Origin of the sequence: Streptomyces sp. NPDC051051 (assembly GCF_040682975.1) — a bacterium.
Taxonomy (GTDB): domain Bacteria; phylum Actinomycetota; class Actinomycetes; order Streptomycetales; family Streptomycetaceae; genus Streptomyces.
Genome location: NZ_JBFBCB010000022.1, coordinates 56,039 through 112,457, shown reverse-complemented (window position 1 = coordinate 112,457; position 56,419 = coordinate 56,039). Strand labels below are relative to the sequence as shown.

The 56,419-nt window shown below is 73.3% G+C and carries 46 protein-coding genes (1 of these 46 only partly in view); 23 read left to right on the top strand and 23 right to left on the bottom strand.

Translation table 11 applies throughout. From position 1 onward, the window contains the following. Positions 1–1,024, bottom strand: the 5' portion of a protein-coding gene (locus AB0N31_RS18635) for a rhamnogalacturonan lyase B N-terminal domain-containing protein (RefSeq protein WP_366059463.1). It extends 659 nt beyond the left edge of the window; 1,024 of the gene's 1,683 nt are visible here — the first part of the coding sequence; the start codon lies at positions 1,022–1,024; its stop codon lies beyond the left edge, outside the window. 191 nt (positions 1,025–1,215) lie between these two features. Here AB0N31_RS18635 and AB0N31_RS18630 point away from each other — a divergent pair, with 191 nt between their 5' ends. From AB0N31_RS18630 to AB0N31_RS18620, 3 genes are all read left to right on the top strand, one after another. Next, entirely contained in the window at positions 1,216–2,265 is a 1,050-nt protein-coding gene (locus AB0N31_RS18630) for a rhamnogalacturonan acetylesterase (RefSeq protein ID WP_366059462.1), read from the top strand. A gap of 208 nt (positions 2,266–2,473) precedes the next feature. After that, positions 2,474–4,237: a DUF2264 domain-containing protein gene (locus AB0N31_RS18625; RefSeq protein WP_366059461.1), complete on the top strand. Its 1,764-nt coding sequence runs from the start codon at positions 2,474–2,476 to the stop codon at positions 4,235–4,237. A gap of 67 nt (positions 4,238–4,304) precedes the next feature. Further along, entirely contained in the window at positions 4,305–4,673 is a 369-nt protein-coding gene (locus tag AB0N31_RS18620) for a VOC family protein (RefSeq protein WP_366059460.1), read from the top strand. A gap of 149 nt (positions 4,674–4,822) precedes the next feature. Here AB0N31_RS18620 and AB0N31_RS18615 read toward each other — a convergent pair whose 3' ends face one another. Next, positions 4,823–5,395, bottom strand: a complete 573-nt coding sequence (locus AB0N31_RS18615; RefSeq protein WP_366059459.1) for a TetR/AcrR family transcriptional regulator — start codon at positions 5,393–5,395, stop codon at positions 4,823–4,825. Positions 5,396–5,589: 194 nt separating this feature from the next. Here AB0N31_RS18615 and AB0N31_RS18610 point away from each other — a divergent pair, with 194 nt between their 5' ends. Continuing rightward, positions 5,590–6,720 carry a hypothetical protein gene (locus AB0N31_RS18610; protein ID WP_366059458.1) on the top strand — a complete coding sequence of 377 codons (1,131 nt, stop codon included), beginning with the start codon at positions 5,590–5,592 and terminating at the stop codon, positions 6,718–6,720. A 147-nt stretch (positions 6,721–6,867) separates the two neighbouring features. Here AB0N31_RS18610 and AB0N31_RS18605 read toward each other — a convergent pair whose 3' ends face one another. Then, positions 6,868–8,211, bottom strand: coding sequence for a jacalin-like lectin (locus AB0N31_RS18605; protein ID WP_366059457.1), 1,344 nt, complete (start codon positions 8,209–8,211; stop codon positions 6,868–6,870). 250 nt (positions 8,212–8,461) lie between these two features. Here AB0N31_RS18605 and AB0N31_RS18600 point away from each other — a divergent pair, with 250 nt between their 5' ends. Together AB0N31_RS18600 and AB0N31_RS18595 are read left to right on the top strand one after the other, a co-directional pair. Beyond that, a complete protein-coding gene (locus AB0N31_RS18600; RefSeq protein ID WP_366059456.1) occupies positions 8,462–10,189 on the top strand; it encodes a PHP domain-containing protein in 1,728 nt (575 codons plus the stop codon). Beyond that, complete coding sequence (locus AB0N31_RS18595) at positions 10,186–10,728, top strand: hypothetical protein (RefSeq protein ID WP_366059455.1); 543 nt, start codon at positions 10,186–10,188, stop codon at positions 10,726–10,728. Before AB0N31_RS18600 ends, AB0N31_RS18595 begins: the two co-directional genes overlap by 4 nt. 2 nt (positions 10,729–10,730) lie before the next feature. On the opposite strand, the gene AB0N31_RS18590 is transcribed toward AB0N31_RS18595, so the two are convergent. From AB0N31_RS18590 to AB0N31_RS18560, 7 genes are all read right to left on the bottom strand, one after another. Continuing rightward, positions 10,731–11,222, bottom strand: a complete 492-nt coding sequence (locus tag AB0N31_RS18590) for a hypothetical protein (protein WP_366059454.1) — start codon at positions 11,220–11,222, stop codon at positions 10,731–10,733. 96 nt (positions 11,223–11,318) lie between these two features. Then, on the bottom strand, positions 11,319–14,222 hold the full coding sequence (locus tag AB0N31_RS18585; protein WP_366059453.1) for a glycoside hydrolase family 2 TIM barrel-domain containing protein: 2,904 nt from the start codon (positions 14,220–14,222) through the stop codon (positions 11,319–11,321). Positions 14,223–14,234: 12 nt separating this feature from the next. Further along, positions 14,235–15,050: a carbohydrate ABC transporter permease gene (locus AB0N31_RS18580; protein WP_366059482.1), complete on the bottom strand. Its 816-nt coding sequence runs from the start codon at positions 15,048–15,050 to the stop codon at positions 14,235–14,237. A 100-nt stretch (positions 15,051–15,150) separates the two neighbouring features. Further along, complete coding sequence (locus AB0N31_RS18575; protein ID WP_366059452.1) at positions 15,151–16,116, bottom strand: sugar ABC transporter permease; 966 nt, start codon at positions 16,114–16,116, stop codon at positions 15,151–15,153. 20 nt (positions 16,117–16,136) lie between these two features. Then, complete coding sequence (locus tag AB0N31_RS18570) at positions 16,137–17,399, bottom strand: extracellular solute-binding protein (RefSeq protein WP_366059451.1); 1,263 nt, start codon at positions 17,397–17,399, stop codon at positions 16,137–16,139. A gap of 216 nt (positions 17,400–17,615) precedes the next feature. Beyond that, positions 17,616–18,851 (bottom strand): ROK family protein, encoded by a 1,236-nt coding sequence (locus tag AB0N31_RS18565; RefSeq protein ID WP_366059450.1) that lies wholly within the window; start codon positions 18,849–18,851, stop codon positions 17,616–17,618. 202 nt (positions 18,852–19,053) lie between these two features. Continuing rightward, on the bottom strand, positions 19,054–20,298 hold the full coding sequence (locus AB0N31_RS18560) for a D-arabinono-1,4-lactone oxidase (RefSeq protein ID WP_366059449.1): 1,245 nt from the start codon (positions 20,296–20,298) through the stop codon (positions 19,054–19,056). Positions 20,299–20,442: 144 nt separating this feature from the next. Here AB0N31_RS18560 and AB0N31_RS18555 point away from each other — a divergent pair, with 144 nt between their 5' ends. Both AB0N31_RS18555 and AB0N31_RS18550 read left to right on the top strand, forming a co-directional pair. Then, positions 20,443–21,783: a radical SAM protein gene (locus tag AB0N31_RS18555; RefSeq protein WP_366059448.1), complete on the top strand. Its 1,341-nt coding sequence runs from the start codon at positions 20,443–20,445 to the stop codon at positions 21,781–21,783. A 311-nt stretch (positions 21,784–22,094) separates the two neighbouring features. After that, positions 22,095–23,579 carry a cellulose binding domain-containing protein gene (locus AB0N31_RS18550; protein ID WP_366059447.1) on the top strand — a complete coding sequence of 495 codons (1,485 nt, stop codon included), beginning with the start codon at positions 22,095–22,097 and terminating at the stop codon, positions 23,577–23,579. Positions 23,580–23,604: 25 nt separating this feature from the next. Here the strand turns inward: AB0N31_RS18550 and AB0N31_RS18545 are convergent, their stop codons facing one another. The 4 genes from AB0N31_RS18545 to AB0N31_RS18530 form a co-directional block, all read right to left on the bottom strand. After that, the gene (locus AB0N31_RS18545) at positions 23,605–25,287 is read right to left on the bottom strand and encodes an alkaline phosphatase D family protein (protein WP_366059446.1); all 1,683 of its coding nucleotides are present in this window, start codon (positions 25,285–25,287) and stop codon (positions 23,605–23,607) included. A gap of 206 nt (positions 25,288–25,493) precedes the next feature. Beyond that, entirely contained in the window at positions 25,494–26,420 is a 927-nt protein-coding gene (locus AB0N31_RS18540) for an anti-sigma factor RsbA family regulatory protein (protein ID WP_366059445.1), read from the bottom strand. Next, the gene (locus AB0N31_RS18535; RefSeq protein ID WP_366059444.1) at positions 26,417–26,719 is read right to left on the bottom strand and encodes an STAS domain-containing protein; all 303 of its coding nucleotides are present in this window, start codon (positions 26,717–26,719) and stop codon (positions 26,417–26,419) included. Before AB0N31_RS18535 ends, AB0N31_RS18540 begins: the two co-directional genes overlap by 4 nt. A 254-nt stretch (positions 26,720–26,973) precedes the next feature. Next, entirely contained in the window at positions 26,974–27,186 is a 213-nt protein-coding gene (locus AB0N31_RS18530) for a DUF4287 domain-containing protein (protein ID WP_366059443.1), read from the bottom strand. A gap of 409 nt (positions 27,187–27,595) precedes the next feature. Between AB0N31_RS18530 and rsgA the strand changes: the two genes are divergently transcribed. After that, a complete protein-coding gene (gene rsgA, locus AB0N31_RS18525) occupies positions 27,596–28,696 on the top strand; it encodes a ribosome small subunit-dependent GTPase A (RefSeq protein ID WP_366059442.1) in 1,101 nt (366 codons plus the stop codon). A 221-nt stretch (positions 28,697–28,917) separates the two neighbouring features. Then, entirely contained in the window at positions 28,918–30,303 is a 1,386-nt protein-coding gene (locus tag AB0N31_RS18520; protein ID WP_366059481.1) for an AlkA N-terminal domain-containing protein, read from the top strand. 57 nt (positions 30,304–30,360) lie between these two features. Here the strand turns inward: AB0N31_RS18520 and AB0N31_RS18515 are convergent, their stop codons facing one another. Further along, the gene (locus tag AB0N31_RS18515; RefSeq protein ID WP_366059441.1) at positions 30,361–30,843 is read right to left on the bottom strand and encodes a DUF456 domain-containing protein; all 483 of its coding nucleotides are present in this window, start codon (positions 30,841–30,843) and stop codon (positions 30,361–30,363) included. Between the two features lie 163 nt (positions 30,844–31,006). Here AB0N31_RS18515 and AB0N31_RS18510 point away from each other — a divergent pair, with 163 nt between their 5' ends. The 3 genes from AB0N31_RS18510 to AB0N31_RS18500 all read left to right on the top strand — a co-directional run bounded on the left by AB0N31_RS18510 (position 31,007) and on the right by AB0N31_RS18500 (position 35,253). Beyond that, positions 31,007–32,668, top strand: a complete 1,662-nt coding sequence (locus AB0N31_RS18510; RefSeq protein ID WP_366059440.1) for a protein phosphatase 2C domain-containing protein — start codon at positions 31,007–31,009, stop codon at positions 32,666–32,668. A gap of 75 nt (positions 32,669–32,743) precedes the next feature. Continuing rightward, positions 32,744–34,486: a pyruvate dehydrogenase gene (locus AB0N31_RS18505; RefSeq protein ID WP_366059439.1), complete on the top strand. Its 1,743-nt coding sequence runs from the start codon at positions 32,744–32,746 to the stop codon at positions 34,484–34,486. Positions 34,487–34,764: 278 nt separating this feature from the next. Then, on the top strand, positions 34,765–35,253 hold the full coding sequence (locus AB0N31_RS18500) for an ATP-binding protein (RefSeq protein WP_366059438.1): 489 nt from the start codon (positions 34,765–34,767) through the stop codon (positions 35,251–35,253). 162 nt (positions 35,254–35,415) lie between these two features. Here AB0N31_RS18500 and AB0N31_RS18495 read toward each other — a convergent pair whose 3' ends face one another. Together AB0N31_RS18495 and AB0N31_RS18490 are read right to left on the bottom strand one after the other, a co-directional pair. Next, the gene (locus AB0N31_RS18495) at positions 35,416–36,459 is read right to left on the bottom strand and encodes a DUF2637 domain-containing protein (protein WP_366059437.1); all 1,044 of its coding nucleotides are present in this window, start codon (positions 36,457–36,459) and stop codon (positions 35,416–35,418) included. Positions 36,460–36,760: 301 nt separating this feature from the next. Next, complete coding sequence (locus AB0N31_RS18490) at positions 36,761–37,609, bottom strand: (2Fe-2S)-binding protein (RefSeq protein ID WP_366059436.1); 849 nt, start codon at positions 37,607–37,609, stop codon at positions 36,761–36,763. 158 nt (positions 37,610–37,767) lie between these two features. Between AB0N31_RS18490 and AB0N31_RS18485 the strand changes: the two genes are divergently transcribed. Further along, positions 37,768–38,595, top strand: coding sequence for a GntR family transcriptional regulator (locus AB0N31_RS18485; protein ID WP_366059435.1), 828 nt, complete (start codon positions 37,768–37,770; stop codon positions 38,593–38,595). 367 nt (positions 38,596–38,962) lie between these two features. Here AB0N31_RS18485 and AB0N31_RS18480 read toward each other — a convergent pair whose 3' ends face one another. Further along, positions 38,963–39,736, bottom strand: coding sequence for a hypothetical protein (locus AB0N31_RS18480; RefSeq protein ID WP_366059434.1), 774 nt, complete (start codon positions 39,734–39,736; stop codon positions 38,963–38,965). Positions 39,737–40,046: 310 nt separating this feature from the next. Continuing rightward, complete coding sequence (locus AB0N31_RS18475) at positions 40,047–41,729, bottom strand: PucR family transcriptional regulator ligand-binding domain-containing protein (protein WP_366059433.1); 1,683 nt, start codon at positions 41,727–41,729, stop codon at positions 40,047–40,049. A gap of 383 nt (positions 41,730–42,112) precedes the next feature. On the opposite strand from AB0N31_RS18475, the gene AB0N31_RS18470 reads away from it, so the two are divergent. From AB0N31_RS18470 to AB0N31_RS18455, 4 genes are all read left to right on the top strand, one after another. After that, positions 42,113–43,012, top strand: coding sequence for a xanthine dehydrogenase family protein subunit M (locus AB0N31_RS18470; protein ID WP_366059432.1), 900 nt, complete (start codon positions 42,113–42,115; stop codon positions 43,010–43,012). Further along, positions 43,012–43,587, top strand: a complete 576-nt coding sequence (locus tag AB0N31_RS18465) for a (2Fe-2S)-binding protein (protein WP_366059431.1) — start codon at positions 43,012–43,014, stop codon at positions 43,585–43,587. The genes AB0N31_RS18470 and AB0N31_RS18465 overlap by 1 nt, the downstream gene beginning before the upstream one ends. Positions 43,588–43,589: 2 nt before the next feature. Further along, positions 43,590–46,028 carry a molybdopterin cofactor-binding domain-containing protein gene (locus AB0N31_RS18460; RefSeq protein ID WP_366059430.1) on the top strand — a complete coding sequence of 813 codons (2,439 nt, stop codon included), beginning with the start codon at positions 43,590–43,592 and terminating at the stop codon, positions 46,026–46,028. A gap of 234 nt (positions 46,029–46,262) precedes the next feature. After that, the gene (locus AB0N31_RS18455) at positions 46,263–47,414 is read left to right on the top strand and encodes an XdhC/CoxI family protein (RefSeq protein WP_366059429.1); all 1,152 of its coding nucleotides are present in this window, start codon (positions 46,263–46,265) and stop codon (positions 47,412–47,414) included. On the opposite strand, the gene AB0N31_RS18450 is transcribed toward AB0N31_RS18455, so the two are convergent. The 4 genes from AB0N31_RS18450 to AB0N31_RS18435 form a co-directional block, all read right to left on the bottom strand. Further along, a complete protein-coding gene (locus tag AB0N31_RS18450; RefSeq protein WP_366059428.1) occupies positions 47,366–48,724 on the bottom strand; it encodes a lanthionine synthetase LanC family protein in 1,359 nt (452 codons plus the stop codon). The genes AB0N31_RS18455 and AB0N31_RS18450 overlap by 49 nt on opposite strands. A 145-nt stretch (positions 48,725–48,869) precedes the next feature. Then, complete coding sequence (locus AB0N31_RS18445; protein WP_366059427.1) at positions 48,870–49,310, bottom strand: SRPBCC family protein; 441 nt, start codon at positions 49,308–49,310, stop codon at positions 48,870–48,872. A gap of 121 nt (positions 49,311–49,431) precedes the next feature. After that, the gene (locus tag AB0N31_RS18440; protein ID WP_366059480.1) at positions 49,432–50,199 is read right to left on the bottom strand and encodes a polysaccharide deacetylase family protein; all 768 of its coding nucleotides are present in this window, start codon (positions 50,197–50,199) and stop codon (positions 49,432–49,434) included. A gap of 162 nt (positions 50,200–50,361) precedes the next feature. Then, entirely contained in the window at positions 50,362–51,825 is a 1,464-nt protein-coding gene (locus AB0N31_RS18435; protein ID WP_366059426.1) for a family 43 glycosylhydrolase, read from the bottom strand. A gap of 205 nt (positions 51,826–52,030) precedes the next feature. Here AB0N31_RS18435 and AB0N31_RS18430 point away from each other — a divergent pair, with 205 nt between their 5' ends. From AB0N31_RS18430 to AB0N31_RS18410, 5 genes are all read left to right on the top strand, one after another. Beyond that, positions 52,031–52,732 (top strand): SDR family oxidoreductase, encoded by a 702-nt coding sequence (locus tag AB0N31_RS18430; RefSeq protein ID WP_366059425.1) that lies wholly within the window; start codon positions 52,031–52,033, stop codon positions 52,730–52,732. 61 nt (positions 52,733–52,793) lie between these two features. Then, positions 52,794–53,363, top strand: coding sequence for a TetR/AcrR family transcriptional regulator (locus tag AB0N31_RS18425; protein ID WP_366059424.1), 570 nt, complete (start codon positions 52,794–52,796; stop codon positions 53,361–53,363). 124 nt (positions 53,364–53,487) lie between these two features. Then, on the top strand, positions 53,488–53,667 hold the full coding sequence (locus tag AB0N31_RS18420; protein ID WP_366059423.1) for a hypothetical protein: 180 nt from the start codon (positions 53,488–53,490) through the stop codon (positions 53,665–53,667). A 289-nt stretch (positions 53,668–53,956) separates the two neighbouring features. Further along, positions 53,957–55,042, top strand: coding sequence for a GNAT family N-acetyltransferase (locus AB0N31_RS18415; protein ID WP_366059422.1), 1,086 nt, complete (start codon positions 53,957–53,959; stop codon positions 55,040–55,042). A gap of 130 nt (positions 55,043–55,172) precedes the next feature. Beyond that, positions 55,173–56,249: an NAD(+)/NADH kinase gene (locus AB0N31_RS18410; protein ID WP_366059421.1), complete on the top strand. Its 1,077-nt coding sequence runs from the start codon at positions 55,173–55,175 to the stop codon at positions 56,247–56,249. Positions 56,250–56,419: the final 170 nt, after the last annotated feature.

Sequence of the window (56,419 nt, the reverse complement as noted above, 5' to 3'; positions counted from 1 at the left end):
GCACCCCGCCGATCGAGTAGTGGCCGTCCGACGCCCGCGCCGGACCCCAGTACTGGGCAGCCGCGTTGGCCAGCCCCACCGTGTACGGGTACGTCGTGTTCCGCCCGGTGATGCCGACGCCCGCGACCCGGCCCCGGCCGCCGGCGCCGACGTACCCGGCGATGCCCAGCGAGTCCGCCCACGGCGTGGTCAGTGTGCCCGGGAACAGCGACGACGAGGGGGCGCCGCCGTCCGTGAACGCGATGACGTACGGCCCCTGGAGGCCGAAGCGCTGCTCCTCGGTCTGGTTCTGGCCGTAGTGGAGGATCTCGTACAGGCCGCCGCCGTCCGCGCTCTGGTGGCGCAGCAGGGACCGGTAGAAGGGGCCGCCGGAGGCCTTCTCGTGGTTGCTGCGCACGATCCACAGGCCCACGCCGCCGGCGCTCCAGCCGATGTGGTCGTAGTCCATGACCCGCCGCCTCGCGTAGTGCTTGGAGCGGGTCTGGCCGTCGGACTTCGCGAACACGTCCGAGGCCTCGACGGTGCTGGTGGTGTACGTGTAGGAGTCCGGTTCGTCGTTGAGGAACAGGCCCTTTCGCACGCGCAGGATGTAACGGGTCGCCGAGACGGACGTGTCGGCCTTGTAGGTCCACAGGTAGATGTTGTTCTCGCCGCTGCGGGCCGCGTAGTAGTGCTTCAGCGTGCCGTACGCGACGGAGATCAGGATCGTCGAACCGGACTGCTTCACCGACACGGTGGAGGCGCCGAGGCCGGACTCGATGTGCGAGTTCATGCCGCCGTAGCCCTGGTACTCCACGCCGCGGTGGACCAGCGAGGTCAGGTCGCCGTTGGTCTTGCTGACCTTGAAGACGAGGCCGGCGCCGGTGTCGACGACGTGGTTCGCGCCGTCGTCGGTCCAGCCGAAGGCTGCGGCGGACGCGGGGCCGGCGAGGGGGCCGGCGAGCGCGGCGGTGCCGGCGGCGGCCGCGGTACCGAGGACGAAGGTGCGGCGTCGGACCGGCCGGGGGCTGTCGGATCCGGACATGGGGGTGCCTCCTTCGGGAGGTGTGGGGGTGCGGGTGACTGGTCAGCGTGGCAGTTGAATCGATTTCGCGAAAGGGCTTTCACTGGAAGGGAGTTGGTGATCCCGCGAAATGGCCCTGGGGTCTAGAAAGCGCTTGCCGAAGGCGGTACGGTCCTCCGCCAGGTCCTGTTGCCGCGACCGAGGAGCCGCAAGTGAGACGTTTCACCCCCGCCGTGCCGGCGGCGCTGGCCCTGGCCACCGTCCTGACGGCCGTACCCGCCGCCCGGGCCGACGACGGCGCGGGCCCGCCGCTCGGCATCGCCGGCTGCACCGCCACCGCCTGCCACTTCGACGTACCGCCCGGCACCTACGACGTGAAGGTCCTCCTCGGCGGCGAGGCCGCGTCGAGCACCGCCGTCGGCGGCGAGACCCGGCGTGCCCTGCTCCCCGAGACCGCCGTCGCGGCGGGCGAGCGCGTCGCGCGCAGCTTCACCGTGAACGTCCGCACACCCGAGGGCGAACCGACCGGCGCCGACGGAACCCCCGGCCTGGACCTCGTCCTCGGCGGCTCGGCCCCCGCCCTCGCCGACATCCGCGTCACCCCCGCCCGGCACTCCCGCCAGATCTTCCTCGTCGGCGACTCCACGGTCTGCGACCAGCCGGGCGACCCCTACTCGGGCTGGGGCCAGCAACTCCCGCAGTACCTGCGCAAAGGCGTCTCCGTCGCCAACCACGCGGACTCCGGGGAGAGCACGGTCACCTATCTGGGGAACCCGCAGCTGTGGGCCACCGTCCAGCCGCGGATCCACCGCGGCGACCTGGTGCTGATCCAGCTCGCCCACAACGACAAGACGACCGACGAGGCGACCTACCGGGCGAACCTGGAAACGCTGGTCGCCGGCGTCCGCGCGAAGGGCGGCGAGCCGGTCCTCGTCACCCCGATCGTGCGCCGCTGGTTCAACGCCGACGGCACGCTGAACAACGGGACGGCCCTGCTGGTCAACGGCCTCGGCGTCGACCACCCCGCCGTCGTCCGCTCGGTCGCCGCGGCGCACGGCGTCCCGCTGATCGACCTCACGGCGAAGACCAAGGCCCTGGTGGAGTCCCTGGGCGTGGAAGGATCCAAGGCCCTGTACCTCTACAACGAGAAACGGGACAACACGCACACCTCGGTGCACGGCGCCACCGTCTACGCCGGCCTGGTCCGTGACGAACTCGTCGCCCTGCATCTGGTGCCGGAGGGCCTCGTACGGGTGGGATAGACACCTGGGGGCGCCCCGACCGGAACCGGGACGTCCCCAGGCTCCGCCCCCGTGGCCCGGCGGGCCGCCGCCACCGGCCCCGGCCCGCCGGCACGGAAGGAAGGGTGCCACCGGCCCCGGACCGCCCGCCGGCCGGCACCGGAGGCGGGAGCCGGTACCGCAGGTCCCGCCCGTCCGCCCCGCCCGGTTCGGAAGGAAGCAGCCCGCGATGCGTCTCCCCCCGCCCGACCACGCCCTCAGCCCCCGTACCGGTCTCACCCGCGCCCACTGGGAGGCGGCCGCCGACGCCCTGCTGGCCGCCGTCGAGCCCTACGCCACCGCGGATCGCGCCCTCTACCACCTTCCCGGCGACCGCGCGAGCTGGTCGGGACGCCTCAGCGACGGCCTGGAGGGATACGCCCGCACGCTGCTCCTGGCGGCCTTCCGGCGCGACGAGACGGCCCTGGAGCGCTACGCCGACGGCCTCGCGGCGGGCGTCCGCGGAGTCTGGCCCCGCATCGAGGACCGCGGCCAGCCACTGGTCGAGGCGGCGTCGATCGCCCTCGCGCTCCGGCTGACCCGACCGCAGCTGTGGGACCGGCTGGACGACGGCGTACGGCAGCGGACGGCGGACTGGCTGGGCGACGCCCTGACCGCCGAACCGTGGCCTTGCAACTGGGAGCTGTTCCCGGTGACCGTCGGCGGTTTTCTGCGTACGGTCGACCGGACCTCGGATGCCGCCCGCAAAGCGATCGACCGGGGCCTGGAACGCATCGAGCGCTGGTACGTCGGCGACGGCTGGTACACCGACGGCGCCGGCCGCGCCTTCGACCACTACAACGGCTGGGCGATGCACCTCTACCCGGTCCTGCACGCCTGGCTCGACGACGACCCCCGGCTGCTGGAGCTGTACGGCGGCCGGCTCGCACGGCATCTCACCGACTACGCACGCCTGTTCGGCGGCGACGGCGCCCCGATGCGCCAGGGCCGCTCCCTCACCTACCGCTTCGCCACCACGGCCCCGCTGTGGCTGGGCGCCCTGACCGGCCACACCCCGCTGTCACCCGGCGAGACCCGTCGCCTGGCCTCGGGGGCGCTGCGGTACTTCCTCCAGCGGGGCGCGGTCGACGAGCGGGGACTGCTGACCCTCGGCTGGCACGGACCCGACCCGGACGTCCTGCAGGGGTATTCGGGCCCGGCGTCCCCCTACTGGGCGAGCAAGGGATTCCTGGGCCTGCTGCTTCCGCCCGAGCACGAGGTGTGGACGGCGCGGGAGGAACCCGCGCCGGTGGAACGGACGGACGCGGTCACGCCCCTGTCCGCCCCCAACTGGCTGGTGCAGTCGACCCGTTCGGACGGGCTGGTCCGCCTCCACAACCACGGCAGCGAGGACGTCCGCTACGACCCGTACTACACGCGGCTCGCCTACTCGACGGCGACGGCGCCCACGGCGGACACCTCGGCACCGTACGACAACAGCGTGGTCGTCGGGGGCGATCCCCGCCGCACCGGGATCGAACCGCTGGGGGTGGGGGACGGCTGGGCGGCGTCGCGGCACACGGCGGGCTGCGGAGCGCGGGTGACCAGTGTGGTGCTCGCACGCGGGGCCGTGGAGGTGCGGGTGCACCTGGTGGCCGGTGCGGAACCCGGAACACCGGTGCGGGTGACCGGCTGGGCGACGGCGGAGGAGGACGGCGTGCGGGCCGAACTCGTGCCCGTCGCGGGCCTGGACGACTCGCTCACCGGTGTCACCGGTGTCACGGGTGTCACCGGGGACGTCGGCTCGCTGTTCGTCGCCCTCGCCCGCCTCACCGGCGAGCCGGACCCGGTTCCGCTGCAGGAGTCCGTGTCGGTGCGGACGACGGACGCGGCGGACGGGATCCTCCACGTCCGCTTCGGCGAGGGGCCCGAGGTCCGCGTGACCGTCTCGCCGGACGCGGTACGGGTCACCGGTGCGTCGGGGACGGACGGGCCGCCGGCTTCCGGGACGTGAGGCGGACGGCCGCGAGCGTGCCGGTGCGCCCGTTGCCCCGCGGAGGCGGTTGCACGAGAATCCCGGCATGACTTCCAAGATCCGTCACGTGACGATCGACAGCGCGGACGCCTACGGCCTGGCGAAGTTCTGGTCCGCGGCCCTCGGCGAGCCCCTCCACGAGGACGACCGTCCCGGCGACGAGGAGGCGCTCATCGAGGGTGCCGGCCTGCTCTTCGTGACGGTCCCCGAGCGGAAGACCGTCAAGAACCGCGTGCACCTCGACCTCCAGCCGCAGGACCGCACCCGCGACGAGGAGGTCGACCGCCTGCTCGCCCTCGGCGCCGGCCTGGTCGCCGACCACCGCCGACCGGACGGCAGCGGGTGGGCGCTCCTCGCGGACCCGGAGGGCAACGAGTTCTGCGTGGAGCGGAGCGCGGCGGAGCGGGCGGGCTGAGGCCGGCCGGCCCGACGGCCGTCGCCGCGCGAAACGCCGTTCCCCGACCCCCTGCGTGGTTCCCCGACCCCCTGCGTGGTTCCCCGATCCCCTGCGTGGTTCCCCGATCCCCTGCGTGACGGATCCTCGCCGCCGCCCGAGGAAGCCGGTCACTCTCCGGTGGGCCAGTGCGTCAGGGCCGTGTGCAGGGCTTCGACCGCCTTGTCCCACGAGCGCTGGACGTCGCGGGGCGCGCCGAAGCCGCCGCCCGCCTCCAGGGTGCAGTAGCCGTGGAAGGTGCTCCGCAGCAGACGTACGGCGTCGGTGAGGTCGGGTTCCTCGAGGCCGTACGCGCGGAGCATGCCGTAGGTGATCTCGGCGGTGCGGCGGAAGGCCGGGGCTTCGGCGACCAGGGTCTGGTCCATGGGGATCTGGGTGGCGGCGTACCGTCCCGGATGCTGCAGCGCGTACTCGCGGTAGGCGCCGGCGAAGGCCGCGAGGGCCTCCTTGCCGGAGCGGCCCGCGACGGCCGGTGCGATCCGGTCGATCAGCTCGGCGCCCGCGTACAGCGCGAGGCGGGTCCGCAGGTCCTGGATGTTCCGGACGTGCGAGTACAGGCTCGCGTCCTTGACGCCGAAGCGGCGGGCCAGCGCGGAGAGGGTGACGTTGTCGAACCCGGCCTCGTCTGCGAGGTCGGCGGCGGCCGTGACCAGGAGGTCCGCGGTGAGGCCGGCTCGGGGCATGGGGGACGCCTTGTTCGTCGGGGGCCGTGGTCGGTCGGGGAGGATCCTAAGGGCTGTCCCGATGCGGCGCCTTCGCGGTGAATGCGGCGTGATCATGGTCACTGCCCCCGGTGGAAGCATGTGGGTCGCTTGTGGAAGCGCTGAGGGATCGTTGAGAACGTCCCCATTCGTGAACAGCGGGAAGGCGCGCACAGGTGGTCGGCAGATCCTCCGAAGAGTCCGGGAACGACGGTTCGTCCATCTCCGACGAGGACCTGCGGGCGTTCCTCCGGGAGAGCGAGTGGGGCGCGCCCGACTCCGCCCCGAAGGAGCCTTCCGCCTGTGCCCGCATGGTCACCGAGAGGCTGCGCCGGCAGGACTCCCGCGGTGAGGCGCCCCAGCCGTGGCGAGGCGGCCCCGACCCGGGTGCCCGCCGTCGGCGGCGGCAGGTGTGGCCCTTCCTCGGCGTCGCCCTGGCCCTCTGCGCTCTGGCGGTGTCGCTGAAGCCGTCGCTGCTGCCCGGCGACCCCCTCGGACCGGGAGGGCCCAAGGGCGTGACGGTGACGCCGCTTCCGGCGGAGACCGCCGCTCCCACCGCCGCTCCCGCTCCGGCGCCGAAGGAAGTCCCCACGCTCGACCGGCCGTTCGCCGGCTCGCCCGCGCTCGGCTGGGCCGACGGCGAGGCCGGGATCGTCCCGCCGGCGGCGAAGGCGGTCGGCTCGGTCCCGAAGGAACGCGTCGCGGAGGCCCTGCGGTTGACCAAGGAGCTGCTGATCGCCGCGAATCTCGACCCGGGGACCCTGCGCGGTGAGCGGCCCGAGGCCGCGCTGGCGCTCCTCGACCCGGGGCAACCGCACCTGCTCGACGACCTGAACGGCTTCCTGCGCTCCCCGGACGAGGACCACGACCCCCTCGGCCTGTTCAGCCGTTTCGACCCCGCAGAGGTGCGGCTCGTCGGCGGGGTGGTCAAGACCCGCGGGCGCATGACGGTCGGGAAGGGGAAGTACGCCGGGGTCGCCGTCCACGCCGACTACACCTTCGTCTATCCGGTCTCCCGGGCCGACGGCAGCACCGAGGTGACGCGCACGATCGTCCGCCGCTCCCTCGACGCCGAACTCCCCGACCCCGCCCGGTACGACGTCACCCCCGGCCGACTGACCCTCGTCACGTACAACGGCGACTTCGGCAACGACGCCTGCGACGTCGACGACGGTTTCCTGCACCCCCGGTTCCCGAGCGCGGAGGCGACGGCGCCCCCTCCCACCGGCCCGGCCAAGGACCCGTACGACCGCAGCAGGAGCTTCGAGGAGGGCCTCTCCGACTGCGCCACGTCGACCCGCGTCTGACGTCGGCGGCAGCCGCCCTCGACGGCTTCCGGCCACGACCGTGCCGGCCGCCGGAACCGCCGGTGCCCCGGTACGGGGCACCGGGACCGTCCCGCAGAATCCGAACCGCGACCCGGGCCCCCACGGGGCCTGTCCGCGCCGGCGGCCTCAGCCGGCCGGTGCGTACACCACCCCCAGCTTGTCCACCTCGACCCCGGCGCGGCCCGTGAAGCCGACGATCTGCCAGCCGGCCGGGGCGGTGAAGGTCCTCGCGTCGGCGGTCGCCGTGCCGGTCGACAGGGTGCGGCCCCTGTCGGTAGTGAAGGACGCCGAGAAGACGCGCGTACGGCCGTCCTTCTGACCCTGCGTCAGTCTGACGGACGTGAGGTGCTCACCCGCCGCCAGGGTCAGCGAGGTGGCCGTGCCGCCGGTGCCGCCGTGGGTGAGGACCGTACCGCCGTCGTGGGTCAGGGAGACGGCGTCCACGCGGGAGCCGCCGCGCAGCGTGAGGGTGCGGGGGGCCGGGACGGCCGGCAGGTCGTCCGCGTCGGTGAACGCCGTGCCGTGGGGGCCGCCGAAGAAGTCGCTCGCCCGCAGGCCGGAGCCGAGGGTGTAGGAGAAGTCCACCGTGTGGGGGAAGTGGTCGGAGAGGTTGCCGCCGGCGGAGTCCAGGAAGGACGCCCACGCGTTCCGGTACCGGGTGGCGTCGAGCGACAGGAGCCTGCTGCCGCGGTAGAGGACCTTGTCCACCACCTCGCAGTCGTTCGTCGGGGCCGTCGTCGGGCAGACCAGCGCGTCCGCGCCCTGGGCCGGCGGCGTACCGCCCTTGACCAGCTTCACCCAGGGGTCGGTGAGCCCGTTCTCGGTGACGAGGGTGCGGATGTTGTCCTCGGCGCGGGTGTAACGGGTGTTGGTGTCACCCATCACGATCACCGCGTTGCCGGACGAGTTCGCCTGGATGAAGTCCGACAGCTGCTCGATGTTGGCGCGTCGGGCGGCCATCGCGTCGTCCGTCGAGTCGGCGTTGGTGTGCACGTTGTACAGGTCCAGGAAAACGCCTTCGGCAAGCCGCACCCGGGCCAGCGAAAAACCCTTCGGGGTGAGGCAGTTGGTGCCCGTGCAGGCGTTCCACCGCACCCGCTCGAAGTCCTCGAAGGCGTGGTCGGAGAGGGTGTTGAGGCCGTCGCCGAACGGGACGCCGCCGCTCGTCGCGGTCCGGTGGGGGTGGTCGTCCCCCGCGTACAGCGCCGCGTGGTAGTTGAAGTCCTCCTGGACGTTGACGATGTCGTACGCCCCCAGCCGCGGCGAGATCAGGGGGGTGTTGGTCGCCGGACGGCCCGAACTCAGGCCCTCGGGCAGACCCGCCACGTTGTAGGTGAGCACGTTGAACGAACCGGTGGTGGCCGCCGCGGCGGCGGGCGCGGCGGCCGCGGTGGGCGTCGCGCCCGTGGCCGTGAGGCCGGTGAGGGCGAGCGTGGCGGCCGCGAGGGTGCCGAGGAGTCGTCGTCTCATGGTGGGGGTGTCTCCCGGTGGGGGGCGGACTGCTGGGGAAGATGAACGCTGCTCAGATTCGGTGGTGATCAGTCTGACGGGAAAGGGCAGTTGGGGGAACAGTGGAAGACGGGGCGAGCCGCCGTGTCCGGGTCGGCCACCGCTCACCCCCCGGTCGTTCAAAATTCACGTTTCGCCCCGATTCTCCTCACGCGGCGTGCACGCGCCGCGGAAGGCAGCCGCGGAAGGCAGCGGCAACCGGGAGGGCGCCATGGGACACGGGCACGGACACGCGCACGGCCACCACCATCACGGACACGAGCACCACCACGACCACGAGGCGGCCACCGGGCTGCCCGCCGCCTTCGACACCGCCGTGCCCGACGAGGCCCTCAGCCCCGAGCAGCGGTCCCGCCGGTCGCTGCTGCGCCGCGCCGGTCTGCTCGGCGCCGGTCTCGCCGCCGGAAGCGTCCTCGGCCAGACGGCCGCGACTCCGGCCGCCGCCGCCCCGGCGGCCCCGGCCCGCGGCGGCCGCCGCTCCACGGGCTTCCTCTGGCTGGCCGGCGACCACCACATCCACACCCAGTACAGCAGCGACGGCAAGTACCGCGTCGTCGACCAGGTCCGGCAGGGCGCCCGGCACGGCATGGACTGGCTGGTCATCACCGACCACGGCAGCACCACGCACGCCAGGATCGGCGTCGAGAAGGTCAACCCGGACATCAAGGAGGCCCGGGCCGCGCACGAGGACACCCTCGTCTTCCAGGGCCTGGAATGGAACATCCCGGGCGCCGAACACGGCACCGTCTTCGTCCACCCGGGGCGCAACGAGGTCTCCGTCCTGAAGCAGTTCGAGACCGACTACGACGGCAGCGTCAAGGGCGCCTCCGACTCGACGCCCGCCAACGAGGCCCTCGCCGTCGCCGGACTCGCCTTCCTCGGCGAGCAGGTCCGCCGCCGCAAGGTCAAGGACGTGCTGATGCTCGCCAACCACCCGGCGCGGCGCGGCGTCGACTCCCCGCACGAGATCCGCGCCTGGCGCGACGCGACGCCCGCGAGCCACCGGATCGCCGTCGGCTTCGAGGGCGCGCCCGGCCACCAGGCCGCCGGCCTGCCCGCCCCGCTCGGCATGGGCCGCGCCCGCGGCATCTACGACAACAACCCCGGTGCGAACTCCTTCCCCGGCTACCCGCTGGAGAGCTACCGCACCTGGGGCGGCTTCGACTGGATGACGGCCACCGTCGGCGGACTGTGGGACAGCCTCCTCGCCGAGGGCAAGCCCTGGTGGATCACCGCCAACTCCGACTCCCACCAGGTCTACGCCGACACCGCCGTGCGCGGCCCCGGCGGCGACTTCGGCACCGACGGCCGCTACCGGGACCCGGTCTACGGCGGCAGGATCGACATCACCCAGGGCGACTACTGGCCCGGCCAGTACAGCCGTACCCACGTCGGCTCCGACGGCTTCTCCTACGCCGCCGTCATGGACGGCATCCGCGCCGGACGCGTCTGGGTCGACCACGGGCAGCTCGTCGACGGGCTCGACGTGCGGGTGGCCGGCGGCGGCCGCTGGGCCACCCTCGGCGGCGCCCTGCACGTGAAGAAGGGCACGTCGGTGAAGCTGACGGTCGACGTGGCGCTCGCCGCCGGCGCCAACTGGGCGGGCTTCGTGCCCGAGCTGGCCCGGGTGGACGTCATCCAGGGCGACGTCACGGGCCCGGTCGCCGACAAGGACACCTTCACCGCGCCGACCGCCAAGGTCGTCCGCACCTACGAGGTCGACAGGACGACCGGGACGGTACGGCTCAGCTACGACCTGGGACGGGTGGACCGGCCGGTCTACGTCCGGCTGCGCGGCTCGGACGGCAACCGCAGCGCCGTCGGCGCGATGGGCGCGGCCGTCGACCCGGCGGGCCCGGCCATCGACGTCGTCGGTGACGCCGACCCGTGGGCCGACCTCTGGTTCTACACCAACCCGGTCTGGGTCCTGCCGTCGTGACACCGCCCCACCGCGAGCCGTCGCCCCGCACGCCGTACGCCCTGACGGTGGACGCCGGTTCGCGTGACCTGCGTGCCGCCGATCACCTGCTCCGCGCCCTAGCGGCGGAACTCGACCTCGCGGAAGGGGTGTTCGGCTGCACCCACCTCCTGCGGGACGAGCGGCCGCGGGTCGCCGTCTCCCTCGCACCGGAGACGGCGGCGGAGCTGGACGACCTGCGGGCGCGGCTGGTGGCCCGGGGGTACGAGGTGGGCGAGGGCACGCCGGACCCCGTGGGCCGCGCGGTGCTGTACCGCGGGGCGGACCGGCTGCGCGGCACGACGACGGTCGGGGAGCTGCTGTCCGGGTCCGCGATCGACCGTGTCACGGTACTGGGTGCTCCGGATGAACCGGCCTTTTCGGTAATCCTGGTGACGAACGATCATGTTCGCCCGCAGTGGCAGGACGGCGAGCTGGTGCTCGCCGCGATGCCCGCCGCGGGCGGCACCCTGGCCCCCTTCGAGGTGCCCGAACCGACGCCCTGCTGCGCGGACCACTGAGGTCAGCGCAGCTTGCGGCGGGCTCGGCGCGGTCGGTGCGGCGCGTCCAGCTCACCGACCGCCGCCCGCACGTGCGCGGGGCCCCCGGGAGCGCGGCCGCCCGCACACCACCACACCGCTCGGCCGTCCTCCTGGCCCGCGTGCATTCCGAGGCCGTGCTCGCCGCAGACCGGCCAGACCTGCCACAGGCACTCCAGCACGGTCTCCTGCGCGGCCTCGGCGACCTCGGCGAGCGCGGTGTCGGGATCGGACGCGGAGCCGTGCCAGAGGTGGTTGCCGTGCCAGCGGCCGTCGGGCAGGGCGACGTACACGTGCTCGCGCCCCGCCCCGTCCTCGGCCTCCTCCTCGTCCCAGGACGGCAGGGCCAGCAGCCGCAGGGGACCCCGGCCCGGGAGCAGCGCGTCCAGGTCCCGGTTCACGACCGTCAGCGCCTCCTCCCACAGCGGAAACTCACCGGGCCGGACGGGGCGGGGACTGTCGGGAGAGCCGTTCATGCAGGTCATCGTGGACCACGACAGCCCTCGGCGGTAGTCGTTTCCCTCGGCCGGCCGGGGATGCCGGCCGGCCGGGGAACCGCCCGGTGCGCCGGTTCAGCCGGTCGCCGCGAAGACGAAGGAGAACTCGGCGGGGCCGGCGTTCAGGAAGTACCGGGGCAGTGGGCCCGGACCGCAGGACTGGGAGCCGATGCCGTGCTGCCCGTGGTCGAGGTTGACCCACACGGTCGGGCCGGGCACCAGGTCGGTGCGGTGCCGGGCCGCGTCGAGCTGTTCGTTCGTCCAGCGCCGGGCGCTGAACCAGAACTCCGGGTCGCCCTCGATGCGCAGGCCGCCGATCTCCGCCCACCGGACGTCGGCACGGGCGCCGTTCTCCTGCGGACGGACGTACGGCGTCTGCAGACCGTCCACGGTCGACTGCCAGCGGCCGACCATCGACGCCGCCCGGGTGTCGGGGTACGCCTCGCCGGGCCCGCCGCCGAACCAGGTCACCCGGTCGGCCTCCGAGAGCCCGAAGCGGATGCCCAGCCGGGGCAGCGGCAGCGTCCAGTCGCCCTCGGGCGACACGGACACCGTCAGCTTCAGCCGGCTGCCGTCGGAGGTCCAGCGGTACACCGCGGCGAGTCCGGCCTCGCGGCCGGCCGGCGCCACCCTGGTCCGTACCGTCAGAGCGTCGTCGCCGGACTCGACACCGTCCAGCCGGTGTCGCATGCGGTGCAGGCCCAGCCCGCGCCACAGCACGCCGTAGCGGGTGTCCGACTGCCACGCGGCGCCGTCGTCGTTGTCGGTGGGGGCCCGCCAGACATCGAGGCGCAGCCCCTCCACGGGTACCCCGCCGATCGACGTCGGCGCGCCGGTGCGGGCGTCGAAGACGCCCGGTCCGAGGGTGATCAGCCGTTCACCGGCCACCGGGGCGCGGTCCGGGGTGACGGACGGCAGCGGACGGGGGGCCGCCGCGACCTGCCCCCACGCCACCTGATGGCCCTTCGCCGCCCACGCGGTGTCGGCCGACAGCAACGCCCGCACGGTCCACCACGACTCGGCGCCCCGCGCGTCCACCGGCGGCTCCGGCAGCTCGACGTCGGCCGACTCGCCGGGCGCCAGCGGCGGCACGTCCAGCGTGCCCGTCCCGGCGCTCTCGCCGTCCACCAGGTACGACCACTCGAAGGTGAGCGCCGAAAGACCGGCGAAGTCATGGGCGTTGCGCACCCGTAGGGTGCCGGCGGCGCCGTCGCCCTCGATCCGGACCGGTTCGATCACCTTCTTGAACTCGACGAGTCCGGGGGAGGGGGTGCGGTCCGGGAAGAGCAGTCCGTCGCAGACGAAGTTCCCGTCGTGCAACTCCTCGCCGAAGTCGCCGCCGTACGCGTAGCCGTGGCGGTCGTCCTCGATGCCGTGGTCGATCCACTCCCAGACGAAGGCGCCCTGGAGACGCTCGTGTGCCTCGAACAGCCGCTGGTAGTCGGCGAGTCCACCGGGGCCGTTGCCCATGGCGTGGCCGTACTCGCAGAGGACGAAGGGCAGTCGGCGCCGCTTGGCCGTGCCGCCGTCCAGGCCGCGGCCTATGCGCTCCACCTCGTCGTGGGAGGCGTACATGCGGGAGTACACGTCGGTGTCACGGCAGCCGAGGTCGCCCTCGTAGTGGACGAGGCGCGAGGCGTCGCGGCCGCGGATCCACTCGGCCATGGCGGTCAGCCCGCGGCCGGTGCCGGCCTCGTTGCCCAGCGACCACATCACCACCGACGGGTGGTTCTTGTCCCGCTCCACCATGCGGGCGGCGCGGTCGAGGAGTGCCGGGGTCCAGCGGTCGTCGTCGACGGGGTTGTCGCGCCAGTCCTGCTCGACGAATCCGTGGGTCTCCAGGTCGCACTCGTCGATCACCCACAGGCCGTACTCGTCGCACAGGTCGAGGAAGGCGGGGTGCGGCGGGTAGTGGGAGGTGCGGACGGCGTTGATGTTGTGCCGCTTCATCAGCAGCACGTCCTCGCGCATCGTCTCCAGGTCGAGCGCGCGGCCCCGCACGGGATGCCACTCGTGCCGGTTGACGCCCTTGAACAGCACGGCCGTGCCGTTCACCTTGATCAGGCCGTCGTCCAGGGAGACGGTGCGGAAACCGATGCGCAGCGGGATCCGCTCGCCCGCGGTCACCAGCTCGCCGTCGTACAGCCGGGGCGTCTCCGCGTTCCACGGCTCGACGGGCACCGTCACCGGCTCGCCCGTCGCGACATCGATGTCCAGGGCGGGCACGGCGACCCGTCCCGCGACGTCGGAGTCGACGCGCAGGGTGCCCTCGCCCGTCACGTGGTCGTAGGAGGCGTGCACGAAGAAGTCGCGGGCGCTGCCCGCCGGGCGGTGCAGCAGCGTCACGTCACGGAAGATGCCCGGCAGCCACCACTGGTCCTGGTCCTCCAGGTACGTGCCCGCCGACCACTGGTGGACCCGGACCGCCAGCACGTTGCCCGCCGCCCTCAGCAGGTGGCCGACCGCGAACTCGTGCGGCAGCCGCGAGCCCTTGAACTCGCCGATGTCCGTGCCGTTCAGCCAGACCCGGGCACAGGACTCCACGCCGTCGAAGCGCAGGACCGCGTCACCCTCCCCGAGGGCGGGCCAGTCCTCGGGCAGGTCGAAGACCCGCAGATGGTCACCCGTCGGGTTCTCCGTCGGCACCCGCGGCGGGTCGACCGGGAAGGGGTAGAGGTGGTTGGTGTAGATGGGGGAGCCGTGCCCCTGGAGGACCCAGTGACCGGGGACGGCGACCTCGGCCCAGTCCCCGGCGTCATGACCCTCAGCGGCGAACGACTCGTCCTGCGCGTCGGCCGTCGCCGACAGGCGGAAGCGCCAATTGCCGTTCAACGAGAAAGACTTCGCGTCCGACGACGCGTACCAGGCGCGGGGCGGGAGGGCCCCGGAGCCCGGTGACACGTCCTCGACGTAGTGGACGGACGACGGGGAGCCCTCCGCTCGGGCGACGCCGGGAGCGGGGGAGGTGCGCAAAGACATCGGTCTCCTTGCTCAGCCCTTGATGCCTGTCTGGGCGATCCCTTGCACCAGCCAGCGCTGGAGGAAGAGGAACACCAGCAACAGGGGCAGGATGGAAATGGCCGTGGCCATGAAGATCAGGTGGTAGTTGACGGTCTGGTTGGTCATGTACGACGACAGCGCGACCTGCACCGTCCAGGCGCTCGGGTCCTGCCCGATGACCAGCGGCCACAGGAAGGAGTTCCAGCCGTTGATGAAGGTGATGGTCGCCATCGCGGCGAAGAAGTTCAGCGAGTTGGGGACGACGACGCGCCAGTACGCGCCCCAGTGGCCGAGTCCGTCCACGCGCGCCGCCTCCTCCAGCTCCTTGGGGAACCCCAGGAAGTACTGCCGGAACAGGAAGCAGGTGAAACCACTGAAGAGGCCCGGAACGATCAGACCGCGGTAGGAGTCGATCCAGCCGAGGGACGACACCAGGACGAACCCGGGCACGAACGTGACGGCGGTGGGGACCATCAGTGTGAACAGGACGCCGTAGAACACCTTGTCGGCGTGCCGGTAGGGGATCCGGGCCAGGCCGTAGCCGGCCAGGGAACACACCAGCAGCGTGCCGACGGTGTGCAGGACGCCGACGACCAGCGAGTTCCACAGGGCCCGGCCGAAGTCGACCGTCGGGTCGTCGAACGGCTCGGTGACGTTGCCCCACTGGACGTCGGCGGGGAAGAACGTCCACTCCTCGCCGGTGATCTCCGGGTCGGTGGCCAGCGCGTTGCGGACGAGGACGTAGAACGGGATCAGGAAGAGGACGGTGGCGAGGCCGACGGCGACGTACAGTCCGGCGGAGCCCATCACCCCGCGGGCGCGCCGGCCGGGGTGCACCGGCCGCGCGGCCGGATCGGTCCTGGTCGTCCCGGTGGCGGTCACGGTCACTCGGTCACCTCGGTTGCGGTCACTTGGACTCCTCACCCCTTCCGAAACCCATGATCCTTCCCTGGAAGAGGGTGACGAGGACGATCAGCAGGGTGAGGATCACCGCGCCCGCACTGCCCGCCCCGTAGTCCTGGCTCTCGCCCAGGGCGGTGTAGTACAGCTCGACCAGCGGCGGCCGGCCCCAGGTGGTCTTCGACAGCAGGTTGAAGAACTCGTCGAAGGCCTGGTAGGCGGCGACCAGCAACAGCAGGATCACCGCCGTCGAGGTCGCCCGCAGCTGCGGCAGTGTGATGTGCCGGAAGGTCTGCCAGCCCGGTCGGGCGCCGTCCAGGGCGGCCGCCTCGTACAACTCGCCCGGGATGTTCTGCAACGCGGCCAGGAAGAGGATCATGTAGAACCCGGATTGCAGCCACAGCCGCGCGGTGACGATGACCAGCCAGTACCAGGGCGGGTCGGGGTCGGCGAGCCAGGCGACGTTCTCGGCGCCGAACCAGCCGATCACCGTGTTCGCCAGGCCGAACCGGACACCGTTGAAGAGGGACATCTTCCAGATCAGCGAGGCTGCGACGTAACTGCACGCCGTCGGCAGGAAGAAGACCGACCGGAAGAACGCCCGCATGAACCGCAACCGGTTCACCAGCAGGGCGAGCCCCAGCGACAGCGCCCAGGTGGTCGGCACGATGATCGCGGCGAACACGGTGAAGGTGACGAGGGCACCGGTGAAGTTCCCGTTCTCCAGCATGTACCGGTAGTTGTCGAACCCGACGAACGTACTGGGCGTGACGGTGAACCGGGCCTCGAAGAAGCTGAGCCAGACGCTCCAGCCGATCGGGACGTAGACGAAGATCAGCAGGCCGATCAGGAACGGCCCGGTGAAAAGCCAGAAGTTGAGGGTGGCGCTGCCCCTGGGCCCGCGCCGCGGCCGGGACTTCGCGGGACCGGCCCCGGCGGGCCGCGCGAGGTCGCGCGTGGTGGTCGTCGACATGGCGTGGTCCGTCCCGCCGCCTATCCGAAGAGCTTCTCGAGTTCGGCGCCGACGACCTTGTCGCACGTGTCGAGCGAGGCCTCCGGGTCACCGTCCTTGCGCACGCAGTCGGCGAACACGTCCTCGGTCGCCTTGATCATGGCCTGCGTCCAGCCGATGTTGTCGAAGTGCCCGTACTCGCTGAACAGCTTGACGCCCTCGGCCGGCAGACCGGACTTGAGCTTGTCGGCGGACCGGGCGATCGAGGTGCGCGGCGGGATGTGGAAGCCGTAGGAGAGGGCCCAGTCCTCCTGGTGCTTCCGCTGGTCGATCCACAGCCACTTCACGTACTCCCTGGCCTCCTCGGCCCGGTCGCTCTTGGCGTTCACGAACATCGACCAACCGCCGTTGTAGACGGCGGGCTTGCCGGCGTCGCCGACCTTGGGGAAGGGGAAGACGCCGAGGTCGTCGCCGAGGGCCTGCTGCATCGCCGGCATGGCCCACATGCCGCAGAACTGGATGGCGGTCAGGCCCTGGTTGAGGGCGGAGGGGTCCCAGTAGTCGGCCGGTGCGTCCAGGAGCAGGTCGCCGCTGGTGAACAGCTTCCGCATCTTCCTCAGACCCTCGACCACGCCGTCCGTGTGGTAGGCGGGCCGGTTGCCGGCGTCGAGGGTGTCGGCGCCGGCCGCCCAGATCATCGGGCGGATGACGGCCTGCAGCGTGTTCCCGAGGTAGACGCCCTTGACCTTGTCCGTGGTGAGCCCGGCGGCGGCCTCGACCAGTTCGTCGAGGGTCTGCGGCACGCCCATGCCGGCCTTCTCCAGCAGCGACTTGCGGTAGAAGAAGAACTGCGGGTCGTCGATCATCCGGACGCCGTAGACCTTCCCGTCGACCGTGTGCGACTGGATGTCGGCCTGGTTGAAGTCGTCCTTGACCGGCTCGACGATGTCGGTGAGATCCGCGACCTGCCCGCTCCTGACCAGCTGGATCTGCGGGTGGAACTCGAACAGGTCGGGCGCGCTGTCGGTGAGCAGGCTCGCGAACAGCTTGCTCTCGAAGTTCGACCCGGTGATCCACTGGGTGGACACCTTCGCCCCGTCGTACGCGGCCGCGTACTTCTTGACGGCCTGTTCGGTCCCCGCCTCCCCGTAGGCGTGGAAGTACTGCACGAGGCCGCCCCCCGAACTGCCGCCGCCACGCCCGTTGTTGCTGCCGCAGGCGGCCAGCGTGCCGGCGGCGGCCATGCCTGCCGCGGCCCGGAAGAGGGACCGGCGGGACCAGTTGCGGTTGCTCATTGCCGACATGTGACGTCCTTGTCTCGAGTACGGCTGCGGCTCGTGCGGCATCAGCGTCAGAGGGCTCGAAAAGGCGTTGCGGTGCGGGACGTTAACCTTCGGCTAATGCTTCGGCAAGGGGTTGGACGAAGCCCGTTCGAAGTGTTGTGCGGTGTTCGGGATGCCGGACGCGAGGAGGGGCGGTCAGTGGACCGCCCCCGGTGCCCGCCCCGCCTCTCGTGCGCGTCAGGCCGACGGTGCCGTGGGGGAAGCCGCGCGTTGCGCGCCCCGTTGCCCCACCGCCTGCAGCGCCCCCTCGAGCGCGAACGTCGCCGCGCCCAGACAGACCGGGTCGGTGGGGATCGGCGAGAGGACGATCCTGGTCGAGGCCAGCGGACGCCGCAGCGCATGGCGGGCGACCGCCTCGCGGACCTCGTCGAGGAGGGGATCGCCGAGCCGGGCCGCGACCCAGCTGCTCAGCACGACGACCTCCGGATTGAGGAGGTTCACCAGGTCCGCGATGCCGGCGGACAGATAACGGGCGGTGTCCCGGACCACCTTGACGGCGACCGGGTCACCCGCGGCGACTCCGCGGGCCAGCGCGTCGACGGTGGCGGTCTGGTCCTCCGGGTGCAGCAGCGGGCTGCGCGGGCTGTGTTCGCGCAGGTTCTGCATGATCCCGGGCGCGCCGACGTACGTCTCCACGCACCCGTGGTTGCCGCAGTGGCACAGCCGGCCGTCGAGCACGAGCGTGGTGTGCCCCCACTCGCCGGCGCTGTTGCTGACCCCCCGGTGCAGTGCGCCGCCCAGCACGAGCCCCGCGCCGACCCCGGTGCCGAGATTGACGACGACGGCGTCCCCGTGACCGCGCGCGGCGCCGAACCACAGCTCGGCCACCGCGCAGGCGCGCAGCGGGTTGTCCAGGTGCAGGGGATACGCGAGGTGCGCGCGGAGCAGGTCGCGCAACGGCACGTCGTGCCAGTCCCAGTTGGGCGCGTACTCGGCGATCCCGGTGTCCCGGTCCACCTGCCCGGGCACGCTCACGCCGACCCCGAGCACCCGGGCCGTCTCGACGCCCGCCTGCGCGACGACCCGGTCCACGGCCGCGGCGACATGGGCGACGACCTGCTCCGGGCGGCTCTCACCGGGGCGGATGTCCTCCTCGGTGCGGGCCAGCACGTTCAGCGCGAGGTCGAACAGCTCGACATGGACGTACGTCTCCGCGATGTCCACGCCGATCAGCACGCCCCCGGCGGCGTTGACGGCCACCAGGCCGCGGGGCCGGCCGCCCGCCGAGTCCTCGAAGCCGACCTCCGTGATCATGCGCAGGTCGAGCAGTTCACCGACCAGGGTGGCGACGGTTGCCAGGCTGAGGCCGGTGGCCGCGGCCAGCTCCTGCCGGGAGGTCGGGGACCGGGCGATGATCTGGCGCAGCACCTCGTAGCGGTTCGCGGTGCGGATGTCACGCGAGGTGCGCCTCACCGGAGAGCCCCCTCTCTCTTCCGTGCCGACATCCGACATCCGACCGCCGGCAGTCGGCATCCGACCTGCCGATGTGTCGACTGCCGGCACGCCGGGTCTCGGGGCCGGGACGGCACCGGCGCGGCGTCAGGCTATGGCGTGCGGCACGGTTCGACAAGGGGTTAGGAAAGGGGGTTGACGAAGTCGCGGCCAGGGGCGTGGCTCACGGGCCGAGGACGTCCCGCACGAAGGCGTTGGTGAACGTCCCGGCCGGATCCAGTTCCCGGACCAGTGCCCGGAAGTCGTCGATCCGCGGATACCGTCCGCGCACCGCGGCGGCGGGCAGTTCGTACACCTTGCCCCAGTGCGGCCGGGGCCCGAACGGCTCCAGCACGGCCTCCAGCTCCCGCACCACCGGCAGCACGGCGGCCGTGTCGTCGACCCAGGTGAAGTGCACGGCGACGGAGTCCCGCCCGTGGGCCGGGCTCAGCCACTGCTCGTCGGCGGCGACGGTGCGCACCTCGCAGGTCTGCAGTACGGAGGCGACCGTCTCCCGGACACCGTCGATCGCATGCAGAACGTCGGCGGCGTGCTCGCGCGGCAGCAGGTACTCGCTCTGCAACTCGTTCCCGCTGCTCGGCGTGAATTCCGCGCGGAAGTGCGGCAACCGCTCGTGCCACGGCCCCGGCACCCCGAACTGCTCGGTGCAGTTGACCGCGGGCATCCCCGGCACCGGATGCAGCGCCTCGGCGGCCGGCGCCGCCCACGGGAAGTCGGCCAGGGACCGGTCGGTGCGCCGCTTGAGCCACACCTGCCGGAACCCGGGTGCCCGCCAGTCGGTGAACAGGCTCACGCTGTACGCCGCCGCCGCGACGGTCTCGAAGTCGATTCCTTCCAGGGGGAGTTCGGTGAACAGGTGCTGCTCGACCTCGAAGGCCGGCTCCAGGTCCAGGGTGAGCGCGGTGACGACACCGAGGGCGCCCAGCGAGGTGACGGCCCCGCCGAACCGCTCGTCCCCCCGCCCGATCACGACCGTCGAACCGTCCGCCGTGACGATCTCCACCTCCCGCACCGGCGCCGCGAGGGGACCGTTGCCCACTCCCGAACCATGGGTGCCGGTCGCCACCGAGCCGGCCACCGAGATGTGCGGCAGCGAGGCCATGTTCGGCAGCGCCAGCCCGTGCGCGTGCACCCGCCGGGCCAGCTCGGCGTACCGCACCCCGCCGCCGACCCGCACCGTCCGCGCCGACGTGTCCACCTCGACCTCGGCGGGCAGCGCGCCCAGCGACAGCAGCACCCCGTCCGCGCCCGGCTCGGCGATCGCGTTGAAGGAGTGCCCGCTGCCCAGCACCCGCACCCGCCGGCTCGCCGCGACGAGCGAGCGCAGCGCGTCGAGCGAGGCGGGACGGTGCAGCTCCCCGGCGGCGTACGTGATGTTGCCCGCCCAGTTGGTCACGGTCTCGGCCATGCGGATCGCCCTCCCGAGGAGATCGAGAACCAGGAATTCCCAGGTGGAACCTACCTTGCCCGCAACACGAGGCCCCCGCCCCCACCCCCGCGCGAGCGGGGGCATACCGTGAGGAGTCGTACGCCTGAGCCGGGAGGAGAGACGATGGGCAGCCGTACCGCGCTGGTCGAGGATCTGATGGAGCGGTTTCCGCACGTGCCGCGGGAGGCCGTCTTCAAGGAGGACCTGCTGCGCGGAGGCGTGGCCTTCGACCCCTCCGCGCTCAGCGACAACGAGGGCGGCGAGGTCAAGCCGAAGTCGTACTTCATCTTCTCCTTCGACCACGGCACCCTCCCCGAGCTGGGCGAGGCCGCGCTGCGCCGCCCGCCGGAGGAGATCATCCTCACCGGGGGCCCCTACGACCTGCGGCGCACCGTCGTCTCGGTCCGGGTGAACCCCGCCTCGCCGTACCGGGTGGCGGCCGACGAGGACGGGATGCTCGGTCTCTACCTCGACGGGAAGCGGATCTCGGACGTCGGCGTCCCGCCCATGCCCGAGTACTACCGGCACAAGCTCTCCAACGGGAAGTCCGTCATGGAGGTCGCCCCCACCATCCAGTGGGGCTACCTGATCTACCTGACCGTCTTCCGGGTCTGCCAGTACTTCGGCGCCAAGGAGGAGTGCCAGTACTGCGACATCAACCACAACTGGCGCCAGCACAAGGCCGCCGGCCGGCCGTACACCGGGGTCAAGGACGTCGAGGAGGTCCTCGAGGCCCTGGAGATCATCGACCGCTACGACACCGCGAAGGCCTCCACCGCCTACACGCTCACCGGCGGCGCGATCACCAAGACCGTCTCCGGGCGCGACGAGGCCGACTTCTACGGCCACTACGCCAAGGCCATCGAGGAGCGCTTCCCGGGCCGCTGGATCGGCAAGGTCGTCGCCCAGGCCCTCCCGCGCGACGACGTGCAGCGCTTCAAGGACCACGGCGTGCAGATCTACCACCCCAACTACGAGGTGTGGGACGAGTACCTGTTCAAGATGTACTGCCCGGGCAAGGAGCGCTACGTCGGCCGCGACGAGTGGCACAAGCGCATCCTGGACTCCGCCGAGATCTTCGGCGCGCGCAACGTCATCCCCAACTTCGTGGCGGGCGTGGAGATGGCCGAGCCCTTCGGCTTCAAGACGGTCGACGAGGCGATCGCCTCCACCACCGAGGGCCTGCGCTTCTTCATGTCGCACGGCATCACCCCGCGGTTCACCACCTGGTGCCCGGAGCCGACCACCCCGCTCGGCAAGGCCAACCCGCAGGGCGCGCCGCTGGAGTACCACATCCGCCTGCTCCAGGCGTACCGGGCCACGATGGACGAGTTCGGCCTGGCCTCGCCCCCCGGCTACGGGTTGCCCGGCCCCGGACGTGCCGTCTTCTCCGTCAGCTCCTTCATGGACAGCCTGCCGGCGAACGAGCCCTCGGCCACGGAGGACGAACCCTCGGCGCTCTGAGCACGCCCGGGCCCGGCCACGACGGGTCCGTCACCACGTGGCCGGCCGTTCACGGGTCCGGCCGCGGCCGAAGCCGGTACCGTGGCCGTCGCGGAAGAAGGAGCGCCACCGCATCGAGACGCAGGGCGGCCCGCGTCCGCGCCGGAGGCCCGAGGGCCCCGGCCGGGGGCGCGGGCGGCCCTGTACTGACATCTGAACAGCGCGCTTGTCAGTTGTGCGGAACTCGTGAAAAGCTCTGGCACTGCCGCGAGGTTCCCCCCAACTCCATTGCCGACATGTCGAGTTGCCTCGCTTGTGGATGCAGGAGACTCATGCCCGACCTGCCGACCCCCAAGGACGCCGCCGAGGCCGCTCTCTTCTCGGAGTGCTGGGACGCCGTCCTGTCGTACGCCGACCTGTGCACCTCCGGGTCGACCGCGGCCAACCACCTGGCCCGCGAGGCGTTCGCGCTCGGCATACGCGAGGCCCGCGCGGCCGAGGACGGCACCCGGCACACGGCCGGCCGCCGCGCGTCCCGGCTGCCCCGGATCCCCCTGCTGCTGACCGCCGTACGCACCACGGCGGCCGCCTGGGAGGCCCGGGGACAGGGCCACCGACTCGATCCCGACCTGCGGCTGTGGCTGAACTCCGACAAGGCCGCCCGGTACACCGGGCCGCCCCTGCGCCGGCCCGTCGCGCTGCGCGGGCTGCGCGACATGCAGGAGCCGGACGCCTCGCTGCTGTGGCTGGCGGAGGTGGAGGCGCTGCCGCTGCGCGCCGTCGCCCGCAGGCAGGGGCTGGACCCGGCCGCCGCGATGGAGGAGCTGAACCAGGTCCGCGGCCTGTTCCGGGACCGCTGCCACCGCAACCATCTCGACACGCCGATGGACGCCGAGTGCCGCAGCTACGTCCGCCTCCTCGACGCCGTGACCCGCTCGCCCGTCGCCGAGACGCCGGAGGACCTCTCCCGGCACCTCGCCACCTGCGTGGAGTGCGCGGAGGCCGCGGCCTGTCTGCGGCTGCACGGCGGCGGGCTGCCGGCGGCGCTGGCCCAGGGCGTGATCGGCTGGGGCGGACTCGCCTACCTGGAGCGTCGCCGCCGCGCCGCCGAGGTGCGGATGAGCGCCGGCGGCCCGCCCGCACCCGACCAGGACGCCGAGTGGGGCGACCCGGCCGCCGACAAGACCCGCACCCTGCGCAACGGCCTGCTCGTCGCCGCCGTCCTCGTCTCCGCGCTGGCCCTCGCCGTCTCGCTGATGCCGTTCGGCGAGAGCGACGACTCCGCCCAGGGCGGCCTCCCCGCCGACAGCACGCCGGTGGCCGGCCCCGGCAACCCGTCCGGGCCGTCCCTCGTGCCCGACACTTCCCCCTCGTCGACCGGTAAGCACACCGGCGCCGACACCCGCTCCGGTGCGCCGAAGCCGTCCCTGGGCGGTACGCCGTCGGCGACGAGCCGGACCGATCCGGAACCCCAGGGCACCTCCTCGCCCACCGCGCGCACGACGGCCTGCGAGGTGGCGTACGACCTCGTCAACCAGTGGCCCGACGGCTTCCAGGCCACCGTCACCGTGACCACCGCCGAGCCGCTCGACTCCTGGCGGGTCGCCTGGTCCTTCCGGGACGGTCAGCGGGTCGACCAGATGTGGGACGCGAGCGTCGCCCAGGACGGCTCGCGGGTCACCGCCACCGCCGCCGACTACAACAAGCACGTCCCGGCCGACGGCACCCTCTCCTTCGGCTTCCTCGCCTCCTGGCAGAACAAGAACACCGCACCGTACGGCTTCAGCCTCAACGGCGCCGCCTGCACCCCGTCCTGACCGGCCGCCCGGTGACACCTTCGCGTCATACCGGTGTCAGTCCCGGGTTCCCCGCCTCCGTGACGAAGGACGCCGCCGTGGAGACGGGGGAGCCGGGGGTCGTCACGGCCGCCAGCGTGCGGAAGTCGGCGCGGGCCGCTTCCGGGGTCAGCCGCACCCGGACGTAGCCGCGCCGGCCGTCGTAGAAGCGCAGATGCGGGTTGGCCGTGAGGTACGTCTGCCAGTTGGCGGGCCGCTCGGTGCCGTCCTTGCCGCTGGCGACGGACGTGGCGACGATCTCGGTCCCGACCGTCTCGGACGCCGGGTCGTCGAAGTCGGCCTTGATGTCGAAGGCGTGGCCCACGTGGACGTCGCCGGTCAGCACGAGCAGGTTGTCCACCCCGGCCGCCCGCGCCCCGGTCAGGACGCGGTCACGGGAGGCGCGGTAGCCGTCCCAGGCGTCCATCGACATCTTCGCCCGCGCGTCGGCGGACAGCCTGCGCTGGGAGAAGCAGACCTGTTGCGGCATCACGTTCCACACGGCGTCGGACGCCCGCCAGCCGTCCAGCAGCCACTTCTCCTGGGCCGCGCCGGTCATCGTGCGCGCCGGATCGTCGGACTCGGGGCCGGGTACGTGCTGCACGTCGCCGTAGGCCTGGTCGGAGCGGTACTGGCGGGTGTCGAGGACGTCGAACTGCGCGAGCGAGCCCCAGTGCAGACGCCGGTACAGCGGCATGTCGGGGCCGACCGGAGCCCGGCTCGCCCGCAGCGGCTGGTGCTCCCAGTAGGCCCGGTAGGCGGCGGCCCGCCGCAGCAGGAACCCGGCCGGCGGGCCGCCGTGCTCGTCGACGGCGCCGGCGTAGTTGTTCTCGGTCTCGTGGTCGTCCCAGGCGACGACGAAGGGATGGGCCGCGTGGGCGGCGCGCAGGTCGGGATCGCTCTTGTACAGGGCGTACCGCAGCCGGTAGTCCTCCAGGGTGACGGTCTCCCGGTCGAACACCGCGGGCAGCACCCGGTCCCGGTAGGCGCGCGCGCCGCCGGCGGAGTCCACCGGGTACTCGTACAGGTAGTCCCCGAGGTGGAAGACCACGTCGACGTCCTCCTGCGCGAGATGCCGGTGCGCCGTGAAGTACCCGTCGTGGTACGCCTGGCAGGACACGGCCGCGAAGGCGAGCGCACCCGGGGCGGCGCCGAGGGCCGGCGCGGTGCGGGTGCGGCCGGTCTCACTGGTCCAGGCGCCCGTCCGGAAGCGGTAGTAGTACGGCCGTCCCGCGTCCAGGCCGGTGACGTCGACGTGCAGGGTGTGGTGGTACTCGGGCAGCGCGAGGGCGGTACCGCTGCGCACCACCAGGCCGAAGCGCTCGTCCTGCGCCACCTCCCACTCCACGGCGACGCTCTGCCCGGCCAGCCCCCCGCCCGGCTCGTACGGCGCCGGAGCGATCCGGGTCCACAGGACCACGGAGTCGGGCAGCGGGTCGCCGGAGGCGACGCCCAGGGTGAAGGGGTCCTCGGAGATCCTCGCCGGGTCGAGCCGGCGGGCGGCGGCCGCGCCCCTCGCGGGGGTGTGGGTGGCGAAGGCGAGGGCCGCCGCGGCGGCGGTCAGTGTCAGGAACCGGCGACGGCCCAAGTGTCGTGCGGCGGCGTGCAGTTCGGGACCGTGGAGGGCCGCGGACCGCTGGAGGGCGGCGGCGCCGGGGAGCGGGGTTCGGTGACGGCCGGTCGGACGCATGGGGCTCGGCTCCCGTGAGGATCAGGGGGGCGTCTGCGGCCTCGGCGGCCGGAGCCCGCGGCGCGGGCCCCTAGATGCTAAGCGGACGATCACCGTAATTCGGGCAGGCGTGAGGTCCCTTCGGGGCGTCGGTCGCCTTCGCGCCGTCGGTCGCGAACGGGTCGGCGCCCGCGGCGCCCTGACCGGACGCCGGCGGGGGAGGGCCTCTACAGGCCGACGTAGAACCGCACGGTCGTGCCGTCCGGTGCCGTGTGCAGGCGCACCAGGTCCGCCACGTAGTGCACCAGCATCAGGCCCCGGCCGCCGATCTGGCCGCGAGCCGGCGGCCTGCGGCCGGCGAGCGGGTCGATCAGCCGTCCCCCGTCGCTGACCTCGCACACGACCTGACCCGCCTCGGCCCAGATCCGCAGCGTGCCCTGTCCGCCGCCGTGGACGACGCTGTTGGTCGTCAGCTCCGCGACCGCCAGTTCCATGTCCTGGAGCCGCTGCCCGCCGAGGCCCAGCCGCGCGGCCCGGCCGACGGCGAAGTGACGCGCGTCGGGCAGTTCGGCGGACCCGAAGGAGAAGGCGGCGGCGTCCGGCGCGGGCGTCAGCACCTCGTTGTACCGGTCCACCACGGACCGCCAGTCGTAGGCCGCGCTGGCCCGCTCGCGGCCGTCGGCGATCAGGATGGGGTGGGTGATCCGCGCGTCGGCGAGCACGTCCGCGTCCAGGCCGCTCGCGTCGTACGGGCACAGGATGGTCGCCGCCCGGCCCTCGAAGGACGCGTTGATCAGCGCCTCGTGCTGTGCGCACGCCGGGTACTCCACCGGGCTGCGGCCGGCCCAGACCGGCTCACCGACGATCCGCACCCGCGCCTGCGGATGGGCGTCGGCGAACGCGCGCAGCACGCCCGGGATGATCCGTCCGGGGTTGCGGCCGGCCTCGGTCATGTCCAGGAACAGGACGTCCTCGGCGTCCGGGCCCAGTCCGGCCCTGACGAGTTCCAGGTGAGGGCCGGGCACGGCCACCGCCACGGGTTCGCCGAGGGCCAGGCCCTCCCGGACGAAGGGCACCACGTGGTCGGTGTAGTCCCGCGCCGTGCGGTAGAACAGCGCCGGGTGGAGGAACTTCTCGTCTGCTGCGACCGTCATCGCGGCGCCACCTCGATCCCGTGCAGGGCCGGCCAGAACAGCGCCAGCACGCGCGACAGCTGCGGAGGCGGGGACTCCACGACGACTCGTCCGCCCGGCAGGTTCATCGCGGTGACGGCGAGCGCCGACACGCCGGCCACGTCGACGAAGCCCACGCGGGAGAGTTCCACGTAGGACACGTCCGCGTGCCGCCGGGCCAGGTCGGCCAGTGCTCCCTCCCAGGACCCGCGGGTGGCCACGCCGATCTCGCCGCTGACACGGATTCCGGCACGACCGGACAACGGGCTCACCTCCAGCACGGAACCACCGTGCGGGGGAGCAGCATCCCCCCGGTCGCGCGCGCCATCCACACTCGGTCTCCTCCACGGTCGCCGGCCGTCTGCTTCGTTCCGGCATGGCAGGGACGGAAGGACGACGTCTTTCCGGTTTCCGGCCACGCAGCCTACCGTCCGTGCGGTGGCACGGGCGGAGACGCCCCACCCGTGCCATGCGGTTTCCCCGGGAGCCGGGCTGCCATGCCTCCCCCGTCCCCCCGGTATCCCCGGGGGACGGCTCAGCTCCCCGCTGTCTCCGCGAGGGTGTGCGCCACGAGGGCGTTGGCGTGCCCGTGCCCGAGACCGTGCTCGGACTTGAGCCAGGCGACCAGCTCCATGTGCCGGGTCAGCGGCGAGGCGCGGATCAGCTCCTGCCACTCGGCGACCGGACGGCCGTACTTCTTCTCGATCGAGGGGAAATAGGCGGCGGGGCCTTTCACGGGAGCGCTCACGGCGGTCGCGTCCTTTCCTGCGGTGGGACAGTCGCTCCTCATGACCGCGGGGGGACGCCGAAGTGATCGGCCGGAGGATGTGACGTCCGTCACCTGGCGGGCGCGTCGCCCTGGCGTGGGCCGTGCGCCGGGCCCCGGAAAACGGATGGCGTCCCGCGCCCGCGCGCGCCTATCCTGACGGCGCCTCGTCCGGCGGCCACCGCCGGTGCGCGGACGACGCACGCGCCACAGAGGCGCATGACGCACGTGACACGGATCAGGAGGTGTGACCGATGACTGTCGCCGACACGGGTGCTGCTCGCAGCCACCAGACGTTCGTCCACCCCACCTCCGCGGTCCCCGGCTGACCACACGAGCCTCCGCGCGCCGCTGAGCGCGCCGCCGGGACCGCCCCTGTGAAGGGTCTGTCTTGAACCTCTCCACCTCCCCGGCCCCGTCCCACCCGCTCGCCCCCTACGGCTGGGACGAGGGATGGGCGGCCGAGTTCGCCGTGCACGCCGAGCGGGGCCTGCTGCCCGGCCGTGTCGTCCGCGTCGACCGCGGGCAGTGCGACGTCGTCACCGGTGACGGCGTCGTCCGCGCGGACACCGCCTTCGTCACCCCGCACGACCCCCTGCGCGTGGTGTGCACCGGAGACTGGGTTGCCGTCGACGCCGACGGCAACCCGCGCTACGTACGGGCGTACCTGCCGCGCCGTACCGCCTTCGTGCGCTCCACCTCGTCCAAGAGGTCCGAGGGGCAGATCCTCGCGGCCAACGTCGACCACGCCGTCGTCGCCCTGTCGCTCGCCGTCGAACTCGACCTCGGGCGCGTCGAACGGTTCCTGGCACTGGCCTGGGAATCGGGCGCCCAGCCCGTCGTCGTCCTCACCAAGGCCGACCTCGTCACCGACCCGGACGCGCTCACGTACCTCGTCGAGGACGTCGTGAAGAGCGCGCCCGGCGTGCCCGTGCTCACCGCCAGTGCCATGGCCGGGCGCGGCGTCGGCGAACTCGCGGCGCTCCTGGGCCGGGGCACCTCCGTGCTGCTCGGAGCGTCCGGCGCGGGCAAGTCGACGCTCGCCAACGCGCTCGTCGGCGAGGACGTCATGGACGTCCGGGCCACCCGCGACATGGACGGCAAGGGCCGGCACACCACGACCACCCGCAACCTGCTGCCGCTGCCCGGCGGAGGCGTCCTCATCGACACGCCCGGACTGCGCGGCGTCGGGCTGTGGGACGCGGATCACGGCGTCGGCCGGGTGTTCACCGAGATCGAGGAGTTCGCCCGCGACTGCCGCTTCCACGACTGCGCCCACGAGCGCGAACCGGGCTGCGCGGTGCTCGCGGCCGTGGAGGACGGCGAGCTGCCGGTCCGACGACTGGACAGCTACCGCAAGCTCGTCCGCGAGAACCAGTGGATCGTCGCCAAGTCCGACGCCCGGCTCCGCGGCGACATCCGGCAGAGCTGGAAGCACAAGCAGGCCGCCGGACGGGCCGCCGGACGGGCCAAGCGGACGGGAGGGTGGTGAGCGGGCGCGCTCGCCGCGACACCCGGCCGCCGGGCGGGAACGACGAACGGGGTCCCGCCGCCGGGCGGGAGGAATTCCCCCGGTCCGGCTCCCCCGTCCGCCCGGGCCCGCTCCACGGCCGGCCGGCCCGGGGCGGTGGAAGGGGGCCGGGGCGGGCCGTCACCGCCACGTCCGAATTCCGCTAGCGACGTTCTCCGGGCGGGCTGAGACTGGGATCCGTGATGGACGAGGAAAGCAGGTACGAGGCGGTCCGCAGCCGGGACGCCCGGTTCGACGGCGCGTTCTGCTTCGCCGTCGAGACGACCGGCATCTACTGCCGGCCCAGCTGCCCGGCCGTGACGCCGAAACGGCGCAACGTGCGCTTCTTCCCGACGGCCGCCGCCGCGCAGAGCTCGGGTTTCCGGGCCTGCCGGCGGTGCCGGCCGGACGCCAGTCCGGGTTCCGCCGAGTGGAACGTGCGCGCCGACGTCGTGGGCCGCGCCATGCGGCTGATCGGCGACGGGGTCGTCGACCGGGAGGGCGTCGCCGGACTCGCCGCACGCCTCGGCTACAGCGCCCGCCAGGTGCAGCGCCAGCTCACCGCCGAACTCGGCGCGGGGCCCGTCGCCCTCGCCCGCGCGCAGCGCGCCCACAGCGCCCGGGTCCTGCTCCGGACGACCGGCCTGCCGGTCACCGAGATCGCGTTCGCGTCCGGCTTCGCCAGCGTGCGCCAGTTCAACGACACGATCCGGGCGGTGTACGCCGCCACCCCGACCCAGCTGCGGGCCGCCGCCCCGCGGCAGGACCGCACGGCCGCACCCGGAGCGGGGATCCCGCTGCGGCTCGCCCACCGGGGCCCGTACTGCGCCGGCCCGGTGTTCGACCTGCTCGAAGCGGAGGCCGTTCCCGGAGTCGAGGAGGTGAGCGGTCCGCCGGGCGGCCGGACCTACCGCCGGACCCTCCGGCTCCCGTACGGCACGGGCATCGTCGCCGTCGGGGAACGGCCGGGCTCCGTGTCCGGCGCCGCCGTCCACCCCGGCGGCTGGCTCGACGCGCGCCTGCACCTCACCGACCTGCGCGACCTCACCACCGCCGTCCAGCGGCTGCGCCGGCTGTTCGACCTGGACGCCGACCCCTACGCCGTCGACGAACGGCTCGCGGCGCATCCGCGGCTCGCCCCGCTCGTCGCCGCCCGGCCCGGACTGCGCGCGCCGGGCGCCGCCGACCCGGAGGAGCACGCGGTGCGGGCGCTGGTCGGCCGCGCCGAGGCCGGGCACCTGGTCCGCGCCCACGGAAAGACCCTGGACGCGCCCTGCGGCGGGCTCACCCACCTCTTCCCCGAACCGGCCGCCCTCGCCGACACCGGCGGCCCCCTGGGCGCGCTCGCCACCGCCCTCGCCGACGGCACCGTACGGCTCGACGCCGGTGCCGACCGGGACGACGCCCAGGAGGCGCTGCTCGCCCTGCCCGGCCTGGACGGACGCACCGTGGCCGCGATCCGGGCCCGCGCCCTCGGCGACCCCGACGTCGCACCGCCCGGCGCCGGCGTCCCCGACAGCTGGCGTCCCTGGCGGACGTACGCCCTTCACCACCTGCGTGCAGCGGGGGAACCTCACGTACGTCACTAGGGCGTGTTTCGAACGTCCCGTCTGTCCGCTCGGCCCCCTGCTCCTCGCCGCCGCGCCCTACCCCCACCACACCGCACCCAGCCACGCGCCCATGATCAGCAGGCAGGTGAAGAGTTCCGCGAGGATGCTGGATCCGCCCGCCCGCATCACCGTGCGCAGGGAGGCGCGGGCCGCGTCCGGGCGGCCCAGGCGGAGCCGCTCGGAGAGGTAGATGCCGCCCAGGAAACCCGGGATCGCACCGAGCACCGGCACCAGGAAGAAGCCGAGGAGAGCCCCCGCTCCGGCGTATCCGGCCATCCGGCGGGTGGCGCCGCTCGTCTTCAGGCGGCGCGGCGGCAGCGCCCAGCGCATCACCTGGGACAGGAACAGCGCGGCCGTCGCGCCCACCAGCACCAGCCAGGAGAGCGGCCGGGGGTCCTTCAGCGCCCACCACAGGACCGCGGCCCACACCAGCCACGATCCCGGCAGGCCGGGCACCAGCACTCCGCACAGGCCGAGCAGGATCACCAGGCCGACCAGCAGGAGTTCCCACGCTCCCATCTGCCCAGCCTGCCGGAAGCGGACGGAACGGGCAGGTCGAGGTCGGTACCTCGGCCACGGCCCGCACCTCCCGCCGCTCGCAAGACTGTTCACCGGGTCGGCCCTGAAGCATTTTTTCGGATGCCCGGTTTCTCCGCGGCCCTCCCGGTGGACAATCAGGGGCATGAGTCAGCAGGGGGGAAGGCCCACCGGTCACGAGGACGACTGGTGGGGCCAGTTGTACGACGACACCACCGAGGACACCGGCCCCACGACCGGTCCGGACTCGCTGGACGACAGGTTCGCGTCGGCGGCGGGGACGGTCCGCACCGGGGGGCCCGCCGACGCGGCCCCCGGCGACGCCGTCTCGGCCGACGTGCCGGGCGACGCGGAGCCGCGGGCCTCGGGTTCGGTGCCGGGGCCGCGCCGGGAGCCGAGCGGGCAGGCCGACTGGTGGGCGGGGGAGCCGACGGGCGGACCGCCCCCACCGGCCGGGACGGCCGACCACCCTGCCGGGCCGACGACGTTCCTGCCCGGCCCCCTGCCCGCCGGCTTCGACGAACGCACACCCCGAGCGCACGCCCCGGGCGGCCGTACGTCCCCGGAGGCGGCGCACATCGCCCCGGCCCCGGAGGCCGAGCCCCCCGCGCCGCCGCCGCCCACCGACCGCGCCCCGGCCCCACCGGAAGCACCACCGGCACCACCGGCCGGATCAGCCCCACCGGCCCCGCACCAGCCGCCGCCCCCGTTCGCCGGCGGCACCCCTCCGCCCCCCGGCACCCCGCCGCTCCCGCCCCCCGCCGCGCAGGCGCATCCCCGGCCCCGGCACGCCCCGCACCCACCGGCCCCCGCCGAGCCGCCCCCGCCGCAGGGGCCGCCGCCGGCCGAGCCCTACCTCGGGTCCGGGCCGCCCACCTACGACGCCGAGCCGACCGCGCTGCCGGCCGCCGATCCCGACGGGCTGGACGACCTGGTCGCGGACACCGTGCTGGACGGGGCCCGGTACGGGGCCTGCACACTACGGGCCGCGTCCGTGCGCGGGGACTCCGCGCGGTTCCGGGGCGAGCCGCGCCGGGACGCGCTGCTCACCGCCCGTTTCGGCAGCGGCGACCAGGCGCTGATCCTGGTCGCGATGGCCACCGGCACCCGTGCCGTGCCGGGCGTGCACCGGGCGGCCGCCGAGGTCTGCCGATGGATCGGGCGGGCCGTGGGCCGCAGTCACGCCCGGCTCGCCGAGGACATGCGGGCCGCCCGGAGAGAGGACCTGAAGTCGGGGCTGCACCGGCTCACCGACCGCAGCCTGGGACGGCTGCGGGCCAGCGCCGCCGAACAGGGCCTGGCACCGGACGAGTACGCGGCGGGCCTGCGCTGTCTGCTGCTGCCCGCCGACCCCGCGTGCCGGGTCCGGGTCTTCTTCGGCGTCGGCCCCGGCGGGCTGTTCCGCCTCCGGGACGGTGCGTGGCAGGACCTCGAGCCACCGGTCGGCGAGACCGCCGGCGCGCCGGTCGTCGGCTTCGGGACGCAGCCCGCCGAGACCCCCGAGGGCGACCGGCTCACCATGGACTTCGGCATCCCGACCCCGCCGAGCCCCTACGAGCCGGCCCCCGGACCGCCGCGCGAACCCTTCCGGTTCCGGGCCTCCCTCGCCCGCCCGGGTGACACCCTCCTGATGTGCTCCGACGGCCTCGCCGAACCGCTGCGCGGCGAACCCCGGCTCCCCGCCCACCTCGTCCGGCAGTGGTCCGCGCCGACCCCGCCGGGCCTCGCCGCGTTCCTCGCCGACGTCCGGATCAGGGTCAAGGGGTACGCGGACGACCGTACGGCTGCCGCCGTTTGGGAGGCGTGACGAGGTCCGCTGTGGATTGATGGAACCCGGAGGGATCCGAAGGATCTACGGAGACCGAAGGGGCAGATGAGCATCATGGCCAAACAGAACGTCGCCGAACAGTTCGTCGACATCCTCGTCCGCGCCGGAGTGGAACGCCTCTACGGCGTCGTCGGCGACAGCCTCAACCCCGTGGTCGACGCGGTTCGCCGCAACCCCGCCATCGACTGGGTGCACGTGCGCCACGAGGAGACCGCCGCGTTCGCCGCCGGCGCGGAGGCGCAGATCACGGGCAAGCTGACGGCGTGCGCCGGGTCCTGCGGGCCCGGCAATCTGCACCTGATCAACGGCCTGTACGACGCCCACCGCTCGATGGCGCCGGTCCTCGCGCTCGCCTCCCAGATCCCCTCCAGCGAGATCGGCCTGGGCTACTTCCAGGAGACCCACCCCGACCGTCTCTTCCAGGAGTGCAGCCACTACAGCGAACTGATCTCCAGCCCGAAGCAGATGCCCCGGCTGCTCCAGACGGCCATCCAGCACGCCGTCGGCCGCAGCGGCGTCAGCGTCGTCTCCCTCCCCGGTGACATCGCCGCCGAGCCCGCGCCCGAGAAGGCGGCGGAGACCGCGCTCGTGACCTCCCGGCCCACGGTCCGCCCGGGCGACGCCGAGATCGACGAGCTCGTCCGGCTGATCGACGCGGCCGACAAGGTCACCCTGTTCTGCGGCAGCGGCACGGCGGGCGCGCACGCCGAGGTGATGGAGTTCGCGGAGAAGATCAAGTCACCGATCGGCCATGCGCTGCGCGGAAAGGAGTGGATCCAGTACGACAACAGGTTCGACGTCGGGATGAGCGGGCTCCTCGGGTACGGCGCCGCCTACGAGGCCACCCACGAGTGCGACCTGCTGATCCTGCTCGGAACCGATTTCCCGTACAACGCCTTCCTGCCCGACGACGTCAAGATCGCCCAGGTGGACGTGCGGCCCGAGCACCTCGGCCGGCGCTCCAAGCTGGACCTCGCCGTGTGGGGCGACGTGCGGGAGACCCTGCGCTGTCTCATCCCGCGCGTGCGGGAGAAGAAGAGCCGGCGGTTCCTCGACAAGATGCTGAAGAAGCACGTCGACGCCCTCGAAGGGGTCGTGAAGGCGTACACCCGCAAGGTCGAGAAGCACGTGCCCATCCACCCCGAGTACGTGGCGTCCGTCCTCGACGAAATCGCCGACGAGGACGCCGTCTTCACCGTCGACACCGGCATGTGCAACGTCTGGGCGGCCCGTTACCTCACGCCCAACGGCCGCCGCCGCGTGATCGGTTCCTTCTCGCACGGTTCGATGGCCAACGCGCTTCCCATGGCGATCGGCGCGCAGTTCACCGACCGGGAACGGCAGGTCGTGTCGATGTCGGGCGACGGCGGATTCGCCATGCTGATGGGCGACTTCCTCACCCTCGTCCAGTACGACCTGCCGGTGAAGGTCGTACTCTTCAACAACTCCTCACTGGGCATGGTGGAGTTGGAGATGCTGGTCGCCGGCCTGCCCTCCTACGGCACCACGAACAAGAACCCGGACTTCGCCGCCGTCGCCCGCGCCTGCGGCGCCCACGGCGTGCGCGTGGAGAAGCCCAAGGACGTCGCGGGGGCCCTCAAGACCGCTTTCCGGCACAAGGGTCCGGCTCTCGTCGACATCGTCACCGACCCCAACGCGCTCTCCATCCCGCCGAAGATCAGCGCCGAGATGGTGACCGGGTTCGCCCTGTCCGCCTCGAAGATGGTGCTGGACGGCGGTGTCGGGCGCATGGTCCAGATGGCCCGCTCCAACCTCCGCAACGTCCCGCGACCCTGACGCCGGCCCCGGTGCCGTCGGCGGGAAACCGCGTGCGGCGCGGTGCCGGGGCCACGGATCGGGCACACCGAGTAGAGGTGATTTCGGCCAACTTCGCGCGCCGGTGCCGGGGGCGGGCCCGCCGCCACCCGCCGGGGGAGGCGCCGGGCCCGCCGGGGCGTGGCCGAACACCTGGTCGTCGCCGATCCGGCATGACTGGCCCGCCGCCCATGAGGGCAGGCATCCCGTGAACGTGTTCGAGCAGGAGGGGAACCGACATCGGCACGCGGGCGGGGGTCATGAAGAGGCAGGCACGAGGCAGCGGTTCGACCGTGATCGCGGACACCTCGAAGAGGAAGCGGACAGGGGAGGCCACGGCGGACGGCGGCGGAGAGCGGGCGCACACGTCCCAGCTCCGGCACAGGCTCGGGCGGGCGGACTTACGGGCCGTGCCCGAGACGCGCCGGGCGCTGCGCGAACTGCTGCGGCACTGGGGAAGGCCGGGACAGTCGGAGACCGCCGAACTGCTCACCAGCGAACTCGTCACCAACGCGCTCGTCCACACCGACCGGGACGCGGTGCTCACGGCGACCGTCGGGCCGGACGGTCTGCGGGTGGAGGTACGCGATTTCGCGGCCGGCCGTCCGCGGCCGCGCAGGCGGGACGCCGAGGAGGGCACGCACGGCCGGGGTCTGGTCCTGGTGCAGTCCCTCGCGGACGCGTGGGGTGTGCGCACGCACGGCATCGGGAAGGCGGTCTGGTTCGAACTGGGCGCCGGAATGGCCTGAGCGGGCCACCGGCCCGCCGGGACGACAGGCCACCGGGACGACGGGACCAGGACCGCGGAACCAGGACCACGGCAACGCGGCCGCGGGACCGGGAACACGGGACCGGGAACACGGGAAGGGGGCGCGACCTCGCCGGTCGCGCCCCCTTCCCGTGACGGTGCGTCAGCCGAACTGCTGCTCCAGGTCCTTGAGCTTGCGCTCCAGGGAGTCCAGGCGCGGCAGGGCCATCGTGTCGTCCTCCGCGGTGAGGTCGACGGTGATCGGGTCAGTGCTCTGACGGACGGGCTGGAGGGAGGGCCGCGTACGCACGGGCAGCTGTTCCGGCGAGTTCGCCGCTATGGCAGGCTCCGCGGGGGCGCGTTCGCCGGCCCGCTCCAAGGAGGCCTGGGTCTCCAGCTGGCGGCCACCGCGGCCGGGGAAGCGGTGTCCACGGCTGATCGCCTTGAGCTGGGCGCGCTCCACGCGGTCCTGCTCGCGGCGGCGCAGGCGCGCCGTCTCCTTCTGCCGCTTGTCCTCGCGCACCTCGTCGACGGCCTCGTCCAGACTGCGCACGTTCTCGAGAAGCATCAGCGACCACGCCTTGTACGTCTCGCGGGGGGCCCGCAGCCAGCGCACGACACGGATCTGCGGCAGCGGACGCGGCACCAGGCCCTGCTCGCGCAGTGCGGCCCGGCGGGTCTGCTTCAGCGCCCGGTCGAACAGGACGGCCGCGGACAGGGACATGCCGGAGAAGAACTGCGGTGCGCCGTCGTGACCGAAACCGCGGGGAGCGTGCACCCAGTTGAACCAGGCCGCGGCACCCGCGAACGTCCATACGAGTATCCGCGAACCGAGGGCCGCGTCACCGTGGCTGGCCTCGCGCACGGCGAGCACGGAGCAGAACATCGCCGCCCCGTCCAGGCCGAACGGCACGAGGTACTCCCAGCCGCCGGTCAGATTCAGATTCTGCCGGCCGAAGCCGACCAGTCCGTGGAAGGAGAGCGCGGCGGCCACCGCCGCGCAGCAGAACAGCAGGACGTAGGAGGCGGTGCCGTATATGGCCTCCTTGCGCCTGCGGCGCTCTTCGCTGCGCTCCCACGAGTCGTCGCTCGTGTTCTCCCCCGAGGAGCGCTTTCCGCGCGCGAGCACCGCCACCGCCGCCAGCATGCCCAGGAGCAGCACGGCGCCCGGAAGCAGCCAGTTCAGCGATATGTCGGTCAGTCTCATCTGGGGTCCCTTGCATTGGGATAGGGCGTAACGCCCGCCATAGTGGCCCAACCCCGCCATCCCTCAGGGGGTTTCGGGGCAAGAGGCCGCCAAGGAGGTGCAAGGGGATGCCCAGGGCGACGTTCTGCTCGAACTGCCGCATGAGGGGCGGGAGTTGAGTTCGAATAAGACTACCCGTACGGGTGGTTCCACGGAAAGTTCCCGTGTCGAGTGAGGAAGTTGTGAAGCCCCGTGACGGTCCGAGAGATCTCGTTCGGGTGATCTTACGGGACGCCGGGTGCCGGATCGACCGGAGGGCGGCTCAACTCGCGGCGAGCGCGGTGAGCTTGCCGACCCGGTCCGCGTCGCAGGTGCGCGGGCAGGTGGCGCAGGTGTCCTCGGGACGCACGGTGTAGAACATGCAGCAGCTCGCCCGGTCCCGGGTGGGCAGCGGCTTCCCGTCCGGTCCGGTCAGCTCCCGGAAGGCGGCCGAGCCGACGTACGGCCGGGTCGCACCCGGCAGCAGCAGCTCCAGTTCGTGACGGGCCCGTTCGCCCTCGGCCTCGCCGAACAGGCCGGCGACGTACCAGAGGCCCTCGACGATCTCGTCCGTGACCATGCCCCACAGGGCGCGCCCGCGCCGTCGGGTGCGCGGGCCGAAGCCGGCCAGCACGGGCTCGTGGTGCTCGGCGACGGCGGCCCGCACCTCCGCGCGCAGGGCCTCCTCGTCCGGAACCACCCGGGCGCCGGGCAGGGCCGCCGCCGGGTCGCCCGGCAGGCAGGCGAACGAGACGGGCGCGCGGACGGCCATCCGCATCCCGGCGCCGGTGCGGTCGTACGAGACGTGGGTCACCGGGAGGCGGGGGACCCTGCGGTGCAGGAACCAGGGGGCGGTGATCAGCAGGCAGGCCGGCCAGGCGTACCGGTGCAGTCCGAAGCTCGCCACGACGTCCGGGCGGGCCCGCTGCCCGTAGTCCCGCACCACCTGGTTCTCGTCCCAGGCCAGGAAGGCGTCCAGCTCCGCGCCGCCCTCCGCCAGCGCGGCCGCCGACACCCAGCCGCCGCCGCGCGGGGCGGGCTCGCCCGGCCCCAGTTCCCTGACGGTCAGGCCCGGACAGGCCTCGGTGAGACGTGCGTACGCGTCCGTCACGGCCGACGGGTGTGAGGGCATACCGGTACCACCGATCCAACAACGAGGGCGAGGTAAGCCTTACCTTACCCAATCCGGTCGGGATGTGAACCGGTGGCCGGTAACGCCTATGGTGCTTGACGGACGAGTAACAACCGGCCGTAATGACCCCAAGTACCGACAGATCCGGAGGAGCACCCGTGGAGCGGAGCGCGCAGGGCTTTGCCGGCACGGGAGTCCCCGGCGCGGGACCGCGGGTTCCCGCGCAGCCGCGCGCCACGGACCAGGACCGGGGTGCGGCGGCCCCCTTCGCCGACGGCCCGACGCCCGGCCCCGGCAGCGATGCCGCCGCCGTACGCGGCGAGCACACGCACGGCGAGACGCCCCTCGAACGTCCCCGCCCTCCGGTCCAGCGGTCCTCCGTCCGCGGTCAGATCCTCGACGCCCTGCGCACCGCGCTCGTCGCCGGGGAGCTGACGCCCGGCGAGGTGTACTCGGCACCCGCCCTCGGCGAGCGCTTCGGCGTCTCCGCGACACCGGTGCGGGAGGCCATGCAGCAGCTCGCCCTGGAGGGCGCCGTCGAGGTCGTGCCCAACCGGGGGTTCCGGGTGATCGTGCGCGGCACGCGGGAGCTGGCCGAGCTGGCCGAGGTGCGGGCCCTGATCGAGGTCCCCGTGATGCTGCGGCTCGCCCGCACGGTTCCCGCCGGACGCTGGGCCGAGCTGCGCCCCCTCGCCGAGGCGACCGTCCGGGCCGCCGCCTCCGGCTGCCGCGCCACGTACGCCGAGTCCGACCGGGCCTTCCACCGCGCGGTCCTCGGTCTGAGCGGCAACGGGCAACTGGTCTCCGTCGCGGACGACCTGCACCGCCGCTCGCAGTGGCCGCTGGTGGGCGGCCCCGTCTCGCGCGGCCGGGCCGACCTGGTGGCGGACGCGGCGGAGCACCTGACGCTGCTGGAGGCGCTGGGGGCGGGGGACGTGGACGTGGTGCAGGCACTGGTGCGGGAGCACTTCGCGGGATCGCGCTGAGGGCCGTCGGCGCCCTGCCGTCTCCCCGCCGGCCGCCGTCACGGCCTCCCGCCGGGACCCCGGCCGTGAGCGACCGCATCGCGTGGACACACCGCGGGCCGGGAGCCCCGGGTCCGCCCCGACCGTGGTGAAGGACATCGGGCACGAGGAGCCGGCCGCACACGGCCGACCCACGCGCCCGCCCGCCCGGCCGGTACGCCCCTCAGGTGCCGCGGCCGGGGCCGCCGCGACCCCCTGTGCGGAGGCCGCGGCGCTGCCGACTCCCTTGCTCGGCAAGGTGATACGGCCTTTTCGCCCGCGATCCGGGGCGCCCCGGCCGGCAACGCCTACGTCGGTAACGCCTACGTCGCCGCCGGTCCGTCGCCGCCTACGCCGTCGCCGCCGGTGGTGTCAGATGGCGGGCCAGCCACGTCGGGACGCCGCCCAGGAGCCGGAAGAGGCGTCCCGCCTCCTCGCGCAGTCGGGACGCCTCCGGCTCACTCTCCGCGTCCGCCAGCGAGACCAGGGCCGGGGCCGTACCCACCAGGTAGCCCAACTCCTCCCGGATGCGCAGGGATTCGGCGAAGCCGTGGCGGGCCTCGGTGATGTCGCCGTCGCGCAGGGCGAGGCCCGCCAGGTGCCGCCAGGTGAAGGACAGCAGCAGGACGTCGGAGCGGGCCTCGGCGGCCGTGTGCGCGCGCCGGTAGGCGGCGCGCGCGGCCTGCGGGGAGCGGGTCAGGTTCTCCGCGAGCAGTCCGCGCCGGAAGTCCAGCAGGGGCCGTCCCGCCGCGTCCGGAGGGATCAGCGCGGCCGCCCGGCCGAGCGCGGCCCGCGCCTCGTCGGCCCGGTCGCGCACCCCGTGCACCGTCGCCGCGTACGCCAGGTGCCCTCGTTCACAAGCGGCGGCGCCCCGTTCCTCGTCGGTGTGGGCGAGGGCCTCGGCCGTCCGCAGCGCGTCCTCCGCCTCCTGCCAGCCCCGCTCGGTGTAGAGGCACCGTTCCACGAGGAGGGCCGCCCGCTGGACGGCCCCCGCCGCGCTGTCCGGCGGCAGTAACGCCGCGGCGTCGGCCCAGCAGGCCCGCGAGCGCAACCGCCACACCGCGGTCTGGAGGGGATCGTCACCAGCGGTCGTTCCATTGCCCGACATGGCGGAATGCGCCACGTTGCCCTCCCCAGGGTCCTGTCCTTCGGATCAGCTCGGGGTCACGGGGCCCGGCCCGCGCGTCCGCGGCGTCGCCGTCGGTCCTCGACGCTCCGCGTCGGCTTCCTCCCGCGCCCCGCAGCTGCACGCACCGCGTCCCGCTCACCGGCACGGCAAGGCACCGCCCCCCACGACGACCTGATCCGAAGGGCAGGCCCAGCACACCGTTGAGCTTCGAGTGGTGGCCGCATCTCAACACGAATGACGGGCCGGGCCAAGGGGGCGGGTGAAGCTTTTCACAAAGTCGGGGGCCTCGGGCGTCCCCCGGGTTTCAGCTCATCCGCAGGGCCAGGAAGAAGTCCAGCTTGTCCTCGAGGCGCGAGAGGTCCCGGCCCGTCAACTGCTCGATGCGGCCGACGCGGTAGCGCAGTGTGTTGACGTGCAGGTGGAGCCGGGACGCGCAGCGGGTCCAGGAGCCGTCACAGTCCAGGAACGCCTCCAGCGTCGGGATCAGCTCGGCTCGGTGCCGCCGGTCGTAGTCGCGCAGGGGGTCCAGGAGGCGGGCGGTGAAGGCCCGCCGGACGTCGTCGGGGACGAAGGGCAGCAGCAGGACGTGCGAGGCCAGCTCCTGGTGGCCCGCCGCGCACACCCGGCCCGGGCGGGCCGCCGCCACCCGGCGGGCGTGCCGGGCCTCCTCCAGGGCGCCCCGCAGCCCCTCCGCCGAGTGCACCGCCGCGCTGACGCCGATCGTGATCCGGCCGTCGCCGTCCAGGCCCGCGGCCAGCGGCTCCCGCACGGAGGCCAGCAGGGTGTCGGCGAGGACCCCGGACCCCGGTCCGTCGTGCTCGCCGGCGACCGCCGGGAGGGGGACGAGGGCGACGGCCTCGTCACCGGTGTGGGCGACGGCGATGCGGTCGGAGGGCTCGGGGCCGGTGACGTGCGGGTCGACGAGGATCTCCTCCAGGAGGGACTGGGCGATCGGACCGCCTTCGGTCGCACCCCCTTCCGCGCCGTCCCACTCGACGCGCGCCACGACGACCTGCCAGTGCGGCGCGGCCCCCAGCCCGGGCAGCAGTACCGGCGCCGCCACCCGCAGCCGGGCCGCGATCTCGGCGGGCGCCGCGCCCGTCTGGACCAGTTCGAGGACCTCCTGGGCGAGGCGTCTGCGCACCGTGCGCGCCGCGTCCCGCCGGTCCCGCTCGACCGAGATGAGCTGGGTGACGCCCTGGAGCAGGTCGAGCCGCTCCTCCGCCCAGTCCCCGGCGTCCGCCTCGACGGCCAGCAGCCAGTCCGACAGCACCGTCTCGCGCACGTCGCCCGCGGCCTGCGGGGCCCGCCCGCCGCTGCGGACCGGGAACAGCGAGTACGTCGCACCGGCGAGGATCACCCGGTGCGGGCCCCGCCGGCCGGTGCGGGCGGCCGCCAGGTGTTCCGCCGCCAGCTTCGCGCACACTTCGGCCGGCAGTCCCGGCCCCGCCGTCTTCGGGCCCGCGACGAGCCGGCCCGTGGGCGACAGCACCCAGGCGCGCAGGTCCAGGTCGGAGCCGAGCAGGTCCAGGACCACGTCGGGACCGCCGCCCGCCGGTCCCGAGGTCATCATCCGGCGGTGCCGGTCCACGACCGCCGCGAGGTCCCCGGCACGCTCCCCGGACACCTGGCGCACGACGTGCTCGGTGATCGTCGCGAACGCCACCGACTCGTGCACCGCGAACAGCGGCAGCCGGTGCCGGGCGCAGGCCAGGACCAGGTCGTCGGGCACGTCGCCCAGTTCGGCCTCGCCGGCGGCGAGCGCGGCCACCCCGGCCTGCACCAGGAGCCGTACGAACGGCTCGGAGTCGGAGGCGTCCCGGCGCCAGGCCAGCCCGGTGAGCACCAGCTCGCCGCCGGAGAGGTAGCGGCTGGGATCCCGCAGGTCGGTGGTCATGACGCCGCGTACCGCGCGGTCCAGCTCGTCCTGGCCGCCGAGCAGCCGCAGGCCCAGCGCGTCGGTGTCCAGCAGTGCGCGCAGCCGCATTCTCGTCGCCGCCGTTCTTTGTCCGGAAATCTACGATGAAGGGTGAGGGGTCGCGGGGTCGAGCGGGTCCCGGCGACGGGCTCCCGGCCCCCATGAGCACCCGCACGAGCGGCATTCTCGGACTGCCGGGTCGTTTCTCACGTTTCCACGGGAGAACCGGGAGGTTACCGATGACCTCCGTTCATACGAATCTACAAGATGCCCGCCCCGACCAGCCAACTCCTTCATGGTTTCCGTGACTGACCCGGGTGGAGTACGGAGCTGTGTACTGGCCCCGATCCGCGTGAACAGCACAAGAACGAGCCGCGACCGCCGCATCCGATCCGGCCCCGACCGAACAACTCACGAGACCAAGACTCACGAGACCAAGAAGAGAGCCGGTCATGGACTTCCTTCGCCCCGCCAGCTGGCAGGAGGCGCTCGCCGCGAAGGCCGAGCACCCCACCGCCGTGCCGATCGCGGGTGGCACCGACGTGATGGTCGAGATCAACTTCGACCACCGGCGGCCCGAGTACCTCCTCGACCTGGGCCGGGTCGGGGACCTGTACGAGTGGGAGGCCGGCGAGGACTCGGTGCGGCTGGGTGCCTCCGTCCCCTACACGAGGATCATGGAGAACCTGCGGTCCGAGCTGCCCGGTCTCGCCCTCGCCTCGCACACCGTGGCCTCCCCGCAGATCCGCAACCGCGGCGGCGTCGGCGGCAACCTCGGCACCGCCTCCCCGGCCGGCGACGCCCACCCCGCCCTCCTCGCGGCCGGCGCCGAGGTCGAGGTCGAGTCGGTGCGCGGCTCCCGCCGCATCCCCATCGACGACTTCTACACCGGGGTGAAGCGCAACGCGCTCGCCGCCGACGAACTGATCCGCGCCGTGCACATCAAGAAGGCCGACGGCCCCCAGCAGTACTCCAAGGTCGGCACCCGCAACGCCATGGTCATCGCCGTGTGCGCCTTCGGACTGGCCCTGCACCCCGAGACCCGCACGGTCCGCACCGGGATCGGCTCGGCCGCGCCCACCCCCGTCCGGGCGAGGACCGCGGAGGAGTTCCTCGAAGCCGCGCTCGACGAGGGCGGCTTCTGGGACAGCGGAAAGATCATCACCCCGTCGGTCGCCAAGCGGTTCGCGGACCTGTGCGCCGCCGCCTGCAACCCGATCGACGACGTCCGCGGCACCGCGAGCTACCGCCGCCACGCAGTCGGCGTCATGGCCCGCCGGACCCTTACCTGGACCTGGGAGTCGTACCGCGGAGCCGACCGCACCACCCGTCGAAAGGGAGGCGCTGCCTGATGCGCGTCAACTTCACCGTCAACGGACGTCCGCAGGAGGCCGACGACGTGTGGGAGGGCGAGTCCCTTCTGTACGTCCTGCGCGAGCGGCTCGGCCTGCCCGGCTCCAAGAACGCCTGCGAGCAGGGCGAGTGCGGCTCCTGCACCGTCCGCCTCGACGGCGTCCCGGTCTGTTCCTGCCTGGTCGCCGCCGGTCAGGTCGAGGGCCGCGAGGTCGTCACCGTGGAAGGCCTTGCGGAGTACGCCAGGGAGCGCTCCTGCGCGACCGGCGCCCGCGGCGGCACCTCGCTCGACGAGGCCGGAACCCGGCAGGCCGGGAGCGCGGACTCGCACACCGGCGAGGGCGGCGAACTCGCCCCGATCCAGCAGGCGTTCATCGACGCCGGCGCCGTCCAGTGCGGGTTCTGCACCCCGGGGCTGCTGGTCGCCGCCGACGAGATGCTGGAGCGCAACCCGAACCCGACCGACGCGGACATCCGCGAGGCGCTCTCGGGCAACCTGTGCCGCTGCACCGGCTACGAGAAGATCATGGACGCGGTCCGCCTGGCGGCCGCCCGGCAGTCGGAGGGGGTCTGACGATGTCCACGGCCTCCCACCGCACCACCTCCTCCCGCGCGGCGTTCTCCCCCAACGGCACGCCCACCGAGATCACCCAGGGTGCGCCGGCCAGGGGCGGCGTCGGCGAGTCCACACTCCGCCCCGACGGCACCCTCAAGGTCACCGGCGAGTTCGCCTACTCGTCCGACATGTGGCACGAGGACATGCTCTGGGGCCAGATCCTGCGCTCCACCGTCGCGCACGCCGAGATCGTCTCCATCGACACCGCCGAGGCCCTCGCCCTGCCGGGCGTCCACGCCGTCATGACGTACGACGACCTGCCGACGCAGGTGCGCAACTACGGCCTGGAGATCCAGGACACCCCCGTCCTCGCCCACGGCAAGGTCCGCCACCACGGCGAGCCGGTCGCGATCGTCGCCGCCGACCACCCGGAGACCGCCCGCCGCGCCGCCGCGAGGATCCGGGTCGAGTACCGCGAACTGCCCGTCATCACCGATGAGGCCTCCGCCACCGCCCCCGACGCCGTCCTCGTCCACGAGGACCGCGACGACCACCACGTCGGCCACGTCCCGCACCCCAACATCCTCCACCGCCAGCCCGTCGTCCGCGGCGACGCGGCCGCGGCGGCCGGGCGGGCCGACGTGATCGTCAGGGGTGAGTACACCTTCGGCATGCAGGACCAGGCCTTCCTCGGCCCCGAGTCCGGCCTCGCCGTCCCCGAGGAGGACGGCGGCGTCCACCTCTACATCGCCACCCAGTGGCTCCACTCCGACCTGCGCCAGATCGCGCCCGTCCTCGGCCTGCCCGAGGACAAGGTCCGGATGACCCTGGCCGGCGTCGGCGGCGCGTTCGGCGGCCGCGAGGACCTGTCCATGCAGATCCACGCCTGCCTGCTGGCCCTGCGTACCGGCAGACCCGTCAAGATCGTCTACAACCGCTTCGAGTCCTTCTTCGGCCACGTCCACCGCCACCCGGCCCGCCTGCACTACGAGCACGGTGCGACCAGGGACGGCAGGCTCACCCACGTGAAGTGCCGCATCGTCCTCGACGGCGGCGCGTACGCCTCCGCCTCCCCGGCCGTCGTCGGCAACGCCGCCTCGCTCGGCATCGGTCCCTACGTCGTCGACGACGTGGACATCGAGGCCGTCGCCCTCTACACCAACAACCCGCCGTGCGGCGCGATGCGCGGCTTCGGCGCGGTCCAGGCCTGCTTCGCCTACGAGGCCCAGATGGACAAGGTGGCGAAGGAACTGGGCCTGGACCCGGTGGAGTTCCGGCAGCTCAACGCCATGGAGCAGGGCGCGATCATGCCCACCGGCCAGATCGTCGACTCCCCGGCCCCGGTCGCCGAACTCCTGCGCCGCGTCAAGGCGATGCCGCTGCCGCCGGAGCGCCAGTGGGAGTCCAGCGAGGGCGCGGACGTACGACAGCTGCCCGGCGGTCTGTCCAACACCACGCACGGCGAGGGAGTCGTCCGCGGCATCGGCTACGCGGTCGGCATCAAGAACGTCGGTTTCTCCGAGGGCTTCGACGACTACTCCACCGCCCGGGTGCGGATGGAGGTGGTCGGCGGGGAGCCGGTGGCCACCGTGCACACCGCGATGGCGGAGGTCGGCCAGGGTGGCGTCACCGTCCACGCGCAGATCGCCCGCACCGAGCTGGGCGTCGCCCAGGTGACCATCCATCCGGCCAACACCGAGGTGGGCAGCGCCGGTTCGACCTCCGCCTCCCGGCAGACGTACGTCACCGGCGGCGCCGTGAAGAACTCCTGCGAACGGGTCCGCGAGAAGGTGCTGGAGATCGGACGCCGCAAGTTCGGCTCCCACCACCCCGCCTGGGCCACCGCCGAACTCATGCTGGAGGACGGCAAGGTCGTCACCGACGGCGGCGAGGTGCTCGCCGACCTGGTGGACGTCCTCGGCGAGGAGGCGGTGGAGGTCGAGGAGGAGTGGCGGCACCGGCCCACCGAGCCCTTCGACCTGCGCACCGGCCAGGGTTTCGGCCATGTGCAGTACTCCTTCGCCGCCCACCGCGCGGTCGTCGAGGTCGACACCGAGCTGGGCATGGTGAAGGTCGTCGAGCTGGCCTGCGCCCAGGACGTCGGCAAGGCCCTCAACCCGCTGTCCGTCCTCGGCCAGATCCAGGGCGGCACCGTCCAGGGCCTGGGGATCGCGGTGATGGAGGAGATCGTCGTCGACCCGAGGACCGCGAAGGTGCGCAACCCCTCCTTCACCGACTACCTGATCCCGACCATCCTCGACACCCCGACCATCCCGGTCGACGTCCTCGAACTCGCCGACGACCACGCCCCCTACGGCCTGCGCGGCGTCGGCGAGGCCCCGACCCTGTCCTCGACCCCGGCGGTGCTCGCGGCGATCCGCGACGCCACCGGGCTGGAGCTGAACCGGACGCCGGTCCGCCCCGAACACCTCACCGGAACGGCCCCCGTCACGGGCTGAACCGGCGAGTCCCCCCGGGGGCGCCTGGTTCGGTCCCCGGGGCCCCGACTGTGCGTCCTGTGACGTCCACCGGCCGGACGGATCAGGACGGGTCCGGGGAGACCGGCGCCTTCCCGGGGGTCTGAGGGTGGTCCTCCCGGGGTACTCCGCCCGCCACCCCGTCGAGAGCCGGCCGGGCGTCTGTCAGCCGCAGCCCGCCACCCTCCATCCGAACGCAGTTGAGGAGACCCAGACATGCTGGACATCGCCGAGGAGCTGAACCGGTGGGTCGAGCAGGGCCGTGACTTCGCCGTCGCCACCGTGGTGGCCGTCGGCGGCAGCGCACCCCGCCGGCCGGGCGCCGCCCTCGCGGTGGACGCCGACGGCGCGGCGATCGGCTCGGTCTCCGGCGGCTGCGTGGAGGGCGCGGTGTACGCGCTGTGCCAACAGGCCCTCGCCGACGGGGAGTCCGTCCTCGAACGCTTCGGCTACAGCGACGACGACGCCTTCGCCGTCGGCCTGACCTGCGGCGGCGTCGTCGACGTCCTCGTCACCCCGGTGCGGGCCGGCGACCCGGTCCGCCCGGTCGTCGCGGCCGGTCTGCGGGCCGCCGCGTCCGGCACGCCGGCGGCGCTGGCCCGCGTCGCGGGCGGACCGGCCGAACTCCTCGGCCGCGCCCTGCTCGTGCGCCCCGACGGCTCCCACGACGGCGGCTTCGGCGCCCATCCCGAACTGGACCGCACGGTGGCCGCCGAGGCCGGCGCCCTGCTCGACACGGGCCGCACCGGCACGCTGGAGGTCGGCGGACAGGGCTCCCGCTGCGGTGCCCCGCTCACCGTGCTCGTCGAGGCCTCGGTGCCGCCGCCGCGGATGATCGTGTTCGGCGCGATCGACTTCGCCTCGGCGCTGGTGCGGATCGGCAGGTTCCTCGGCTACCGCGTCACGGTGTGCGACGCCCGCCCGGTGTTCGCCACCCGTGCCCGCTTCCCCGAGGCCGACGAGGTCGTCGTCGACTGGCCGCACCGGTACCTGGAGCGCACGGAGGTGGACGCGCGGACGGTCCTGTGCGTCCTCACCCACGACGCCAAGTTCGACGTGCCGCTGCTCCGGCTCGCCCTGCGCCTGCCGGTCGCCTACGTCGGCGCCATGGGCTCCCGCCGCACCCACCTCGACCGCAACGAACGGCTGCGCGAGGTCGGCGTCACCGAGCTGGAGCTGGCCCGGCTGCGGTCACCCATCGGGCTCGACCTGGGCGCCCGTACGCCCGAGGAGACCGCGTTGTCGATCGCCGCGGAGATCGTCGCCGACCGGCGCGGGGGCAGCGGGGTCCCGCTGACCGGGGCGCACACCCCGATCCATCACGACGTCCCGTCGCCGCCGGCCGGGCGGATCGGCTCGGTCGCCTGAGCCCGGAGCACCGCCCGCGCCGGGGCCGTCACCGACGCAGGGGCCGACACCGGGGCGGCCGTCCGGCGGACCAGCGGCTGGTCCGGCCAGGCGAACGCGTAGTACGGGTCGCCCGACTCGCTCAGGCGGACGAAGCGCAGCAGCTCGCGCACGATGCCCGCGCCGCCCGCGCCCCAGCCGGTGCGCGGTTCCAGGATGTCCGGGTCGGCCCGGTGCTCGATGTTGGACCAGCGGGCGCCGTCGGCGTCGCGGGTCGCCCGGGTCACGAGGTCGGCGACCAGGACCCGCGCGAACCCGGGCGGGTCGTCCTGCTCCGCGACCCGGTCGCAGGCCAGCGCCAGCACTCCCGCCGTGCCGCAGCAGCGGCCGTTGTTGTCCCAGAAGCCCGGACGCAGCCGGCTCGGCAGTCCGGAGTGCGCGACGGTGTGCCAGCAGCGGTCGGCGAGCTCCTGCCAGGCGGGCTCGGCCAGGGCGTCCCGCAGCAGCCGGAAGACCTGGGCGTCCCCGGCCGGGCCGTGGCACCAGCCGTAGCTGTACCGCTCGATGAGATCGGGCCGGTGCTGCGGGTCGGAGTGCGGGACCAGGAAACCGGTGCCGCCCGTCCCGTCGCGCGCCACGACGTCCGCGGCCCCGGCCCGCGCCAGCTCCACCAGGTCCGTACGGCCGGTCGCCCGGCCGACGGCGGCCAGTGCGTACACGATCCCGAGCGTGCCGTGCGAGATGTGGTGCAGCCGCGCCTCGATGCCGGGCCGGTGGGCCCACCGCACGCCCGCCGGCGTCTCCTCGGCCGTCCGCAGGTACGGTTCCAGCGCCCGTACGGCCAGTTCGGCGTCGCCCGTCGCGAGCGCGCCGAGGCCGATGCCCGCGTTGCCGCCCATCAGCTCGAACAACTCGCCCCAGCGCGTCCCGTCGAACCGCGACCGCACCCGTGCCAGGGCCCGCTCGGCGGCGGCCCCGGCCGCGCTGTCGCCGAGTTCGCGGTGGACGGCGTGCAGGACGAGGGCGATCCCGGTACGGCCGAAGTACAGGGAGTCGTCCTCGCCCGCCTCGGCGGCGACCGCGAGGAAGCGTGCCGCGCGCAGGGCGGCGTCGCCGTAGCCGTCGTCCCCGAAGTGCCGCCGTGCCTCCAGCAGCGTCGGCACGATGCCGGCCGTCCCGGTGTACAGGTCCGCCTCGACCGTCGCGCCGGAAGGGACGGCGGGCCATCCGAGGCCCCCGCCCCCGGTCTCCCGGGCGGCCCCGAGCAGCCATCGCAGCCCGTCCGCCGCCAGCGCCTCGACCTCGTCCACCCGCACGTCGACACCCGTCATGGGGTCACCCTGTCATGGGCTCAGGCGGCTGCCCAGGGGGTCCTCGGGGCGCGTGCGGCGGCACGGAACGGACGTTCCGCGCCCCGCGCGCTCCCGGACGGGGTGTGCGGGGCGCGGGTGGCACCGGTGTCGTGGTGACGAGGCGTCAGCCCCCGCGCAGCAGACGGTTGGCCGCCCGGCCGAAGACCGCGCGGGCGACGGGGCTCACGAGCGGGTCGAGGAAGGGCGGCGCGAGGGGTGAGCGGATCTCCTCGCGCCAGACGACCCGGGTCCGGCCGCCGGGGCCGGGGCGGACCTCGATCTCCGCCCAGCCCCGGACCGTGCGGCCGAGCTTCTCCAGCCGGCACAGGCCCGGTCCGCCGTCGTCCGGCGGGCACCAGACGGTGACCTCCATGCGGTCGTCGAAGGCCAGCGGTCCGATCCCGGACCGGGCCACGAACACGGTGCCCTCCCGGGTCGGCCCGGGGGTGAGCACGGTGACGCGGGTCAGCGGGACCACGTCACCGTGCCGGGTCCACTCGGTGAGCCGCCGCCAGGCCTCGTCGAGGGGGAGCGGTGCCGTGCGTTCGAACTGGAAGGTCGCCACACGGTGATCGTAAGGAGTCCCCCGGGTGCGGTGGCGCGTTCGCCGACGGCTCACACGGTTGGCCCAGTCCGGGCGGGTGCGCGGGCGTGCGGGACGCGCGGCTGCATCCCGACCGGCCCGGTCAGCGGTAGACCTTTCCGGCCTCCGCCCGCCCCGGCGCGAGGAGTTGGGGCACGGTGACGAAGACGTAACCGCGTTCCCTCAGCGCGTCGATGATCCCGGGCACCGCGGGCACCGTCCCGGTGTAGATGTCGTGCAGCAGGATGATGCCGTCCCGCTCGGTCTGGTCGAGGACCCGGCGCCGGATCAGCGCGGAGTCCTCCGTCGTGTAGTCCTTGGCGGTCACGCTCCACAGCACCTCCGCGAGGCCCAGCTCCCGGCAGACCTCGTGCACGGTGTCGTCGGTACGGCCCTGGGGCGGGCGCATCAGGGTGGGCCGGCGGCCGGTGAGGCGCTCTATCTCCCTGTTGGGGCGCTCCAGTTCCTCGCGTATCTCCCGCGGTGTCAGCTCCGTCAGTATCTTGTGGTCCCAGGTGTGACTGGCCACCTCGTGGCCCTCGTCGGCCATGCGCGTGACGAGCTGCGGGTACTTCTCGATGTGCCGCCTGCCGAGGAGGAAGAAGGTCGCCGGGACCTGTTTCTCCTTCAGGATGTCCAGCAGGCGGGCGGAGTTCTCGCTCGGGCCCGCGTCGAAGGTGAGCGCGACGCACTTCGCCGCACGGCAGTCGACGGTGCCGAAGCGGGCCGCCCGATCGGTGGACACGGGCTCGGCGCGCACGGCGCCGGGGGCGGTGGTGTCGAGCCCGGCGCAGCCCGTCAGGGCCAGGGCCAGGCAGGCGGCGACCGCACCGGCCCCGGCCGCACGGAACGGGATCCCCGTTTTCTTCATCTTCTTGGTCGGAGAAGGCATGCCGGGACTATACATAGAGCGTATAGCGGATGACCTGGGATTATTCCCCGGTGCACCCGCCCCGGCCGCCTGCCCCGCGGCGCCTGTCACGAAGCTCTCGCGGCAGACGCCGGGGCCCGGGGAGGCGGCGGAGGGGATGCCTCACTGGGCGTGGAACGTCGCGTCCGCGCGGTCCGTCGCCGTGCTCGGTGCCTGCACGTACAGCAGGTGGTCGTAGTGCCGCAGGTAGCGGCCCGCGTAGTTGTGCGACTCGTACGACACCCCCGCCGCGTCGGACAGGCCCGCACGCCGGTGGAACGTGGCGTCGGCCGCGAACCGCGCGGTGCCGTCGTTCTTCTCCACCCACGCCTCGAAGTTCTTGTGCCGCAGGTAGTAGCCGGGGAAGTTGGCCGACTCCAGCGAGACCGTGCCGCTGCCCGCGAGTCCGGGCACGACCCGGAACTGTGAGTCCGCCAGAGGGCTCACGTCCGCCTCGACGCGGGCGCGGTACTCCCAGTGCCGGACGAAGCGGTCCGGGAGGTTGTCCGAGGAGAAGCGCTGCGGGGTGACCCCGTCGGCGACCGGGATGCCGAAGTCGGGGGTGCCGTCGGCCTTCCAGTAGAGCTTCTGCACGCGGGCGCGGCGGTTGGGGTCGTTCAGCGGGTCGCCGGTGATGTCCTTGTAGCTGCGGTCGTGGTAGACGAGGATGTCGGACCTGCCGTCCTCGGAGACGGTGAAGGAGTTGTGGCCGGGCCCGTACTGCGAGGTCGCCGCGTTGCTCTTGAACACCGGTTGCGAACTCTTCGTCCAGGAGGACGGATCGGTGAGGTCGGCGGTCGCGGAGGCGGTCAGCAGGCCGAGGCAGTAGTTGGCGTCGGTCGCGCTCGCCGAGTAGCTCATGAAGACCCTGCCGCCGTGCTGGATCACGGCCGGCCCCTCGTTGACCTTGTAGCCGACGGTCTCCCAGGCCAGGGTGGGCTGCGAGATCTCCGCCGGAGTCCCGGTGATCGTCCAGGGGTTCGCCATCCTCGCGACGAAGAGGCTGGTGTTGTTCTCCTCGGCCGGGTTGCGCTGCGCCCAGGCGAGGTAGCGCACGCCGTTCACGACGAACGTGGTGGCGTCCAGCGAGAAGCTCTCCCACGTGGTCCTGATCCGGCCTTTCTCGGCCCAGGTCGCGGTGAGCGGGTTGCCGCCGGTGCCCTCCAGGACGTACATGCGGATCGCCCACACGTCGTCCGTGGCGCCGGCCGCGAAGTAGACGTACCACTTGCCGTCGATGAAGTGGATCTCCGGCGCCCAGATGTGGGCGCCCATGACCCCGCTGGTGTGCCGGGTCCAGATGGTGGCCTCGGGGGCCGTCGACAGGCCCTGGACGGTCGTCGCCCGGCGCAGCACGATGCGGTCGTACTCGGGGACCGTGGCGGTGAAGTAGTAGTAGCCGTCCGTGTGCTTGAAGATGTGCGGGTCCGCGCGCTTCTCCGCGAGCGGGTTCGTGTAGGTCACGCCGGGGGAGGCGGGCACGGCGGCCTGGGCGGTGCCGGCGGGACCGGCGAAGCAGGCGGCCGCCAGGGCCACCGTCCCGGCCGTGAGCAGTGCGTGGGTGCGCCGACGGAACATCCGAGGCATACAGGACCGTCCCTTGTCCGTTATTTCGAACACAGTTCGTAACTTCGGCCAGAAGATAGAGCTTGGACATGCACTCGTCAATGGTGTCGATGAAGGTTCACGGAGGGCGGTGTGTCTTTGACGCGGGAAACCGATCGGTTTACGATGCGTGGACGATGAGGGGAAACCGATCGGTTTCCTCTTTGCGAGGCCCAGGAGGAACCCCATGACCGCGATCAAGAACTCCGTCGTCCTCGTCACCGGCGGCAGCCGGGGCGTCGGAAAGGCCTTGGTGGAAGAGGCGTACGCGCGCGGTGCGGGCAAGGTGTACGCCACCGCCCGCGACCCGCGCACGGTGACCCACCCGGACGCCGTGCCGCTCGCCCTGGAGGTCACCGACCCCGACTCGGTGGCGGCCGCGGCCGCCCGGGCCGGCGACGTCACCGTCCTGATCAACAACGCCGGCGTCGCCACCGGCGCCCGCTTCCTCGACTCCCCGCTCGACGCCGTGCGCGACGAGTTCGAGACCAATTTCTACGGCCCCCTGCTGCTCGCCCGCGCCTTCGTGCCGGTCGTCGAACGCAACGGCGGCGGCCACCTCCTCAACGTCCACTCCGTGCTGTCCTGGCTGTCCGACGGCAGCGTCTACGGCGCCACCAAGGCCGCCCTGTGGTCCCAGACCAACGCCCTGCGCCTGGAGCTGCGCCCCCGCGGCATCCAGGTCACCGGCCTGCACATGGGCTACGTCGACACCGACATGACCGTCGGCGTCGACGCGCCCAAGTCCAGCCCGCGCGACATCGCCGTCGCCGCACTCGACGGCGTGGAGTCGGGGGCGCACGAGGTGCTCGCCGACGACATCACGCGCTGGGTCAAGGGGCGGCTCGCCGGGGACGTGGCCGGGATGTACGAACAGCTGGCCCGATGACCCGCGCCAGGGGAAAACCGGTCGGTTTTCCCGGCGGGGGCGGCCGGGTTAGCCTCTCCCCATGAGTCCCGACGCGAAGCCCGCCTCCCGCGACCGGCTCCTCGAGGCCGCCGCCGCCCTCTCCTACGCCGAAGGCGTCGGAGTCGGCGTGGAGGCCCTCTGCAAGGCGGCCGGGGTGTCCAAGCGCTCGATGTACCAGCTCTTCGAGAGCAAGGACGACCTGCTGGCCGCGAGCCTGGAGCGGCGCGCCGCGGCCTACGTCGACCTGCTGTTCCCCGCCGCCGGGGACGGGCGGACGGCGCGCGAACGTATCCTGCACGTCTTCGGGCAGGTGGCGGAGCAGGCGGCTCTGCCCGGCTACCAAGGGTGTCCCTACCTGGCCGTCCAGATCGAACTGAAGGACGCGGACCATCCCGCGAGCAAGGTCGCCCGGCGGGTCAAGGGGGAGCTGACGGCGTTCTTCCGGACCGAGGCCGAACGGGGCGGCGCCGCCGATCCCGCCCTGCTGGCGCGCCAGTTGACGCTCCTCTTCGACGGGGCCAGCGCCCGCGCCGGTGTCCGGGCCGACGACCTCGCCGGGCTGATCCTGCCGACGGCGACCACGCTCCTGGACGCCGGGGGAGTGCGCTGAGCCGAGGACGCGCCCACAACGCGTATCACCGTTCTGGCAGGTGACGAACGGGTCCGTGCCGGGTATCCTCGGTAGGCGAGTGGGTGACCGATCCGCAGTGCACGGCCGAACCTCGGAGGATCAGATGGCGCACGAAGAGAACACCCCGGACGCCGCGGAGGCGGCCCGCCGCGCCCGGTTCGGCGCGCTGCCGCAGCGGATCACCCCGGCCGAGATGGTCGAGGAGAAGCCGGCGAGCGTCGTCGACCCGGCGAGGAACGACTACAACGACGACGAATGGCTCGTCCGCATGGGCGCCTTCTGAGCCGGCGCCCCCCCAGCGCCGCGGCCCCGGCCGATCCGGGTGAGACCTCACCGGCGGCCGTCCACCGCGCTCCCGCCGCCCGGCGGGCGCGGCGGGCGGCCGCCTCCGTGCGCCCCGAGGCGGTTCACCCGTATCCGCGAGTCTTCGGCTGAACGTTCACATCGGGCGATCCTCTCGTTCGGGAAACGGCGGTCACACTTCTCGCGCATCATGGGCGTGCCGAAAGGAACGGGCCGGCAAGGGTGTTCGTCGGCCGTGCCGCCCGCTCCCCGCGACACCAGGAGTCCGCATGACCACACCGCGCATCGACCTCGTCCACCCCGGGGACCTGGCCCCCGCGGACCTCGCGTCGTGGAACGACCTGCGCGTCACGACCGCCACCGTCGCGAACCCCTTCATGAGCGCCGAGTTCACCCAGGCCGTCGGCCGGGTCCGGCCCGACACCCGGGTGGCCGTCCTGCGCCGCGGGGGACGGCCCGTCGGCTACTTCCCGCACCAGCGCGGCCCCTGGGGCTACGGCCGCGCGGTCGGGCTGGGCGTCTCCGACTGCCAGGGCGCCGTGCTCGAACCGGACGTCCACCTGGAGGCGCAGCACCTGATGCGCGCCTGCTCGCTCAACGCCTGGGAGTTCAACCACCTCGAAAGCGGTCAGGACCTGTTCCTGCCCTACGCCACCGGGCAGTTCGCCTCGCCCGTCGTCGACCTCGCCCCCGGCTTCGAGCACTACGAGCGGCATCTGCGCGAGCACGCGCGCGGATTCCTCAAGACGGCCAGGGCACAGGAGCGCCGCATGGCCCGCAACCTGGGCCCGCTGCGCTTCGTCCACGACGAACGCGACCCCGCGGCCCTGCGCGCCCTCATCGCCTGGAAGTCCGCCCACTACCGGCGCACCGGCCGCCGCGACCCGTTCGCCCAGCCGTGGATCACCCGGCTCGTCGGCCTCCTCGCCGGCACCGCCTCACCCCACTGCTCCGGCATCCTCTCGGTGCTCTACGCCGCCGACCGGCCCGTCGCCGCCCATTTCGGCCTGCGCTCGCGCACCGTCTTCTCCTGCTGGTTCCCCTCCTACGACCGCACCCTCGCCACCTACTCGCCCGGCCGCGTCCTCTACCTCCGCATGATCGAGGCCGCCGCCTCCTCCGGCATCCACCTCTTCGACTTCGGCCGGGGCGAGGCGGCCTACAAGAACTCCTTCAAGACGGGCGACCTCCTGGTCCACGAAGGGGCGCTGCGCACGACCGGCCCGGGAGCCGCCCTGCACTGGCTCCGCCGCGAACCCGTACGCGCCGCACACCGCCTGGTGCGCGACCACCCCGCCCTGAAGCGGGCGGCACTGCGCACCCTGAGCGCCGTCGGCGCGGCACGCGGACGCTGACCCCGGACAACGGCCACGGCCACGACGCGGTACGGCGGGCGGTGCGGGACGCGCGGCCCGCGTGGCGGTGCGGCTCCGGCGGTGTTTTGCTGGCGGTCCGGCGGTCCGGCGAGGCGATGGGGAGGCCGGTATGACGGTGGGTCGGCTCGGGCTCGTCGTGCACGGAGGGCGCCCGGAGGCCGCGGAGGCCGCTCGCGTCGTGCGCGCATGGTGCGCGGAGCACGCCGTGACGTGCGCGGACATCGACGTGTGGCGGGACGGCGGGCGGCGCAGCGCCGGGGCGGAGGTCGAGGCCGCCGGGAACCCCGACCTCGTCGTCACCCTCGGCGGCGACGGCACGTTCCTGCGCGGCGCCCGGCTCGCCGCCGAGAACGACGCCCTGGTCCTCGGCGTCGACCTGGGCCGCGTCGGCTTCCTCACCGAGGTGCCCGCCACCGAGGTGCGCACCGCCCTGGACGCCGTACGGGAGGACCGGCTCACCGTGGAGAGCCGGCTGCTGCTGACCCTGCGCGCCTCGCGCCGGCTGGAGGTGCCCGAGGAGATGGAGGCGCTGCTGAAGTACGGGCGCGGGCCGCTCCTGCCGCCGCCGCGGGTGCGCGAGGACTGCGAGACCGACGACGAGTGGGGCATCCCGCTGCGCGTTTTCGCGCTGAACGACATCGTGCTGGAGAAGCTGTCGAGGGACCGCCAGGTCTCCGTCGGCGTCTACGTCGCCGGACGGCTCCTGGCCTCCTACTCCGCCGACGCCCTGCTGGTGGCGACCCCGACCGGCTCGACCGCCTACAGCTTCGCCGCCGGCGGCCCCGTCGTCTCGCCGCGCGCCGAGGTCCTGGTCTTCACCCCGGTCGCCCCGCACATGGCGTTCGACCGGTCGGTGGTGACGGCCCCGGACGAGCCCGTCGGCCTGCGCGTCCTCGAACGGTCGGGCCGGGCCGCCGTCAGCATCGACGGCCAGTTGCGCGGCGTCCTCGACCCGGGCGACTGGATCGGCGTCTACGCGGCGCCGCGCCGGCTGCGGGCGGTCCGGCTCGGACCGACGGACTTCTACGGCCGGCTGCGCGAGCGGATGAACCTCACCGACGCCCCGGCCGCCGTCGCCGACGGCACCGCCGCCCCGCTGTGGTCGATGACCGCACCACCCCCCGGCGACCTCGCCCACCTCACCCTGCCGACGGCTCCGCAGGACCCGCCCCCACCCGCCGGCTGACGCGGACCACCGCCCGCGGGGCGCCGGTCCGGCGCGTGCCCGGGGGCGGGCGGGTCCGCCGCGTCGGGGACCGGCGTGGGGTGCGCGCGGTGGACGGACCGTCCCGCACCACCTCGCCCGCGCCGGGCCCCTCGCGAACCGGTACGGGCCGCCGGTACGGGCCGCCGGTA

What these genes read in the sequence shown, in the direction of transcription:
- AB0N31_RS18605 (WP_366059457.1), bottom strand. Translation starts at nt 8,211, where the DNA reads ATGAGACGACGACTCCTCGGCACCCTCGCGGCCGCCACGCTCGCCCTC.
- AB0N31_RS18570 (WP_366059451.1), bottom strand. Translation starts at nt 17,399, where the DNA reads ATGTCGGCAATGAGCAACCGCAACTGGTCCCGCCGGTCCCTCTTCCGG.
- AB0N31_RS18460 (WP_366059430.1), top strand. Translation starts at nt 43,590, where the DNA reads ATGTCCACGGCCTCCCACCGCACCACCTCCTCCCGCGCGGCGTTCTCC.
- AB0N31_RS18575 (WP_366059452.1), bottom strand. Translation starts at nt 16,116, where the DNA reads ATGTCGACGACCACCACGCGCGACCTCGCGCGGCCCGCCGGGGCCGGT.
- AB0N31_RS18490 (WP_366059436.1), bottom strand. Translation starts at nt 37,609, where the DNA reads ATGCCCTCACACCCGTCGGCCGTGACGGACGCGTACGCACGTCTCACC.
- AB0N31_RS18455 (WP_366059429.1), top strand. Translation starts at nt 46,263, where the DNA reads ATGCTGGACATCGCCGAGGAGCTGAACCGGTGGGTCGAGCAGGGCCGT.
- AB0N31_RS18475 (WP_366059433.1), bottom strand. Translation starts at nt 41,729, where the DNA reads ATGCGGCTGCGCGCACTGCTGGACACCGACGCGCTGGGCCTGCGGCTG.
- AB0N31_RS18590 (WP_366059454.1), bottom strand. Translation starts at nt 11,222, where the DNA reads ATGAACGGCTCTCCCGACAGTCCCCGCCCCGTCCGGCCCGGTGAGTTT.
- AB0N31_RS18450 (WP_366059428.1), bottom strand. Translation starts at nt 48,724, where the DNA reads ATGACGGGTGTCGACGTGCGGGTGGACGAGGTCGAGGCGCTGGCGGCG.
- AB0N31_RS18555 (WP_366059448.1), top strand. Translation starts at nt 20,443, where the DNA reads ATGGGCAGCCGTACCGCGCTGGTCGAGGATCTGATGGAGCGGTTTCCG.
- AB0N31_RS18415 (WP_366059422.1), top strand. Translation starts at nt 53,957, where the DNA reads ATGACCACACCGCGCATCGACCTCGTCCACCCCGGGGACCTGGCCCCC.
- AB0N31_RS18540 (WP_366059445.1), bottom strand. Translation starts at nt 26,420, where the DNA reads ATGACGGTCGCAGCAGACGAGAAGTTCCTCCACCCGGCGCTGTTCTAC.
- AB0N31_RS18470 (WP_366059432.1), top strand. Translation starts at nt 42,113, where the DNA reads ATGGACTTCCTTCGCCCCGCCAGCTGGCAGGAGGCGCTCGCCGCGAAG.
- AB0N31_RS18435 (WP_366059426.1), bottom strand. Translation starts at nt 51,825, where the DNA reads ATGCCTCGGATGTTCCGTCGGCGCACCCACGCACTGCTCACGGCCGGG.
- AB0N31_RS18520 (WP_366059481.1), top strand. Translation starts at nt 28,918, where the DNA reads ATGGACGAGGAAAGCAGGTACGAGGCGGTCCGCAGCCGGGACGCCCGG.
- AB0N31_RS18495 (WP_366059437.1), bottom strand. Translation starts at nt 36,459, where the DNA reads ATGAGACTGACCGACATATCGCTGAACTGGCTGCTTCCGGGCGCCGTG.
- AB0N31_RS18545 (WP_366059446.1), bottom strand. Translation starts at nt 25,287, where the DNA reads ATGCGTCCGACCGGCCGTCACCGAACCCCGCTCCCCGGCGCCGCCGCC.
- AB0N31_RS18515 (WP_366059441.1), bottom strand. Translation starts at nt 30,843, where the DNA reads ATGGGAGCGTGGGAACTCCTGCTGGTCGGCCTGGTGATCCTGCTCGGC.
- AB0N31_RS18410 (WP_366059421.1), top strand. Translation starts at nt 55,173, where the DNA reads ATGACGGTGGGTCGGCTCGGGCTCGTCGTGCACGGAGGGCGCCCGGAG.
- AB0N31_RS18550 (WP_366059447.1), top strand. Translation starts at nt 22,095, where the DNA reads ATGCCCGACCTGCCGACCCCCAAGGACGCCGCCGAGGCCGCTCTCTTC.
- AB0N31_RS18430 (WP_366059425.1), top strand. Translation starts at nt 52,031, where the DNA reads ATGACCGCGATCAAGAACTCCGTCGTCCTCGTCACCGGCGGCAGCCGG.
- AB0N31_RS18425 (WP_366059424.1), top strand. Translation starts at nt 52,794, where the DNA reads ATGAGTCCCGACGCGAAGCCCGCCTCCCGCGACCGGCTCCTCGAGGCC.
- AB0N31_RS18580 (WP_366059482.1), bottom strand. Translation starts at nt 15,050, where the DNA reads ATGGGCTCCGCCGGACTGTACGTCGCCGTCGGCCTCGCCACCGTCCTC.
- AB0N31_RS18585 (WP_366059453.1), bottom strand. Translation starts at nt 14,222, where the DNA reads ATGTCTTTGCGCACCTCCCCCGCTCCCGGCGTCGCCCGAGCGGAGGGC.
- AB0N31_RS18440 (WP_366059480.1), bottom strand. Translation starts at nt 50,199, where the DNA reads ATGAAGAAAACGGGGATCCCGTTCCGTGCGGCCGGGGCCGGTGCGGTC.
- AB0N31_RS18600 (WP_366059456.1), top strand. Translation starts at nt 8,462, where the DNA reads ATGGGACACGGGCACGGACACGCGCACGGCCACCACCATCACGGACAC.
- AB0N31_RS18500 (WP_366059438.1), top strand. Translation starts at nt 34,765, where the DNA reads ATGAAGAGGCAGGCACGAGGCAGCGGTTCGACCGTGATCGCGGACACC.
- AB0N31_RS18510 (WP_366059440.1), top strand. Translation starts at nt 31,007, where the DNA reads ATGAGTCAGCAGGGGGGAAGGCCCACCGGTCACGAGGACGACTGGTGG.
- AB0N31_RS18560 (WP_366059449.1), bottom strand. Translation starts at nt 20,298, where the DNA reads ATGGCCGAGACCGTGACCAACTGGGCGGGCAACATCACGTACGCCGCC.
- AB0N31_RS18620 (WP_366059460.1), top strand. Translation starts at nt 4,305, where the DNA reads ATGACTTCCAAGATCCGTCACGTGACGATCGACAGCGCGGACGCCTAC.
- AB0N31_RS18465 (WP_366059431.1), top strand. Translation starts at nt 43,012, where the DNA reads ATGCGCGTCAACTTCACCGTCAACGGACGTCCGCAGGAGGCCGACGAC.
- AB0N31_RS18505 (WP_366059439.1), top strand. Translation starts at nt 32,744, where the DNA reads ATGGCCAAACAGAACGTCGCCGAACAGTTCGTCGACATCCTCGTCCGC.
- AB0N31_RS18420 (WP_366059423.1), top strand. Translation starts at nt 53,488, where the DNA reads ATGGCGCACGAAGAGAACACCCCGGACGCCGCGGAGGCGGCCCGCCGC.
- AB0N31_RS18615 (WP_366059459.1), bottom strand. Translation starts at nt 5,395, where the DNA reads ATGCCCCGAGCCGGCCTCACCGCGGACCTCCTGGTCACGGCCGCCGCC.
- AB0N31_RS18625 (WP_366059461.1), top strand. Translation starts at nt 2,474, where the DNA reads ATGCGTCTCCCCCCGCCCGACCACGCCCTCAGCCCCCGTACCGGTCTC.